Raw genomic sequence first — 57,671 nt, 5'->3', positions numbered from 1 at the left:
CGATTGCCTGCGCAAGCGCCGCGCAGCCGGGTCCGGAGAAAAACCGTGCCGCTCGGCGGCTTCCAGTACGCGCTTGCGAGTCTCGGGGCTGACGTCTTCCCGGCCGTTCAAAGCCTTCGACACCGTGCTGACCGAAAGCTTTAGCGTGGCTGCAAATTCCTGGATGTTCATCCCGGCGATTCTCCTCAAGTCTGCCTTTGGCGACGCTTCGAAAACGATTTTCGACATTCTACGCTGCTCGTCGTGTGGTTATGAACTGGCGATGAGCGTGCGTCGAGAAACGATTTCGAGATTGGCTCGCCGGTAGGGCGAGATTCCGGATCCGTGTTTACCCTTTGATGTGGTGCACGCGAGTACCTCTGGGCCCGCTGATCAGGCCTCCCCGCAAGCCCGTGTGGCGGGGCAAGCAGCGAAATCGCACTATATCCACTGACAAAAACGATTTCGAAGCTAGCTCGACAAGGCTTGAATTTCTCCCTATCCGCTGCTATCTTTTCATCGAAATCGATTTCGAAAGCGTCGCGGAATGTAGCCGCAGGCGAAGCGCCACCGCCAGGCAACAACGGCGTGTCGCCCGCAGAACGACTCGAATCGCAGGACTGGGGCTGTCCAGGTGCAGGGTTCCAACGAGGAGATCATGGTGCAGGCATTGGATTGGTATCGAGCAGCCGCCCCTGCGGAGCGGCGGACGTTTTGGGGATGCTTTTTCGGTTGGGCGCTGGATAGTTTCGACAATCAGGTCCTGGCGTTTCTCCTGCCGACATTGATGGCGGCATGGCACTTTTCAAAGAGCGAAGCGGGATTGATTGCGACGTCGTCCCTGCTTGCCGCAGCGGTCGGTGGCTGGATTTCAGGGATCCTGAGCGATCGTCACGGGCGCGTACGCGTCTTGACGGGATCGATCATCTGGTTCACGGCGTTCAGCGTCCTGGCGGGGCTGACCAACTCGTATCATCAGTTGTTGATCGTGCGCGCGTTGCAGGGCGTGGGGTTCGGTGCCGAATGGGCAGTCGGCGCCGCGTTGATGGCGGAAGCGATCAACCCGAAACATCGCGGAAGAGCGCTCGGCCTCGTGCAAAGCGGGTTCTCCGTGGGTTGGACGCTTGCGGCGATTGTCACAGGGGTGCTTCTCGCGCGGCTGCCTTCCGGAATTGCGTGGCGCTCGGCCTTCTGGATTGGCGTCATTCCTGCGCTGATCGTGCTGGTGATCCGGAGATACATTCCCGAGCCGGAAGTGTTCCGGGAAATGAAAAGGACGACCGGTGGCGCGATCGTCGCGACGTGGCGTTCTTCGTTTCGCAGCGACGTGCGGCGCGCGAGCTTTCTTGCCGCACTCCTCGTGACCGGCCTGCAGGCGAGCAGCTATGCGCTGATGATCTGGCTGCCCACGATGCTGGTCCAGGTGCGCCACCTGCCTGCCTCCACGGTCGCCGTGATGGCGACGATGATGAGTATCGGCTCGTTCATCGGGCAAGTGGGCTTCGCGTACCTTAACGACGCCGTCGGGCGCCGAACCAGTGCGATCGCGGTGTGTCTCTTTTCCTTGTTGCTGACCGGTTGCTATCTGTTCGTACCGTTGGATGCATGGGTGTTGGCGGCGCTAGGGCTACCCGTCGGGATGGGCATCAACGGCGCGTTTGCGGGGCTTGGGCCAATGCTATCGGAACTGTTCCCAACCGAAATCCGCACGACGTGCATGGGCTTTTCATACAACATCGGCAAGTCGCTGGGCGCGCTGAGCGTAGCCGCTGTGGGCGTGGTGGCGGATCGCATAGGCATGGTGGGTTCCATCGCTGTGTTCTCGCTGGTGGGTTACTCCTGCGCGCTGATTGCGTTGGGCTTTCTCCCCGAAACGCGCGGCCTCGATCTCACTCGCGTTACACCTGGCGACGAGTCATACGATCAGGTGAACTTACTGGAACAGGCCGGCTCGAGCCGGCGCTAGCGGTCTGACCTTGCAGGTCGCGCCGTTCGGATCTGAATGTTGAACACTGGAGGCATGCATGAGCAGTGAATCAGGGGCCGAGGTATGGGAGTCCGTATCGGCCGTGGAGTTTTACGATCCGGCGAAAGGGCACGGCTTGCCACATGATCCGTTCAAGGCGATCGTTGCTCCGCGCATGATCGGCTGGATATCGACCCGCTCGGCGAGCGGTCAACCGAATCTCGCGCCGTATAGTTTTTTCGGTGCATTTGCTTCGGTGCCTCCGATCATCGGCTTTTGCAGCGAGGGCCGCAAAGACAGCTTGCGCAATATCGAGCAGACACGCGAGTTCGTGTGGAATCTCGCCACGCGTCCGTTGGCCGAGCGGATGAACCGCACGTCGGCGCCAGTCGCCCCCGATGTCGACGAGTTCGAACTGGCGGAACTGACGCCCGTTGCAGGCCGTAACGTGTCTGTTCCGCATGTGGGCGAGACGCCGGCGGCGTTTGAATGCAGGCTCCTGCAGATCACGCAACTGGGCGATCTGGGTGGGCAGCCGACCGACAACTGGCTGGTTCTCGGCCAGGTAGTGGGTGTGCACATCCAGAAGGCCTATCTGAAGAACGGTCTCTTCGACACGCATGCGGCGCAGTCGGTCATGCGCGCGGGCTATCTCGGCGACTACGCGCAGATTGGCGAGATGTTCCAGATGTACCGCCCGACGATCTAACTACGGCGTGCGGCTCAGTCCGCCGCGCATTCCCCAAATTCCTGACCAGAAACGATCGCGATATTTCGCACCCGAAGCTTGAGTGCGTCCTGTATCGAAATCGTTTTCGATAAAGAGAGCATCATGATTCAGACCGATAACGAAGTGTCCATGATCCGGGAGACCGCACGTCGATTCGTGCGTAACCGGCTCGTCCCTCTAGAGCAGCAAATCGAAGCAGACGATGACGTCAGCATGGAACTGCTCGCGCAACTGCGCTCGGAAGTCGCGGCGCTGGGCCTCTATGGCTTCAACCTTCCGGAAAGTATCGGCGGTCCTGGCCTCTCGGCGGAGGCTAAAGTGGCCATTCTCGAAGAGCTCACGTACACGTCGGTGCCGTTGAGCGAAGTGTTCGGCCATCTGCCTCTGCAACTGAGCCAGGCCAACGCTCGTCAGCGAGACGAACTTCTGCCGGACATTCTCTCGGGCAGAAAAATCGTCACCTATGCGCTGACCGAGCCTAACGCCGGATCGGATCTTGGCGGGCTGCGCACGAGAGCGGAGAAAACGGCGGGAGGGTGGGTGCTCAACGGGAGCAAGCACTTCATCTCGCACGCGGAAACAGCCGATTACATCATCGTTCTCGCTGTCACGGCGCCGTCGGCGCCGCTGAAGAACAAGCTTTCCACGTTCATCGTCAGGCGAGGCAATCCGGGCGTCGTGGGCATGACGCGCTACCGGAAGATGGGTTGGCGCGGATACCACCTCAATGGCTTTACGCTCGAAAACTGCTTCGTTGCCGACGAAGATCTGCTCGGAGAACCGGACGCAGGCTTCCTCGGCATGATGCAGTCGATCAACCAGGATCGGCTGCTTTCCGCGAGCCGCTCGCTGGGTCTGTCCGCACGCGCGCAGTCGATGGCCTGCGAGTACGCACTTGAGCGAAAGGCGTTTGGCGCGAATCTCTCGCAGCATCAGGCGATCCAGTTCATGGTCGCCGACAACGATGTCGAAATCGAAGCGGCGCGCATGCTGATTAAAGCGGCAGCGGAGATGATCGAGGAAAAGGACCCGCGTGCGCACGTCGCAGCGTGCCGCGCGAAGCTGTACGCGAGCGAGATGGGATGCCGCGTCACGGATCGCGTGCTGCAGATCTTCGGCGGCATGGGTTATATGACCGAGCTGCCTATCGAGCGCTTCTACCGTGACGCGCGCGCGTTCCGCATCGGCGAAGGCACATCGGAAATGCAGCGTATCCAGATCGCGCGCGCGGCGTTTGCCACAGCCGGAGGTCGCCATGGCCTTTGACCTGCTCGAATCGGGCAATGACGATCTCGTGGCGCTGTATCACGGAGAACGAACGCTCACGCGTGGTGAACTGGCAATCGCATCGCGCAGGGCGGCGTCGTTTCTGTACGCGCTCGGCATCAGACGCGGCGATACGGTAGCGGTGTGGCTGCCCGACGGCGCCGTTTGGATGCAATTGCTATTCGCATGCGCGCAACTCGGCGCATTGATGATTCCCGTCAGCACGCGATTCAGGCTGCGCGAGGCACAGCACGTCGTGGACATCGCGAACGCACGCGTGCTCGTAGTGCCGCAGCGCTTCCTCGACTTCGACTACGCGGGCGCCGCCAATGAGATCAAGGCGTCGTGCGAGGTGCTGCAGCATGTTGTAGCGGTAGCGCAGTTCGACGTTCCCGATTGGGAGCGGTTCGAGCCATACCCGCGCTGGGAAGGGCGCGACACTGATCTGCTTTGCACCTTCATGACATCGGGCACGACGGGACAGCCCAAGCTTGCCGCCCACACGGCGGGCGCGATTGCACGGCATGCGCGCAACGTCGGCCGGTTCAACGATATGCGCGTGGCGGATGTCGTGCTGTGCGCGCTCCCGCTATACGGCGTGCTGGGCTTCGTACAGGCCGTCGCGGCGCTCGCGTCGGGGGCCGCCTGTGTGCTGCTGCCCGTGTTCAAGGCGGAAGCGGCCGCCGCAGCCATCGAGCGGCACGGCGTGACGCACTTCTTCGGTTCGGACGCGATGTTCGACATGGTGCTCGATGCCCGAGACTACTCGCTGGCTACGTGGCGCAGCGGTGCCTTCGCCGAATATGCGGGCCTTGGCAGCGGCATCATGGCTCGCGCATGGGACGCATGGGGCGTGCGACTGACGGGCCTGTACGGCATGTCCGAATGCTTCGCGATGACGGCGGTTCGCGACCCGGAAGGCGATGCCGGGCAGCGAGGCCTGCCCGGAGGTACACCCGTTTCGCCCGACATCTCGTTTCGTATCGTCGATCCCGTGAGCGGCGCGCCAATGCCTGATCGGCAACAGGGCGAACTGCAGCTGCGCGGCTACAACGTGATGGCCGGCTATCTGAACAACCCCGCGGCGACAGCGAGTGCGTTCACCGCGGATGGGTGGTTCAGGACCGGCGACCTTGCCTGGGCCGAGGGCGGCGCGTTCTGCTACGTGAGCCGCATTCGGGACAGTCTGCGTCTGCGCGGCTATCTCGTCGATCCCGCCGAAATCGAAGACTTCCTTGCGCATCACCCTGGCGTGCTGGCCGCACAGGTCGTCGGGGTGCACGTCGAAGGCGAAGGGGACGTGGCTGTCGCCTTCGTGCGCGGCTCGGCCACCCCGGCAACAGAAGAAGAGCTACTCGCTTATTGCAGGGCGGGGATTGCCGCGTTCAAGGCGCCGCGTCGCGTCCTGACTGTCGACGCATTCCCACAACATGAAGGACCCAACGGCGTAAAGATTCTGAAGAACGTATTGCGGGAAATGGCTTCCGAATGCCTGGGTCTGACTCAACCGTCATCGGTCTAACACAGGACATTGATCATGAAGCAAGCTGAAATTCGTTCGGATATTGCGTGGGCCACGCCGACCAGGGTGGTCGTTCACGGCCTCGATCTGTGTGAGGAGATCGTCGGCAAGATCGACTTCGGGCAAATGGCGTTTCTTCAATTATTCGCACGCCTACCCGAAGCGCACGAATTGCGCGTGTTCAACGCGATGATGGTCATTCTGGTCGAGCACGGCATCACGCCGTCGTCGCTCGCCACACGCATGACCTACGCGGGCGCACCCGAGGCGGTTCAGGCTGCCGTCGCTGCGGGATTGCTGGGACTGGGTTCCGTCTTTGTCGGATCGCTCGACAACGCAGCGCGGCTGCTCCAGGAGTCGCTACCGGACTCCGGTAACGTACCGGACATTGACACGCTCGCGCGACGCATCGTAGAGGACTATCGCGCACGCAAAGAGATCCTGCCGGGCATCGGGCATCCGTTTCATAAGCCCATTGATCCGCGTGCGCCCGCGCTCTTCAGGGTCGCGCGCGAAAACGGATACGACGGCCCGTACATTCGGCTCATGTCGGCGATCGGGAACGAAGCCGAAAAGACGCTCAATCGGTCGTTGCCGGTGAACGTCACGGGCGCGATGGCTGCCGTGGCATCGGAGATGGGCATTCCATGGCGCATTTGTCGCGGACTCGCGGTTTCGGCGCGCGCGGTGGGGCTCGTGGGGCACATCCTCGAGGAAATGCGTCAGCCGCTTGCTACGGCGCTCTATCTGCGTACCGAACATGAGGCGAGTGCGCATCTGGTTCCGGGCGAGTGCGAGGAACAACGATGAGCTCAATCGAAGCGAACGCGCCGCCCTCAACGCAACGCCTGCATGTGCGGCGCGAAGCATTGCGCTTCTGGACGGAAGAGAAGCTCAGGAACGCGGATACCGATCAGTTCAGACACGTCAATAACGCCTCGATTGCAACGTTATTCGAGTCGGCGCGCATGGAAATCTTTGCGCCCCCACCGATTCGCGCGTTGATGGGAGGTGCGAACCTGGCTGTCGTGAGACTGCTGATCGAGTTCGGTGCCGAATTGTACTTCCCTGGACGCGTGTACGTCGGAAGCACGGTCGTGGAAGTGGGAAACACGTCGTTCAGGGTGCGCCAGGGGCTGTTCGACGAGACCCGCGACAATTGCTATGGCGTCGCGGAAGCCGTGTGTGTGCTGATGCACGGCAAAACCGGACGCCCGCATCGAATAGCGCCTGAATTGCGTACGCATCTTTTGCCCAACGGCGTTGGCAAGGAGACGGCTGATGAGTGAGCACAAGGTTCTGTACGAGAGGCGCGGCGAAATCGCCATCGTCACGCTCAACGATCCCGGGCGGCGCAATGCGTTGTCGCGGGAGATCGTACGCGGACTGTCGGGTGCGCTGGATACGGCATTACAGGACGGCGTTCGCGGCGTCGTGATCGCGGCCGCAGGTAACGCGTTTTGCGCTGGCGCGAACATCGACGATTTGCGCAACGGGTGGATGGAATGCCCCGACCCGGACGAAGATCCAGCGGTGTTTTTCAAACGCATTGCCGGCTTCGACCGGCCAATGATCGCCGCGGTCAACGGTGCGGCACTGGGCGGCGGCATGGAACTCACGCTCGCGTGCGATCTTGTCGTGGCGGCCGAGCCGGCGTGGTTTGCGATGCCGGAGCTGGGACATGGCGTGATCCCGAATACGGGTCTTGCGTTGCTCCCTCGCGTGGTCGGCATCCGCAGGGCGTACGAACTGATATTGACCCGTCGGCGTGTCTGGGCACCGGAAGCATTGGCTATGGGCCTCGTCAATCAGGTCATGCCGGCAGACCAGGTGCTCGAAGGGGCATTGTCTCTGGCAGAGCAGATCGTGGAGTCCGTGCCGCCAGGCGCGCTCAAGGCGGCGAAACTGAACCTCTGCGCGCATGCGGCGGTGGATTGGCATCGCGTGCTCGTCTCGCCGCTCGATGTTCCGAAGAAGGAGTGGCAGGAGGGACTCGCGGCCTTCAACGAAAAGCGGGCGCCGGAGTACGCCGGCTTCTGGGACGAGTTCAAGCGAAACGCCGAACAAGGCGCCGGGTGCTGACGAGCAGCGCAGGCAATCGAAGGAGAGAAAAGTGAAGGTGTTGGTATCGGTAAAACGGTCGGTGGACGCGAACGTGAAGATCCGCGTGAAGGCGGATCAATCCGGCGTCGATCTCGCGAACGTCAAGATGTCGATGAACCCGTTCGACGAAATTGCCGTTGAAGAAGCGGTGCGCCTGAAGGAAGCGGGTGTAGCGGACGAAGTCGTTGCCGTTTCATGCGGCGTCGCGAGTTGTCAGGAGACGTTACGTACGGCGCTGGCGATCGGGGCGGACCGGGCAATCCTCGTCGAAACGGAGCAAGACCTGCAGCCGCTCGCGGTCGCGAAACTGCTGAAAGCGATCGCCGACAGGGAGCGGCCGGCGCTCGTGATCCTCGGCAAGCAGGCGATTGACGACGATGCGAACCAGACCGGCCAGATGCTTGCCGCGCTGGCGAGTCTGCCGCAAGCCACGTTCGCCTCGAAGGTCGTCGTTGCCGACGGCAAGGCCATCGTGTCGCGCGAAGTGGACGGCGGCGCTGAAACGCTGGCGCTCACGTTGCCTGCAATCGTCACAACGGACCTGCGTCTGAACGAACCGCGCTACGTCACGCTGCCGAACATCATGAAGGCGAAGAAGAAGCCGCTGGAAACGGTCAAGCCGGAAGACCTGGGCGTTGATGTCTTGCCGCGTTTGAGGACGCTGAAAGTGGCCGAGCCTGCGAAGCGCAACGCGGGCGTGCAGGTTGCGGACGTGAAGACGCTGGTCGAGAAGTTGAAGACCGAAGCCAAGGTGCTGTGAGGAGCGGTGGAAAATGACGATTCTGGTTATTGCTGAACACGACAACACTGCGCTCAAGGCCGCGACATTCAACACGGTGGCCGCAGCGTGCGAGCTTGGCAGGTTCACCGGCGGTGAGGTGCACGTGCTGGTGGCGGGTTGCAACGCACAAGGCGTAGCGCAGCAGGCCGCGAAGATCGCTGGCGTTGCAAGGGTACGGCTCGCGGATGCGCCGCAACTCGAGCCCGGTCTGGCGGAAGACGTCGAGACGACAGTGATTAGTATTGCTAATCAATACACGCATATCGTGGCACCGGCGAACGCGTGGGGAAAGAATGTCACGCCGCGCATCGCCGCAAAGCTCGATGTCGCACAGATCAGCGAAATCACCGCCGTCGCGAGCGCCGACACGTTCGAACGGCCGATCTACGCGGGCAATGCGGTGCTGACCGTGCAGTCGTCGGACGCGATCAAGGTGATTACCGTGCGCGCCACAGCGTTCGACGCGGCGTCGGCCGAAGGCGGTGGCGCGGCGATCGATACCATCGAAGCGCCCGCAGGCAGCGGTCTCTCGCAGTTCATTGGCCGTGAGGTGACGAAGCTCGACCGTCCGGAGCTCACGAGCGCGAAGATCGTTGTCTCAGGCGGCCGTGGTCTTGGCAGCGGCGAAAACTACACGAAGGTTCTGGCACCGCTTGCGGACACGCTCAGTGCCGCACTCGGTGCCTCGCGCGCCGCTGTCGACGCAGGCTTTGTGCCGAACGACTACCAGGTCGGCCAGACCGGGAAGATCGTCGCACCGCAACTGTACGTGGCGGTCGGCATCTCCGGCGCAATTCAGCACCTCGCGGGCATGAAGGACTCGAAGGTGATCGTCGCGATCAACAAGGATGAAGAGGCGCCCATTTTCAGCATCGCGGATTACAGCCTCGTTGGCGATCTGTTCGAGCTTGTCCCTTCGCTTGTCAATGAGCTAAACGGGCGTCACTGAACGCGTGACGCCGATCTTCCAGAAACACCCCGAAAACAGGAGTCAACGAACATGAGCTTTGTTACGGTCAATCCGGCTACCGGAGAAGTCGTCAAGGAGTATCCGCTGCAATCGGACGAGCAGGTCTTTGCCGCGCTGAGCGCAGCGGACAAGCGCTACCGCGAGGACTGGAGGTTCAGACCGGTGGCCGAGCGAGCCGGAATTGTCGCGCGGGCCGCGAAGATCCTGCGCGAGAAGCGCGATGAATACGCGCGCTATCCGACGCTGGAAATGGGCAAGGTCACGCGCTTTAGCTATATGGAAGTGGATCTGGTCGCGGATATCCTCGACTACTACGCGGCAAATGGCGAAAAATTTCTTGCGCCGCAAACCGTACCGGGAGAGCCTGGCGCTTCGCTTCACGCCGAACCCATCGGCGTGCTGCTCGCGATCGAACCCTGGAATTTCCCGTACTATCAGCTGGCTCGCGTCGCCGCGCCTCAACTGATCGCGGGCAACGTCGTGCTGATGAAGCATGCGGAAAACGTGCCGCAGTGCGCGCTCGCGTTCGCGCGGCTCTTCGAGGAGGCGGGCGCGCCGGAAGGCGTGTACACGAATCTCTTTTGCAGCGTCGATCAGGTCGCACGGCTAATTGAGGATTTCCGCGTGCGCGGTGTCGCGCTCACGGGCAGCGAGCGCGCAGGCGTCTCCGTTGGGGAGCGCGCGGGACGTAATCTCAAGAAAGTGATCCTCGAACTGGGCGGCAGCGATCCTGCGCTGATTCTCGAAGGCGCGTCTCTCGACCTCGCGGTCGAGCAGTGCGTAATGGGCCGCACGTTCAACTCGGGGCAGGGTTGCGTCAACATCAAGCGGGTCATCGTGGTGGGCAAGGCGCGCGGCGAGGCAATGCTGGCCGCGTTAGCGGAGCGGTTTGCCGCGCTGAAGGTTGGCGACCCCACCGACGAGGCGACCGTGCTCGGCCCGCTCGTCAGCGAACGTGCGCTGCAAGGCTTGCTCAGGCAGATCGACGACGCAAAGGCCGCGGGCGCGCGAATCGTGCATGGCGGCAATCGCGTTGCACGCCCCGGTTTCTATCTCGAACCGACGATCGTCACTGAGATTGCCAAAGACAATCCGCTCTATCAACAAGAGGCATTCGGCCCGGTGCTGTCCTTTTACGTGGTGGACAGTGAGCAGGAGGCCATCGAACTGGCGAACGACAGCAAGTACGGGCTGGGCGCCTTCGTCTTCGATGCGGACGTCGAGCACGCCAAACAGGTCGCGTCGCGTCTGGAGGCCGGCATGGTGTACATCAATTCCTGCTTTGCCGACTCGCCCGGATTGCCTTTCGGCGGCGTCAAGAATTCCGGTTTTGGACGTGAATTGTCGGAACTGGGCATCGGCGAATTCCTCAATCGCAAACTGGTACGCGTCGCTGATGCTGTATGAGGCGACACGAACCGCGAAACCATCAATCAGGAAGACGAATCATGCAGTATCGACAAGGTGGCTGCCTGTGCGGCGCGGTGCGTTACGTGTTGAAGGCCGAGCCGCATGCAGCCGCGATCTGCCATTGCAGGCATTGCCAAAAGCAAAGCGGGAGTCTCTTCTCTTTCAACCTGTTTGTGAGCGAAGCCGACTATGAGCAACGCGGTGAGACGATGGTCTTCGAAGACAGGGGCGACAGTGGGCAGCCGTCGTATCGCCATTTTTGCGGGCAATGCGGGTCTCCCATCATCACGAAGGTTGCGGTGATGCCGGGGCAGGTGATCGTGAAGGCGGGCACGCTCGACAGCGTGGAGGATCTGCCGGCTCCGCAAACGGAGATCTATACCGACAGTGCCGTGAAATGGTTCAAGCCGTTCGCTGGCGCGAGGCGCTTTCCCCAAAGCCCCTGATTGCCGCCTGGCCGCCGATATCAACTTCCGGTATAGACGGGCGGCCGCCGCCCCAGAAAGGCGGCGACGCCTTCGTGGGAATCGTGTGTCAACAGGAGTTCCCGCTGCAGTGTTGATTCGAGGAGGAGGCCGTCTGCCAGCGCGAGTTCACTGCTCGCGAGGATGGCGCGGCGCGCGGCAAGAACGGCGAGCGGACCGTTCGCGACAATCCGTCGGGCTATCGCGAGCGCGCTTCGCTCCAGTTCCTCCTTCGATACCAACTCGGTGACGAGCCCATGGTCGAGCGCATAGTTCGCGTCGAACGTTTCGCCTGTGAGGATCATCCTCATGGCGACCCCGAGGCCTGCGATCTTCGCGAGCCGCTGCGTGCCCCCGCCCCCGGGGAGGATGCCGAGCCGGGTTTCGGGCAAGGCGAAACGTGAGTCGAACGTGGCGATGCGAATGTCGCAGGCGAGAGCCAATTCCAGTCCACCGGCGACGCAGAATCCATCGATGGCGGCAATCGTCGGCTTGGCGACATCATGTGCCCCAGTGAGTCCGCCAAAGCTGACAGTCGTTGTCTGCGCATCACATGCAGCGATCTCACGCCGGTATGGCAAGTAGTCGCCGATGTCGGCACCTGTGCAAAAGGCGCGTCCTCCGCTCCCGGAAAGAATGGCGACCTTTAGCTGCGAGTCTTCGTTGAAGCGCTGGAACGCACTGGCGAGCGCGCGGTCGTGCTCGACATCGAGCGCATTGTGCCGATCGGGACGATTGACGACAATGTGGGCGATGGTCTGGTCGATGATCTGGAAATCGATGGACATGAATTCTCCGTTGACGTCAGCATCGCCATCATTGCGGGCAGGATCGGGAGTCGACGCGGATTGCGTGGGCGGCCACCCGGCAAAGTGATGGCCGGATTGGCTCGAAAACGATTTCGTTCAAAGATATCGAACTACCGAAATTAAGTCAATCAACTTCGATACAGTACGGTGTAAAGCGGTTTCACGACATACAGATCTATCGCCTTCACGTTGGAAACCATCGCCTCAGCGGTGTTCTTTTTTAAGGATCGATCGACCTGTCCAGTAACGCTAGTGGGGTTGCTTCAACGATGTGCATTTCAGTTTCGCCCTGTATTTCGTAGTACGGTTCAATTTTCAGGACATTGTTACGAGAGTTGCCTGGGAGCGTAATAGGGATACTCCACAACGGAACTGCCAAAGGTACTCGAAGAAGGGTTCGTTGTGCGGCGGCCGGGAACGGGGAGGCTGTCCGCTCGCGCGTGATACTTCGTTAAGTTTGCCGGGAGGCATGTGTGCCCATCTCAAACATGTACCTGACTTGAAACCCGCGCCATGGCGCCGTTGCCTTCTTCGTGCCGTGTCGGTGCGTTGTCAAAGCCATTTTCAGATGTCGGGGTCCCGGCTAAATACAGATGTCGGGGTTGAGGTTGGTTCTGGGTGTGGTTGTTTTGCAGTCCTTTATATCTATCTGGAGGGGGTTTTTAGCACCGAGCCTCCCGGGTTGCGGTGAGTCCCCATTACCGCCGCATTCAAGTCCTCGAGCGTCACTTCGCGCTGCTTCCGTGCGCCAGGCAATGGTTTCGGTTTGCGTACCGCGGCGCCGCGATTGGTGCGGGATGGCGAGCCTGATACGCGACGGTTATCGCGTTGCGCCTGCAGCGCCTGGGCGACGCGCAGCGCATGGCCGAGCCGCTTGTGCTCGATCACGGCGCCCTGGTCGATTTCCGAGAGCTTGTCATAGGGGATACAGGGCAGTGCTGCACCACCGGCCCGCAGCTCGATGCGACCGTCCGGATACTCCCATACCTCGATGTAGCGGCCGATCAGCCGGCGGGTTGCCGGTGTGTCCTTTAGCAGCCAGATCACGCGGTCGTTCAGCAGCGTGAGTGAATCCGATACCTTGCGCTGTACCCGCCAGGTCAGGATTGCGTCGAGATCCTCGTCCGCACGCAGCGGCCGGTGTGCATCGAACCGGCTTCTGGGCGGCTTCGCGAAGCGGGCGTTGTAGGCCGCCATGAAGGCCGGGGCCCAGTCGTTCGCTTCGTCCAGCGTGCTGATGCCGCGCAGGCGCAGTTCCTTCACGCGGCGATCCTGCAGCGTCAGGTTGGCGCGCTCCACGCGGCCCTTGGCGGGGCTTGAGTTCGCGCAGAACGTGTCGATATTGAGCTCATACATCGCCCGGCCGAACTGGGTGACACCTTTGCCTGCAGTCTCGGCGCGGCGCTTCACGTAAAAGACGCTCGCCTTGTCGCTGTAGAACGCCACCGGTTTGCCGTGGCGCTCCAGATACGAGCGCGTGGCCTCGAAATAGCTGAACGTCGATTCGGTCTGCGTGAAATGCAGGTGCATCAGCCGGCTCGTCGCGTCGTCCACGTACACCAGCAGGGTGCAGGCCGGCGCCCGGTCCTCGAACCAGCGGTGGTCGCTGCCGTCGATCTGCACCAGCTCGCCGAAACATGCACGCCGTGCGCGCGGCTGGTAGACCTTCGGTGGACGCTGTTTGCGCGGCACCCACAGGCCGGCCTGGGTCATCAGTTGGCGCACCGTTTCCTTGCACAGCCGGATGCCGTGGCATTCGTCCAGCTTCTCGCGGGCCAGCGTCGGCCCGAAATCGGCGTAGCGCTCGCGGATGATCATCAGGGCGCGCAACGCCAGGCCTTCGTCGAGCTTGCGGTTACCTGGCTGACCGCGCCGGCCCGAGGCCACGCCAGACGGCCCGTGCTCCCGGTACCGGATCACCAGCCGTTCGATCTGACGTGCTGTCAGACCCAGCCGTTCGGCGGCACGGCCGGGCTTGAGGCCCGTCTCAACGATGGCCTGTATGACCTTCAGTCTGTCCAGTTCGCGCATGCTCAAACTCACCAGCGTCGTGTCCGGCTTCATGGCAGGCCCCGTAGCGGTTGCAGCAGTCTGCCAGCTTGCCAGCGCTCAAAAACACGACATCTGTAAATAGCCAGAACACGACATTAGGACGTAGCCCCCACATGCGTGCTTCGGATAAGAAGGCTTATCTTCATGACGATATTTGGCGACGTATTTGCGTGTAGAACCGAGCCTGCCCGGTGTCCCGGTTGCCAGCAATGTTCGCTTGAGTTGATTCTGGCGGGCGATGGAGGAGGCACATCGTGCCGGCAAGCTGCGTGCGATTGGCCTGAGCAATTTCCAGCCCGATCGTCTAATGGATATTGCAGCCTTCAACGACGTGAAGCCGGCCGTCAACCAGATTGAGGTCAACCCTTTCCACCAGCAGGCTGAAAGCGTCGATTTCATGCGCGAACTCGGCGTTCAGCCGGAGGCCTGGGCTCCCTTCGCAGAGGGTCGCAATAACCTGTTCGGGAACGGGTAGCTGGTGGCAATAGCGCAGCGTTACGGCAAGACCATAGGGCAGGTCGTCCTGCGATGGCTAGTCCAGCGCGGCATCGTCGCACTCGCAAAGTCCGTGCGCAGGGAGCGGATGCTGGAAAATACGGCTGTCATCGATTTCGAGCTTTCGGAAGAAGACGTCCAGGCAATCGCCACGCTGGAGACCGGCAGGAGCAGCTTCTTCTCCCATCGCGATCCGGCGATCGTGAAGTGGATGAGCGAACGAAAGCTTGGTCTCTGACACGCAACCGGAGCTTCCGCAGCCCTGGCGAGTGTGCCGCGCGGACTCGCGCCCGGAGGGGCGCACACGACGTTCGGCCGCTTGCCTGTGCGATGGGCGCGAGCCATTGACGACGGGACTGGCGGGATCGAGTTCGGTTCCGGTCGATGCCTCGGGAGAAGTCATGCCTTATCTTTCAAACAGCGAACGGACCGCGCGTTCGAACACCGCGTCGAGCCGCTCTGGCAACTCAACGGCCGAACCGTGGTCGAGACAATGTCCGTGTCTGGTATGTCGTCAACTGGGTTTCTGTAGAGCGCCCGCGATAGTTAAACTTAGGAATCCTAAAGAAAATTAGCGTAAATCGTAACAACGTCGGTTTCGAAGCCGCTGGCTGTCGACGATGCCTTCCAGTCAGGGACACACGCGCACAGAGTCACACCCTGTGTAGCCACGAGTTAAGGTCCACCCCACTGTACGCCAGCTCAGGGCCTCGCAGACGAGTTGGGACTATTCCCCGGAACGGCGAGCGCGAACATCACCGCGATCGTCCTCACGCTGGCACACACCGTGGCAGTTTGTCCGCGATCTTCAGGTCTCTACCCCGTCAATATCCGGTCCTGCCGGTCGGCGACTTTATGTGCTGCACGGGTCGCCGGGTAAGAAGGCTTCTCCAGAGACGGCTGGGTCGCCGTCAGTCACCATTACATGATGAACTGGGCCACGCTATGGTGCGATATCGGCGTGGGTCTGCTTGTGACCGGCGCGCTCTCCGCCTGGGTGCCATCGACCTACTTGGCGGCGGCCTCTCTTCCTGGTCGAGCTATCCTGTACTCGCGATGGTGTGGGGCGCACTGATCGGACCGCTCATCGTCGTTGCGTCGTTCACCTGCTCGTTCGGCAACGCCGCTCGCTGCCGTGCTGTGGCATGGCGGCATCGGGTTCTGGGGTGTCGTGTCCTTCATTTTTTTAGATATACTTATTTCCGGCCATCCAAAACATTTACCGAAACTACCACGGTGGGAAGATGAGCCTGTGCAGGGTGGCCGTTCTCTACCCGTCCAAGGTCGTCGCCGCGCTCGGCGTCGAACGGCTTTCCCGCTTATGCGGCTGAATTCCTGCACAAGGTCGCGCGGTTGTTTCCGCTACAACGATTCACCTCAATTACACGGCGGTACTGAATATCGTTTTCGCTTGCGTTTTTGTAGTACTCGCCGTCGTGTTCTGCAGGTCAGGCGGCTCCGGCATGCTGCGTATGATGAATGGCGCGCACGAGGCAACGTCGTCTGGACGGCATCGCCGCTCCGACATGGATTCGTGCCAACGTCGTCAATGACAGGAATTCAATCCACGCAAGCACCACGCCTGCCGCTACAACAAGCCGGCGCGTACCGCCGCTGCCTGGATTGAGCCGCGAACCAACGTTCGCGTGGTGCCAGACACGCCAGACTGAAGGATAGCCAGTCGCAGCATGGTGCCCCGACGCTGTCATACGGAACCAGCTAAGGTCTCTTGGGCGATTGTGTGCCTGATATCAGGAGCCAAGACAAGCAGTCGAAGCTGCGCCGCTGGTACGCCAGATAGTTCGTCGCCGTCCTGTGCCTCAGCTCGCAGGAAGCGATTGTTGCAGGCTGATGAGATTCTGGGGAACTACGCGGATGAGCCCTCCGCGAGGACTGTCGATGTCTGCGATGAGTGAAAGCGAGAGCGAGACCGTGACTGGCAGCACGAACAGCAGGACGCGCCGCCCGGACTGGCCGCGCACGCCGTATCCTTGCATGAGGTTGCTGAAGAAAGCGATCGCGATCATTAGCGTCCACGCGGAAACAGGAATGCGATTGAGCCAAGCAGCCTGCGTGTAGCCCTGGGTGTTGATGACGTCGTTCATTCCGGCAACAGTGAGTGCGGTAATCGGGGTGGGTTGCGCGATCGCCGCTTCCCGCACGTGGGCCCATAACTGGGCCTGAAGCGCGGCGGTCTTCCCGTTAATGATTTCCAGTTCGTGGGCTTCGCGCGTCTTGTAGTACTCAATACGCAGTTGTACGTAGTCCCGCAGCAGCGCTTTGACCTTCGCCGCCCGGGGTTCGCCGAGCAGTTCGACCCGCAGGTACTGGGTGCCAATTGCGTTCGCTTCCTCTTCCTCATAATTTTTCCGCTGATCGTAACGGCCCACCGCCATCGAGAGGGTGAATCCAATCAGGAGTGCAAGCAGCGTGAGCGTCGCTCCCTGCACAACGTTATAGTTGTCGCGCGCGTCGTCCGAAAGCGGCGCAATGCGTTGCAGGGTGATTGCACCGAGCGCTGCCGCAACAGGTAGCAGGACAATCAGCGCGAAGAAGAGGTACGCGGGATGGTGTATTAGTTGTGCCATCATGAATCCTTTGAGTTAATCTCCAGCGCGCCAGGTGGATACGCACGGAAGCCGCAGATTTCGGTTTCGAGGGCTAAGGGGCGCGATACAGACGCAGGATAAACGCAAGCTTTGCAATGTGCGTTGGCGATGCACCAGCCACGCTGGTCGTCTGGCGCGTCGAGGCGTCGCGCGTGTTTGCCCGGCGGGTGAGCCAGCAACCCCTTTCCGGAGGAAGATTCAGACCTGAGTGACCTGCGCAAGCGGTTGAATTTGTAGAGCGTGTGACTTCTGGACTATCGGTCGCCTGAGGTTCAGCGTATTCATGTGCTATGCCTGGCATGTGGCCCAACCCCGGCCGATGGCGAACGCACCAAGACAAACCAGTAGAGTCCAACGACCTTGCATATTGATGAAGGCCGCTCCCAAGTATGGAGCAGACCTTTGGCCTGTTTCGTGCGTGCGATACTGTCGCATCAACCTCCCCGTGAGGATGCGATGGTCGATATGCAACCACTCCTGACCTGCATGGCCTTTCTGGCGGTTGCGCTGCTTTACGCGAGCACTGGGCAGGCTGGCGCTTCCGGATACATCGCCATAATGGCGCTGGTGGGATACGAGCCCGACAGCATCCGGCCAACTGCGCTCGTCCTGAATATTCTGGTATCCCTGGTCGTAAGCTGGCGCTTCATCCGAGACCGGCATTTCAACTGGCAGTCATTCTGGCCGTTTGCCTTGCCGGCCATCCCCATGGCGTTGTTAGGTGGCTATATAACGCTCGAAAAAGCGTGGTTTGAATATCTGCTCGGCGCACTGCTGCTTAGCGCCGGAACGCTGTCACTGGTGCGAAAGCCAATGGACGACCAGGGTGTGCGACCACCACGCAGACCCGTAGCGCTGGCTTGCGGGGCGATTATCGGCTTCGCTTCGGGGCTGACCGGAGTTGGTGGCGGCGTCCTGATAACACCGCTCCTGATCTTTTGCCGCTGGTCAACCATGCGAGCGGCTGCGTCCGTCTCCGCGCTGTTCATTCTCTGCAATTCGATAGCGGCGCTGGCCGGCAACTGGAGTGCCACAAATCGCCTTCCACAGGGAATTGGTCGGCTGGCGTTAATGGTGGTCATAGGAAGCTGGCTGGGAGCACAGCTCGGCAGCCGTTGGCTATCGACTCGCCAGATTCGTGTCTTGCTTGGCATTGTCTTGATCGTCGCCAGTTTGAAGCTGCTACTGCCCATGTGAATCGCTGCAACTGATCGGGCTTCTTCGCGGGCGAGTAAAATGACGGACACAAGCAACGCGTCAATAGACAGCCTTTTCGCGGATGCTTACCCGGAGGTGTCAAGGTCCGCGCGGTGATCGACGTGGGACGTCGATTCGATCCGGTTGCGACCTCGCTGCTTTGCGAGATACATCAGTCTGTCTGCTTCCTTCAATGCATCGGAAGGAGTAGCACTGTCAAGCGGCCAGATCGTTACTCCCACAGATATCGTCAGCTTTCCGAATGGTGCAGTGGAGGCCTGCTCGACACATTGACGAAGGCGTTCCGCGATAGCCCTCGCCGCCTTGATCGACGTACCGGGCAAAATGACCAGGAATTCTTCACCCCCGACGCGGCAGGCGATGTCGTCGTGCCGTAAGCTCTCGCGAATCAGGCCGCCCAGCCTGATCAGTGCAACGTCGCCGACGTCGTGCCCGTGCGCGTCGTTGATACTTTTGAAGTGGTCGATATCAATTGCCAGCACCGAGAATGACTGGGCTTTTGCTTCCAGCAAGCGGAGCACGTCGTCAAGCGCACGCCGATTGAATAGATCCGTAAGTGGATCAGTCTGTGCGGCAATGCTCAGCCGATTCAACGTGTCCTGCGTATGGGCAATGCCGGCGAGTAGCGCATGTTTGATATTTTCCGCCTCAAAGTACCAGGCATCAATATCCCTGACGCGCTCCAGTAGCGCGGCGGAGGGAGCAGCATTCGAGTTTTCTGCAAGCGCCTTAAGCGGACGGGTGATTCTTGAGGAAAACCACCAGATTGCGACCAGCCCAAGGAAGCCAATCGGAGCTGAACTCAGAAGTGTCTTGAAAACCAGCTCATCGAGTGGCGCAATGGCGGCGTCAAGTGGCAATTCGACGACAACCCCCCAGTTCGAAGCCGGAATCGATGCGAATCCCGAAACCATTTCGATTCCTTCGGAGTTCGAAATAATCATGGCGCCGCTTTCTCCGGTGAGTACATCATCAACGACCTCGTTCCTTCCCAACTTGGTTCCAAGCCTCGTCCGATCGGGAGCGTACAGCAGACGCCGGTTCGCGTCGAAAATATATACGCGCGCTTCGTTCCGGTAAAAGTGACGTGCTATTAGCGTGTGAAGAACCCCCGCCTCGTGGAGGTAGATGGAACCGCCCACAAATCCAAGATATTTTTTGCGCTGCGATATGATCGGAAACGAGACAAGCACAATGAGGTTTCCGATGGTCGAATGGATGGCCTGACTGACAAGCGGTTGACGTACAGCGAGAGCTTGCTTCGCACCCGGCGAAGTGACTAGTGAACCGCCTAATTCGAGTGTCTCGGGAACTGCGTCCATGACGCGTCCGTATTCATCGACAATCGCTACAGAGTTGAACGCCATGTCCTGTGCCTGTAACCTCTCTGCCTCGGCATGGCGAAGCACCGCGTCGCCGAAATTATCGGCCAGCAGCCCGGAGCTATAAGCTAGGCGGCGCTGCGCGTCGCGAAGGAAGCCATCGATGCCCGACGCAACTTTCGCCGCGTATGCGCGATTCGAATCGAGCGCGTTTCTTATGAGGACGTCCCGTTGCACGTGCCTGGCGGCAAGCAGACTATTGGCTAACGTGCCGAACGCAGTGAGGAGGGTGAGTCCCACGATCAAGCGACGCAGGTCGAGCTTGGGCAAGCGTGGCTGGTGCATGTGTGGTGGTCTCCACAGATCGACCCGCGGTCTTTGTATGCAGGATCAGGTGTTCCGCATGGATGCCGTAGGAGACTAACCCAAAAATGCTTTCCGGTACCATTTTGCGGCGCATCATTATGCCCCTTATTTCTGCCATTCATGGTCATGGGTGCAGCAACCCTCGTGACAATTCCTTCTGCACGCGACCCAGGCGAGCGAAGTGAAAATGCCACGGGCCGTGATTGCTGTGCTCTGGAAGGGCGCGCTAGCCACCAGTGCGCCTTTCCACTGACATCCCGTAAGCGGCCTTCGGACAGGCTATCTGGTGCCAGATGCATCGTCCAATTTCAAGGGCTAGGAATTCTAAGTCGTCACCAGCCGCTGCGGTCATGGGACCGGCGCATGCGGAATAAGCAAACGATCTGTGGATCTCAATGGGTGGCGGCCGGCTGAAACTTGAGTGACACGTCAGGCGACCCACGCGCATCGTAAGACCGACTTTGGATATTTCCGTGACGGCGGCAGGTGAGGATGGTCGCCATGGCCTACGATTTCCCACGAAGTTGCGAGAAGCGGCAAAGGCTTCGCTCCCGGCTCTGGGGCATTTCGACGTTGATGAGATATTTACGCGGCTTCCCTGCACTTTTACGTTCATCCTGGCGTTGTCTGTGCTTCAATCAAACTGATGAGATGACAAAAGGTGTGGGCTGGAGGTTGGCAGTGCTGAAACTGCTTATTCCTGTGATCGGAGCAAAAGGGGCGACCGAAGCGGCGCGTCACGGAGCGTTCCTGTTTGCCGAGCGATGCGTATCTGAGGTTGAGATCATCGAAGTGCTCAATGACGTGGCGCTAAGTCGTGCCGTGGCGTTTCATTCACCGGCCACGCTGCACAGACAAGCGAAGCGGGCCGCACTCGATGCGCTCATGCAGACACGAGCAATTCTCGATGATGCTGGTGTCCCGTACACATGGAAACGCGCGTTCGGGCCGGCAGAGCGGATAATCGCACAGTACGCAGCAAAGGATCATGCCGATATTGTGCTCCTTGACGCAAGCCACCTCGGCTTTTTCCACAGATGGACCATCCTCGCCAGATTATGGCGCCTGACTTCAACGCCCGTCACGATGCTTCACTGACATCTGCAACTCGCTCCTGAAGCGTTATACGATTCGCAGTCTGCGCAGCAATGTTGTCATCGTCGTACCCTGAACAAAAATGGAAAAGGCGACCACAGCAAAGGATACCGTGACGATTTCCTCACGTCGCGGCACTTCGGGCGGTAATCCCATCGCGAGGGCCAAAGCCAGAGCGCCGCGCATTCCGCCCCAGAACAGGATATGTTGGTGCCGCACGTCGATCCGCAGGGACGACCGTGAAAAAAGCACGCAACACGGGTATACAGCTACGGCGCGGGCCAGCATCACGACTACCACCGCGATGCCGATCGATGCCCATACCATTTCGTATTCCCGCTGAGCCTGCTGAATGCCGATAAAGAGGAAGATGAACGAGTTCGCCGCAAATACCGCATATTCCAGCACGTTCTCGACGGCCTCCCGGCCCCTCTTCGTCATCGGGTTGACCGCGTTGCGCGTCCCCATCACGAGCCCCGCAACCAGTGTCGCGAGCACACCTGACAGGTGAAGGTTCTCGGCAAGGAGAAACGAACCATAGGCCGCGATCATCGCGAATGCAATCTCGACCAGGTGATCGTCGGTGCGACGTAGCAGCGAGAGCACGACGTTGCCGACTAGCCAGCCACAAAAGACCGAGCCGAAAAGCACGACACCGGAGATCCTCAGCGCGTCGAGCGGATGAACGTGCGTGCCTCCGACAAATGCCAGAACAACCCGAAAGCCCGCTGCTGCCGTCCCGTCATTGAAGAGACTTTCCGCCTCCATCAAATGTCGGAATCGGCCCGCCACGCCGGCTTCCCTGAATGTTGCAAGGACAGAGACTGGATCCGTGGCGGCGATCAACATACCGAAAAGCAGACCGGAAATCCATTCCCAGTGCAAGAGGTAATGCATAGCCATTGCCGTCACGCCGGCCGACACGAGAACTCCGACGATAGCTAACGTCTGCACCACGGCGAAGTCTTTCCGAATTTCACCCCACGGCATGTGAAACGCCGCTTCGAAAATGAGAGGCGGCAGCAGTACGTTGTAGATGAAGTCCTCGTTGAGAGGGAGGGCCGGAAATCTGGACGATGCCAGGAAAGAAAGGGCAATTCCCGCAACAGCCAGTCCAACGCTGTACGGCATGTGCAACCGCCGCACAAGCATCGCCACCAAAGCCGAAACGAGCAACAGCACTTCGAAGAGGCTGACGTTAAAGTCCATCCGGAATGCTCCGGTCAAGGGAACGCAGCGATTTTCGCTGCGGCTGCCTCGATCTTACCGGCCGCATGGCGTCGTAGGGCGAATCGCCGCCGTACACGCGCCGAGCTGCTTTCAGAGCATACGCATAAGATCGCGGTTGCTACTCATGGAGGCGTCAACGACGCAGGCATCGGTAGCAAAGGTCAGCGTGATGGTTGTCTATTTGGCTGGTTGACTGTCGTTGGCATCAGTTAGAGGGGCGTTCGCCTCCGCGGGGCGATCTCGCACCTGGCGTCCAGTCGCCAACTCTAACCGAGTGGCGCTGCATCATCTGGCAAGCAGTACCGGTGGGCGTTCCTTCAGGCGACACGGTGAACCATAGGCCGAAACGGGCAAACAGTCGCCTCTTCAAGGTAGCACGGCAAGGCGAAAATATGCCGTTCCCGGCAAACGTATGATCGACGAGGGAGCCCAAGTTGATCGGGCTCCGCGGAAACATCCAGGCGTTTGTCAGTGATTGCAGGGCGTCGAAGACCTTGACCCTCGGGAGAGCGTCACGACATGCCTTGTACTCAAACCGGGGCGCCATATCGCCTGCTGTAATGCGCCGGGACACGATCGCGACGCCATGCTCGCCATATTTAACATCAGCGAGACCAAATGATGGGGTCGCGGCACCTGCAATCGTCCTGTGGAGTCGACGTTGCGATTCGCCTTGATTGCTGCCATGGCGAACAGGACGTGACCGTAAGACGTGCGGGAATGGCGTTTGGGAGATCGGGGATCGAGCTGGATCCACGAGCTTTCGGAAAATCACGCGACGGTCAGGGAATTTCGGCCCAAGCCGGAAGTAAAAAATAAGGAATACGAATGTACGAATTGCTGAACTCGTGCGAGCAGGTCTCTCGACGCCCGGCACCGTCGTCAGGCGCAGCTCGCCGACGGGAAATACCTTTGCGCGCATTGCTTGTTCGCGGCCCGGTGACGATTGCCTTCACCCCCCCAATGCGACGAGGCGAAGGATCGCGGAGGGAACTCACCATCGGTCCGCCCAATCACCGTGGTTTCACGGAAATCAAAAGGGGGCGTCACTGGTCGCGACCGGCGCAGTGCGCGTACGATGCTTCGGGGCAGCTACCGGCTGTGGTTGGCGGTGGTTGCTGCGCACGCTGTCATGCGTTGGGTGACCCGGCCTGCTCACAGGTGCGGTGAGGCGAGACGCAGCGAACACAAACGTTGTCGCGTGCGCAATTCAAAACATACAAACGAGCGGCGAAGCGATCCAGAACATGCTCTGGCACCACTGACTCCTGGCAGCACATTTAACAGTGTAAATTCAGATAGTCGATGACTTCCCGGACATTCCGTTCCACGCTGGCACCATCGGTGCGCAGCACAATATGCGGGTTCAGCGGCCGGTGGTAGGGTGCGCCGAGCCCCGTGAATTGCTTGATCTCTCCGCGACGAGCACGCCTGTAGAGCCCCTTCGGATCGCGGCTTTCGCAGACTTCGAGGGGCGTATCCACAAAGACCTCGATGAAAGCTTCATCTCCGATGATTTTTCTTGCGTTCTCGCGATGCTCGGGGTTCGGTGAGATGGTAGCGGTCACTACGACGTAGCCTTCGTCGCAGAACAGCGCCGCGACGTGGGCGACGCGCCGCAGATTTTCGCTGCGCTCTGCCTCGCTGAAACCAAGGTCCGCGTTCAATCCTGTGCGCAGCACATCCCCATCCAGCATGGTTGAGGGAATTCCATCCGTTTGCATTCGCTCGACCAGGGCGTGCGCAATGGTCGATTTTCCAGCACCCGACATGCCGGTGAGCCAGACGACGGCTGCTTTGCGCGTGACTACATCCACTTCTGCTTTCTCCACTTCAATATCCCATTTGACGGCCATCGCAGCGCTTTCTTTAATCTTCCTGGCCGTTGATACGGCGCATTCAATAGTTCGTGTGTGCCGTTGACCCGCTAGACCTGCAGTGAAAATGCCCAAAGTGAAGAGCAGCACACCGGCGTGATACGCGCCAGGAGGCTCTTTGTTTCCATTGTCAGCGGCTGGGCGCACTGGAAACAATGTCGACCCAAAATTCCCGCTCCGCAGAAAGTGCTGTAGCTGCAGATTGCATATTGCAAGTGATTGCTGTTCGCAGCCAGCACGGGATGGATAAAGTGGCGATTCCATGTCCGCAATTCGCGACGGTGACGAGTTGGGCCCGATCGTCTTCACTTGTCGGCGACTAGCGCGGGGCGGCCCCGGTTTGGCTGAGAATCGTAAGGCGGGCAGGCCTCGATCTTGCTGCTCAATAGCTCCGCGACGTGATCGGCAGATGGCCGGTGCAGGCTGGTCGCGATCGCAACGCTGCCCTCGACGTCCCTGCGGGGAATTTGAGGCTTATAGGCTTTCAGTGCCAGTCGGCAGGAGGCTTTGCTCTCTGGCTCAAGAGATCAGGGAGCGACCAGGCGTGCGCTGACCGCGGTTTCGGTGCGGCGCCCGAACTTCCCAAAACACCCATCCTGATCTTGGGAAATGCCCGCGGGTGTGGGGATGCGCTGTACAACATAAGTGAAGTATCGCTCTCAACTCCCGCATCTATCGGTTCAACGGACTATGGTAGGAGTGCGGGCTTCATTTCGTTGAAACGGGTATCTCGCACGAGCCGCACGACGAATAGAAGGAGGTAGACGCGTGGCACCAGTGAACCGCCGCATTCTGATCTCCGGCGCAGGCATCGCCGGCCCCTCGCTGGCACACCTGCTTGTGCGATACGGCTTTGAACCCACGATCGTCGAACGCGCGGCCGTATTCCGCGACGACGGCTACATGATTGATGTGTGGGGAACGGGCTACGATATTATTGAACGTTACGGCTTGCTAAATGCAGCACTGGCGCGCTCCTATCTTTTCGACCGGCTGAAGTTTGTCGACGAGCGAGGTCACGAATTATCGGGTTTGGGGGGAGCCGTACTGCGCGCGGCACTGAATGGACGGTTTTTCAGTATTCCACGTGGTGATCTTGCGTTAGCCATCTACGAAACGATCAGCGATCGGGTCGAAGTGCTGTTCGGAACATCCATCCGTACAGTGGAACAGGAGACGAGCGGCGTTGAGGTCGAATTTTCGACTGGAGCGCGTCGAAGTTTCGATCTGTTGATCGGTGCGGATGGACTGCACTCGCGCGTGCGCGAGCTGGTCTTTGGAGAAGAGCCATCGTTTCAAAGATCTCTCGGCTACGTCGCGGCGTCGTTCATTGCCGACGTTTATCCGCACCGCGATGAATCAACGTATGTGAGCTTCGCGAGACCCGGGCGGCAAATCAGTCGATATGCGATGCGCGAAGGTCGCAGCGCGTTTTTGCTTGTCTTTGCCGAGGCTGGCGAACCCCAGATCGTCACTCACGACGCCGCATCGCAAAAAACCTATCTCCTCTCAAAATTTGGAAGCGATGGCTGGGAAGTTCCCGAAATCCTGGAGCGGCTTGAAACAGCGCCTGACGTCTACTTCGATACGGTCAGCCAGATTCGCATGCCGGGCTGGACACAGGTCCGTACCGCACTGATCGGCGATGCCGCGTATAGTCCCTCACTGCTCGCAGGTGCGGGCGCCGCATTTGCGATGCTGGGTGCCTACGTACTGGCGGAAGAGCTGCACGCGGCCGATGGTGATTTCATACGCGCTTTTCCGGCTTACGAATATCGTCTGCGGCCCTTCATGCTGCGTCAGCAAGATGCCGCTATCCGGTTCGCCGGGTCGTTCACTCCACGCAGCGAGGTCGGGCTATTTTTGCGTGATCGCGCGGTGAATCTGATGAACGTGCCAGGGATCGGTACGTGGCTCGCGCGGCGAATGCTGGGAGAGGCCTTTCGGTTTTCCGGTAATTGCCGGCAGTGAGACTTTGAAAACTCGATCGAGGTTCTTACCTTCGTGCGTGTTGTAGGCAGACCGCATTTCATCAGTACAACGCAGCAAAATCGCGATGTCAGGATGTCCGCCGAACAAGGAATGTAGGGTGATTTCAACGGCGTGAGCAAAAAAAGGGACCGCAGGTAACCTGCGGTCACCGAATCACACGCGGGCCTCGGGTCTCCTTGGCCGCCTTTCAATCGTACATGATGCAGTCGGTAATTGAGTCGGGAGATTTCCTTACAAAACGTAAGATAATATTCTCAGGAGCGCGTATCCGCTGGAAACTGCGGCGGGTTATCGGGATCACACATCCCCGCACTGGAGCGCTGCCCGGCACCAGATCGCCGCCTCCGTGCCTCCTCTGGCAGCAGGAACCTGATACACCGATGCGAGACTATCCGGCAATCTTCTTCGCGAGGTGGCTAGGCCGTCCTGCTTTCGGACAAACGGACGGGAAACGGGCTGGATGTTCCAGGAGGCCAGCCTGCATGGCGCAACGGGATTGAGGTTTCGCATGAAGCGGCGGGCGCTCCCACGGCTTTTTTCGCGCGTTCGCCTTCAACCGTCCGGCGCAAGGCCCTGTTAGGAGGGCGTGTCTACCGATGTTCTGAATACGGAGACAGCGTCCTGAAGAAGCCGGGACTGCTCGTCGAGCGTCTGGGCGGCGGCCGCCGATTCCTCGACGAGGGCGGCGTTTTGCTGTGTCTTGTCGTCCATCTGCGCGACAGCCGCATTGAGCTGCTCCAGGCCCTTGCTCTGGTCGGCTGCTGCTGCAGCAATCTCCTGAACGATCCCGGTTACACGGTTGATCGCCTCGCGGGCTTCGCTGATTGTGCCGCCCGTCGCTTCAACGAGCTCTGCACCATCGCCGACGCGCTCGACAGACCGGCCGATGAGGTCCCGAATGTCTTTCGCCGCGCTCGAGCTGCGTTGCGCGAGCATACGCACCTCGGTGGCCACGACCGCAAAGCCGCGCCCCTCTTCGCCGGCACGCGCAGCTTCCACGGCAGCATTGAGCGCGAGGATGTTGGTCTGGAATGCGATACCTTCGATGATCCCGATGATGTCGACCATCTTCCGGGATTCGTCGCGGATCTCGCGCATGGTCGTGATGGCGCGCATGACCATGTCGCCCCCCCGTTCGGTGATCTGCGCGGCGGCGTCAGCGAGATCGCTTGCTGCCTGGGCATTCTGTGCCGTGTTGCGGACCGTTCCTGTTAGCTCCTGCATGCTCGAAGCCGCCTGCTGTAGTGCCGCCGCCTGGCTTTCCGTGCGGGCAGAGAGATCCATGTTGCCATTGGCGATTTCACCGGCGGCGGCGGCGACGTTGCCTGCGCCGGTCCGGATCTGGCCGACAGTACCCGCAAGCGCGTTGCGCATCTTTCCAATTGCGAACATCAGGCTTCCTTGATCCGCCTGGCCGGTTGTGAAAGGGGTTGCGAGATCCCCGGACGCGATGGCGTCCGCCATGTGCGTGGCGACCCGGGGATCGCCACCGATCGCATGTTCGATGCTGCGGTTGGTGTACGTGACGATCAGAGAAAGGAGCGCGGCGAGCACAGCGAACAGGCCGGCGGACAGATAGAGAGACCTGGTGAAGGCTCCTTCGATATCGTCAACGTATGCGCCCGTCGAGATGATCCAGTCCCAGGGCGCGTAGCGGATCACGTAGCCGAGCTTGTCGACGGCGTTGGCGGCCTGCGCGTCTGGGTGCGGAAAGACATAGTCAACGAAGCCGCCATCTGGCGATCTGGCGACGACCGCGAACGTCTGGTAGTGGTGGCGTCCGTCAGCGTCGATGACATCTGACAGGTCCTTGCCGTCCATTCCAGGCTTGATCGGATGCATGAGCATACGGGGCGTCGAGTCGATTACCAGGAAGTAGCCGTCACTACCGTAGCGCACGCCGCGCAACCGCTGAAGCGCCTCCTTGCGTGCCTCGGCCTCGGTGAGGGCGCCGCTCCGCGCAAGCCCGGCATATTGCTCCACGATGCTCAGCCCGACGTGCGCGACGTTCATCAGGTCATTGCGCCGCTCCTCCATCCGCGTTCGATAGGAAAGCCAGGCAGAACTGATCGTAACAAGCAAAAGGGCGACCAGACTGATAATGAGTGGCAGCCAGAGCTTCTGTCTAAAGCTGAGTGAAAACATCGGGTCATCCACGGTATGTTGGGGCGCCGGTTCGGCCGGATACCCCTGATTGCGTAACTGCGCTAACGGCACGCAGCAGCGCAAATGCATAGAGTCAAACCCGCATGTTTTTCTCCTGCGTCGGGCGAATTCCCGTAAAACCCGCACGTGGTACGCCTGGCAGGCACTGGCGCATGCCAGGCGGTCAACTGAACAACAATGCATGCGATTGAATATTTCAGGCCGGCATACGCAGTGATTTGCGTAAATGGACGGCCTGCGCCGAAGCCTGGCGCGCGGCTGTGCCTGAGACTCGCTTCAGGTGGCGAAACCGCTCATATGCAACCGGGAACTACCTGCCCGCCGCGTCTTTGACTGCACACGGTACCTGAACTGTCGATCCGTCGCTGAACTTGAATGTCACGGGAATCGTTGAGCCGACCGCAAGCGGCTTCTCAGACTTTTCGAACATCACGTGATAGCCGCCCGGCGCGAACGCAAGCGTGCCGTTGGCGGGCACGGTGGCCTTCTCCAGCATCACCATCTTCGAGGTGCTGCCACTGCTCTGCGTCTGGTGCAGCATGGACATACCGAACGCGGCCGTGCTCACACCGACGAGATCAACGGGGTTGTCACTTATGTTCATGAGGCTGAAGTAGCCACCAGAAGGCGTGTCGCCAGGCATCGAGCGGATCCAGCAACCGGACACCGTCACGGCGGAGGGGGGCGCAGCGAAGGCCGGAAAAGGCGCTGCGAAAACGGGGAAGGCGAAGGCAATACGGCAGAAACTGCGGCGCATGAGAGGATCTCCTGTTTCACGTCGAGGAATAGGTTGTCTGGCTGCCATTTATTCATTGCGACGCCAGAGGGTTTGCGGTACCAGGTCACGGACCCCGTACATCGGAATGACATGGCCCGGATGGCAAAGCACGCACGGAACCGGAGCCGGCTCGCGCTCCGGAGGCACGAAGCCGGTTTTGCGCTCGCAGGCACGCCAGGGCATCGGCGGTTACCGGGAATATGAATCCGGAACTGCGATGTGGGCTGGACGGCCAGGCCGCGCGTGCGGCACTCAGGTGTTTGTCGCGAACCCGGGCGGTGGGCCTCGCGGACGCGCTGGAGAATAGAAGCTGAGGGGGAGATGTCCGGGTGGCGCCGCTACGATCGCGTGAACCTCGTGCACGGGCGGTTGGCGTAGGGCGATCCTGGCGGCCGGAGCCGGCGGATGGTCCGTGAGGAGGATGCAGTATCCGCATGCGGCAAGGGCGGCGCCGTGATGAGCCAGGCCGGAATGCCCTGCTGGCTTCTCGACAGAGCAGATCACACCGCGCGCAGGATTGTCTCGTCGAGCTGCGGTGATGAGCTGGCTGACGACCGGCGCGAGCACGACGAGCCCCATGGCGAGGGCGCCAAGCCATGCTGTCAGGTGTTGGCGGGCATGAGTCGTCATATGCGCGCAGCCAAAGTGCGGCCTCTTGCTATCAGCAGGCGCTGTGGGGCGTCATGTCAGGTGGCACCCAGCAGTTCGTGAAGGTCGTGCACCCACGGGGTGACCCCTTGCCCGTCGCGTGCATAGAGGCGGAGCTTCCCATTAGTGTCGAACACCAGACTTGCGGCCGTATGGTTCATTGTGTAATTGGTGGAAGTCGACCCCGGTACCTCTTCGTAGATGAGATGAAAGCCGCTCGCCATCTGTCGGAGCTGTGCCGCGTTGGCCGGTCGCAAGGCCCGAAAAGATGGGTTGAACGCTGCAGCGTACTGCGCAAGGATGGATGGGGTATCGCGCGCAGGATCGACCGAGACGAATAGCACCTGCACGCGCTTTGCGTCGTCGGGCCCGAGTTGCTGGAGAGCCTGGGACAGCTGCGCAAGTGTCGTTGGGCAGACGTCCGGGCAATGCGTATAACCGAAAACCAGCACGACAATCTTGCCGCGGTAGTCGGCAAGGGTGCGGATCTGGCCATTCGTATCCGGAAGCTCGAAGTGATCGGCGAACTGCCTGTTGCCTGTGATGTCGAGATTCTGGAATGACGGTGGAGGCTTCTGGTCGCACCCGGTAAGGAGTGTCGTGCCGAGCAGCGCTGCGGCCATGATGAGCGGTGTGAGGAAGTGCTCGGGAAGCTTTGCGCGCGAAGAGTGGGTCTTGTTGAACATGGAGAGTCGAGTCAGGACAGGCACGCACACCCGCGTGCCGTACGCAACAAGGGGCACCAGGGAAGCGAGGATGCCGATGTCTGCTAAGGCTCGCCCGAGCGGCCCGCAACAGGGCGGCGCGGGCACATGTGCTTTGACGCATCTGCGCCGCGGTACGCCCCATTCGCAGATGATGTCGTTCAGCTAGGTGGAATGAGGCGGGTCGCGCGGACGGGCTGCCAGGAAAGGCAGGACAGGCAAAGGGGGGATGGGTGCCTGACTAACGACTACGGAAATAATCAACTGCGGAGGTTGTGTCGTCGAAGTCGCAGCGCAGAGCCCGGGGTGTGAGCTCAAAAGATCGCAGTAGCCGCAGTGCACAAGCGCCCCTGCGGTCTGCCCTGCCTTTCCGGGGGACGCGCCCGAGCCTGAGCAGAGTCCGGCGACGGGTTCCCGCGCAATACGCGACGCCAGGACCTGGCTGGCTAGCGGCAGGCAAACCAGCAGCCACATGGCACATAACGCAAACCATGGAAACAGGCGTTTGAAAGCGGAGGCGCGCACATACATCCGGTCATGGTAACGCAGTCAGCTGGAAGCGACGCGAATGACAGTGCAGTGGTGGACCCCAGCGCACAGCATCAGGCCGCCCGTGAGACCAATTGCGGCGAAATGTCGCGCTCAATCGCGTGCAGCGGCGACACGTGCTGGATCATGATGAAGACCGTTGATTTCCATGGGCAACAACACGGTTTATGTCATGATGTGATTGATCCCCGTGTGCAGCGAATCAGAATCCGCTTCGGCAAGCCGGCCATGTCGTTCCCGACGCTCAGCGGATTCATGGACGGCCAGCGACCGACAATCCGCGCCGCACGCCGCCGTCAATGGCTACTTTCGGGCGTCGAGAACTTCATGAAGCATTGCGGGCGCTATAGTGGTTGCCTTCCCGTGCTGGAGACCGGCCGATCCGCTCCCGCTTCGGGAAGTTCATCCGCTACGGGAGGGCTGCCGGTATAGCGCGGACAGGTCACGCGTGTCTGCTGCATTCGGAGCGCAACAGGTGGTGCGCCTTTGTACCGTACACGGAGGTGCGCCGAGCGTCAGATGAGCGATCAGGAATTCGATGATTTCGTGAGGCGGTTGAAGGCGGTCGAGGTCGAAATCGACCGATGTGACGCGACCGTCCGCGCGCTATGGACCGAGCTCACCCGACTTGCGCGGCTGGGTGTCGCCGCTTCGATGGCATATCAACAGCTGACAGAAGTGGAGAGTAACCGGCAGCGCTTGATCTTGCAGCGGGAGGAAATCCGCTTGGCGCTCGCCGATGCCGGCAGGTAACAGGAGCGGCCAGCAGAAACGGGTTGAAATAAAGGGCCGCTCGTTTTCAGTGGTTTATTTCCGTCTGACGCTGTCAGGCAGGCTGTTGCGGCGTGGTGCCGTTATCGGCGGATCTGCTCGCCATTACCCTCAGGCTGGCCCGTGTTTTCGGCGCAGGTCACGCTCAGAGAATCGCCGGCACGTTGGCTACAGTTGCCGGATGCTTGCCGCGATCATCATCATCCTGAGCGATGCCGTGTTTCGCTTTGCCCGGACACGCTGTTACCTCACAGTAGCGCACTCGCGCACATGAGCCGTGGGAGGGGCGGGGAATGAACCTGGATGGATCTGGTGCGGACGTTGTCTCTTGCCTGCCGCGGTACCGGCAGTCGAAACACGGACAATCCGGACCCAGGAAAAAGATTATCCTCCATCGTTCATCCGTTCTCGCAACGAGGCGCTGCTAACCATCACCGGCTTGAACGCGCTTACCTCGCTATTGGTTCCCTTGTTCATGACCTGATGGTTGGCAGAGTTCCCGAACTTCAATTCGACTTGCCGTTTCGGCCTCCCCGAGAGTCGGACTTGCCTCGTAGTTACGTGGGAATGACATCCAGGCAGAGTTATAGCATGATGTGCCATATTTAGAGGAAGGCGCGTCAGTTCTGTGTGCCGAGTAGTGAAGAGTGGTGTTCGATGGTTGTTTGAGAAGTGGCGATGTCGCCACAGCCTGAGGTTAAGCTACCCTTAAGGAACGCTGCATATGCTGCTGCGCCATCGATGTTGCAGCTTGGGGTGCCTTACTGGAAATTACCGGGAAACGCAGGTGCGAACCCACCTTGCGTCGGGCATCTTTGGTGATCTTCATGCTGTAGTTTCAGGCAGGTCGCATGTGTACTGTGGGTCCAGGTCCGGTTTGTCCGTTACGTCCATACAGTCCTGCGTTCGAATGGGGGCGATCCTTTTAGGCTCACACGTTTCGAGGAGCCTTCCTTGTACATTGCCGCCACCCGCGTGTGCGACACGAGCCCTTCGATCGGTCTCGTGCCAGGCAGCGTGATTGGTGGCCGACTGCTGGAGCGCGCTCCTCTTCGGTCGCTCGACGCCTGTATTTTGCTGGCACGTCAATGCCGCGTGGATGGTGCCACCGCCCGGAGAAAGGGCGTCGGGAGTTCACCGTGCGAAGCGCCGTAGGGGAAAAAGGGCGGCGTAATATCGTTTTGTCTTTGATCGCCCAGAGTCATGCAGGGAATGAGAGTTCGTCGATGCTGCATGTGACGCGGGCCGTTCGATATGCAAACGCGGCGTACCGCGCGCGTTTGTATCCAGTTTTCAACGATATATGGAAAGTGATGCGCAAAAGACGTCAAGGTATCCATCTACACTTTGTGCGGTGTGGGAGTTGCGTTTGCCTGCTCGCGACGTTAGCAGCATGCGCGACACGGCTCGATCCGGCGCCAATCATCGATCTCTCATCAGCTCAGGGCGGTGCCGCCATGCAGTCGGGCTTTCTGCAAAAGCCGCCACCCGGTTACTACCGGGTGAAGCCGGGAGATACCCTGTCGCGGATCGCGCTTGAGACCGGACAAAATTTTCACGAAATCGTCACGTGGAATAACCTTGCCAATCCGGACCAGATCGAAGTGAATCAGTTGCTGCGTGTGGTTCCACCGGGCGCCGTAACTGCGCCGCGCGAAGCCGGAGTTTCGACCGCGCCGGTCGCCGGCACCAGTGTGCAGAGTGCACCGCTGGGCGCGGACACAGGACCGGTCGCGTCTGGTTCGGGCGACGTATCTGCCGCGGGTCCGGGCCATTTCATTCTGGCGTGGCCGGTACGCGGGCCAGTGGTGAGCAGCTTCGACAACACGAGGAACAAGGGTATCGATATCGGAGGTGTGGCTGGCGAGCCGGTCCGCGCTGCTGCGGGTGGTCGCGTCGTGTATGCCGGAAACGGACTGCGCGGCTATGGCAATCTGTTGATCATCAAGGACAATTCGACGTTCCTGACGGCATACGCGCACAACCGCGTGTTGCTCGTGAAGGAAGGTGACGCGGTCATCCAGGGGCAGGAAATTGCGGAAATGGGCAATACCGACTCGGATCGTGTCGCGCTCCACTTCGAACTGCGCCGGGAAGGCAAGCCCGTCGACCCGGTCACGTATCTGCCGCCGCAATGATGAAAGTATCAGGCTCGCGCTCAGGCTTTCAACGTCAAGCCGCCGACCAGGGGGGCATGCCTAAAACATGTCCGCCTGGGCGGCAATGCGTCAACGGCGCGGGTGGTAGGCCTCGAAAGGTTCCGTTAGCACGCGTGTGGGGTATTGCTGCATGCAGGAGCGAAGGTCCACGATAGCACCGCAGTGCTGCAGTGCTATCCGCAAATCATCGACGGGTTGCCAGTCACGCGAACGACTGTGCAGAAGTGGCCGAAATCGCCCCTTGCAACGGCCATTGAACAACGCAGTGGCATCGTTCGCACGGCATCAGCATCGCGGGCCACGGAAACCTTGCAAGGTGCAGGATTGCATGGCGATGGTTCGAGATATCCGCGCCGGTCGCAGGCGCAGCGTGGCCGCGTAGTCACGACAGCACTGCGGTCACGACCGTCGTTCGCCCGTACTGTTGCGCGTATTACGCTCGATCGCGGTCAGCAGTAACAGCAATACGAGGAACCCCGCAAGTGCGAGCAGTGTTCCCAGCGATGATCCAAGCTGCTCGCTTCTACCATGCGCGGCCTGAATGGCGTTCTGGGCCGCGCCGATGCGCTCGATCTTGACCCGGGCGTACTGGTTCATGGCCGCCGCGACATACCGCTCGCGATTGTCCCATTCCCACGACGCGGCTCGCTGCGTCGCCCGTGCGACGACGTCGGAGAGCTCGTCCAGAAACTGCTGCCGGTCGGCCAGGGGAACACTCGCCAGCCACGCCTCGAGGAGCGGCTGACTCGCATTGTCCTGGCTCAATACGGTTCGCAGCGGAGCCGGGATCAGAAACCCTGCAGCGCCCGGCACGTTCCCCATGGGGTAGCTGCCGTTCGCGCTGTCATTCGACAGGGCGTCGTTCGCCGCTTCCGAACCCGGTATCGACGAGAGTACCTCACTGGCACTGAGCGGAGGATCTGCGGACACGGCCGTCTTTCCCGGAACGACAAGTGCGAACATCAACGCAATCATCGCCAGCACGGCCCCCACGAGGGCGATGAGACACAGCACGTGTGCCATGCCCAGCAGGCGCCGCTCCAGCTTGTCGGCAATCTTCATGTCAATCCCGTTGAAATCCGTTCCGGCTGGGCGCCGGCATTGCCTCATGGCTCCCTCAGGTAGCGCTCGGAGAGCGCTTCGTACAGGGGCGGCGCGAAAAGGCGCGATACACGGCTCGCGATGAGCGCCGTTGCCATCAGCGAGATGACGAGCGCGTGTCCGTTGATCATCTCGATGACGATCACAAATGCTGTGATGGGGCTCTGCGTGACCGCTGCGAGATAGCCGACCATGCCGAGCGCGATGAGCATCGGAAGCTGCATCTGCGAGAACACCATATGCACCGTATTGCCGATACCCGATCCGATCGCAAGCGATGGTGCGAACAGGCCGCCCGGCGCGCCAGGCAGATACGATCCCACCATCGATACCATCTTCAGCAGCGGGTATGCCGCGCTGACGTGCGCGGTACCTTCGAGCATGCTGCGCGCTTCGGCGTAGCCGCTGCCGAACGTATGGCCATGTGCGAGCACCCCAACGACCGCGATGACCAGGCCGCTGAAGGCGCCGAACAGCACCGGTCGCTTGCCGCGCAGATCGAGCAGCGGCGTGGGCATCCAGCGCTTCGTGTTGAGCAGCAGCCAGCAAAAAGACCCGCCCAGCACGCCTGCAATCACACCGATCAGCAGGACGGCCAGGCTGAGCCATTGTGGCAGCCCGGAGCCGATATCGATCGTGCCAAAGTAGACATAGTTTCCCTGAAGCCCGAGGGACACCACGCCAGCAAAGATGATGGCCGTGATCAGCACACCGCTCGTGCGCTGCTCGAAGCTGCGCATGAGTTCCTCGATGGCGAACACGACGCCCGCGAGCGGCGCATTGAATGCTGCGGACAAGCCTGCTGCTGCGCCCGCGAGCGCAAGCCTGCGCTCCAGCACGCCCGGACGTATTGCAAGAAAACGCTGGGGGTAGAAGCGCCTCAGGCTGAACATCAGGGCGGCACCCACGTGAATGGTGGGACCTTCGCGGCCGATCGTGAAGCCACCGAGAATGGCGAGAAACGAAATGAAGATCTTGCCGACGAGAATGCGCAGGGTGAGCAGCCGTGGGCCGAGTTCGTCCGGTCCATGCAGCATGGCGATGACCTGCGGGATGCCACTGCCTTCCGATCCGTCGAAGAAGCGCCGCGTGAGCCAGACCGTCACGGCACCTGTGGCGGGCGCTACGAGTAGCGGCAACCAGAAGCGCTCGGCGGCATAGCGCAGGAACACGCCGTAGCCGAAATCGATGAGCTTCGCGTAGAGCACCGCGATGAGACCAACGGAGATCGCTCCGAGCCAGAATACGCCGTAATGGAGCCATAGCCGGTTGGCTCGCTGCAGCGTCCGCCGGTCAATCAGCCCGAACATGCGCACGATTTATATCCCCCTGTTTTTCAATACTCTTTATCCGGACGATTTCGTCGCCGGCCTCATGTCGCACCGGAGGAGGGCAACTCAGGCCCTGCGCAGCGGCGGCGCCTTCATGGTGAGCGCGATGACGAGCCAGCACAAGACGAGCCCCGAGCACGCGTAGAACACGGCGCTCGCGCCCTCGTGTTTGAGCAGATACCCGCCCACCACGCCGCCGAGCGCGAGCCCGATCGACTGCGTGGTGTTGTACACGCCCGTGGCCGCGCCCTTGCGGTTGCCAGGCGCGAGCTTCGAGACGAGCGAAGGCTGCGACGCCTCCAGAATGTTGAAGCCCATGAAGTACACGAACAGCACGGCCGACACGATGACAAGTGTATGCGCGAGCGAGCCGAGCAAAAGCTGGCCGATCAGGATAAGACCGATCGCAGAAACGAGCACCGGCTTCATCTTGCCCCGCTTCTCCGCGACGATGATGGCCGGCACCATCATGACGAACGCGAGGCCCATGACCGGCAGATAGATCTTCCAGTGCGACGCGACCGGCAGGCCCGCGTCGACGAGCAGGCGCGGCACGACGAGAAAGAGCGCCGTTTGCGTGGCGTGCAGCACCAGCACGCCGAAGTTCAGGCGCAGCAGTTCCACGTTGTGCAGCACCTCGGCAAACGGGGCGCGCACGTGCACGGGCTTGTGGGGCGCGTCGGGCACGACCCAGATCACCACGCCCACCGCGAGAATCGAGAACACGCCAACCAGCGCGAACAGGCCGCTCATGCCGACCCAGTGGAATACGATCGGCGCGCCCACGATGGCCACGGCGAACGACATGCCGATCGAGCCGCCCACCATCGCCATGGCCTTGGTGCGGTGCTCCTCGGCGGTCAGGTCGGCGATGAACGCGAGCACCGCCGAAGACACGGCGCCCATGCCCTGAATCACGCGGCCGACGATGATCCACACCATGTCGTGCGCGCCCGCCGCGACGAAGCTGCCGATTGCGAAGATGACGAGACCGGCGGCGATGACGGGCTTTCTGCCCACCATGTCCGACACCCAGCCGTAGAAAATATAGAGAAGCGACTGCGTGACGCCGTACGCGCCGAGCGCGATGCCGACCAGCAGAAGGTTGTCGCCACCGGGAACGGTCTTCGCGTAGACGGAAAACACCGGCATGATCATGAACAGACCGAGCATGCGCAGCGCGAAGATCGCCGCGAGCGATACGGTCGCGCGCAACTCGGGCGCGCTCATGCGTGAGCGGGAAGTGGGCGAGGTGGGCGTTGCGCGCATATAAACGAACGATCAAAAAAAAACCCAGCGGGCGCTGGGTAAAAAGAGCTGCCGCTCCTGCCACGGACGGCAACCGGACGCTACCATCCGGCAAGCTGAGGACACGACAATGTCATGGGACCACGCACCCCCGTTCACTGAAAGCATGTCGCAATGATAGGTCACGGCATGACATTTTGGCAAATCTATCCCGGCAAACTTAAGGGAAACTTAAACCATTGCGCCTGGAGGCTGCTTGACTTTATTCGAGGCATCGCGCCGGTGCTGCGGGGAAATACGGTGGCAGTTCAGGGAATTTATGCCTAGACTAGATCGCGAAATCCGAGTATTGATGCTTCGCTCTTCAACCTGGTTCCGGAGCCCGTCATGAGCCTGAATCGATCATGCGTCGCCATCCTGTCGCTTGCGCTGCTGGCCGGCTGTCACTCGGCAACGAAGGCGCCCGAATCTTCCGGTATGGCGAACATGAACGCGGCCACCTCGCAGCCGGTCACCGGATCGACCTCGACAATGGACGAGCTCAACAATCCGAACAGTCCACTGGCGAAGCGCAGCGTGTACTTTGACTTCGATAGCTATACGGTCAAGGGCGACTATCTGCAGTTGCTGCACGCGCACGCTGACTATCTGCGAAGCCATCCGGCGCAGCATGTGCTGATCCAGGGCAACACGGATGAGCGGGGCACGGATGAGTACAACCTTGCGCTTGGCCAGCGCCGCTCGGAGGCTGTATTGCATGAACTCGAGACACTCGGTGTGCCCGACACCCAGCTCGAAGCGGTGAGCCTTGGCAAGGAGAAGCCGGTCGCTCTGGGGCACGATGAGGCCTCGTGGGCCCAGAACCGGCGTGCCGACCTGGTCTATCGCCAGTAGCCGGTTGGCCTGGCGGTGCGCACGGCGGGTATTTACAATCCCATGAAATAGGGGCGCACGTCCATTTCCTCTGTCCAGATCTGGACATCGAGCATGTCCTCGAAGTTAACAGGCAGCCCCTTGTACATGCAGCAAAAGCCTGTCGCGGTCCGGTAAATGACGACCCACTCGCGCTCGTCCTGCGCAGATCCGTCGGCTCCAGACTCGTGATGCGACGCCGGATGAAACACCTCTTCAATGCGCCTGCGCAGCGTGTCCCATTCAGTTTTCAGATTCATGCCGGACCTCCTTGCGTGTGGTCTGCACTGTCGATTCACGCCTCGATTCACCGTCGACGTCGGTTTTCCGGCGAAGGCCCTCGGTCGCGCGCGTCGGGAAAATGCGGATGCTGCTGGCGACAGCATCCGCAATGTGCTCTTTCGCAACGACGCCGCTCACGCGCAACAAACCCGAATCGTCACGTGCGGTCACGATTGCCATCGTCGCACGACGTTGCCGTAGCTGGCCGATGACGTCGAACGCGGCATCGGACTCGTCAACGACGATGTAGTTGTGCTGCGCGAGCCTGCCAAGCGTCACCGACGGGTCGTCCCGGCTTACGGCGCGCCGTAGCCCGGTGTTGATGCGAAGTACACCGTGGATTTTGCCCTCAAGGGTGATAACCACGTGACGAAATGCCGGATCGTCGGGCGAGCGCAGCAGATCGCGGAACGGTACGCCCGCGTCGAGCACCAGAACGTCGGTTTCCATGACCTGTCTGGCGCTTTGCACGAGAAACATGTTGGCATGCAGCGCATTGGGAATGTTATGTCCGCGTCGCGCGAGCTTGAGGGTGTAGATGCTTTCTGGTGAGAGCAGCCGACGCGTACCGAGACTGAACGCCACGGCGATGATCATGGGGAGCACAATGTCATAGTCCCGTGTCATCTCGAAGATCATCGCCACGGCAGTCATCGCCGCACCGGTGCCGCCGCCAACCATCGCACCCATGCCCACCATCGCGAACGCCGGTCCGCTGACCGGAACACCGGGCAACATGGACTGGAAGGCTGACGCGAGGGCAGCGCCAAGTGTCGCACCGATGAAGAGAGACGGCGAAAAGACGCCCCCTGATGATCCCGAGCCAAGACTGACCGAAGTGGCGACTGTTTTCGCGAGCGCGAGCATCAGCAGAAACAGGCCGCCCTGCAACTGTCCATAGAGCGTTGCCTGAATCGTCGCGTAACCCACGCCCGATACATAGTAATGCCCCCCGTGGCGCATCAGCCCGTACATCAGCACGCCCACGAGCAGCATACCGAACGCATGGCGCCCGTAGCGACCTGGGATACGCTCAAAGCCGTCTTCGGTCCAGTGCAACGCGCGTATCAGCAATGCTGCCGCAGCACCGGTCACGACGCCCAGTACCGCATACAGCATCATCGTGAGGGCGCTGCCCGGCTGGTTTGGCAACGCGCCCAGTTGTGCCGGCACCAGAAACGCAGGTTCGCCACCAAAAAACAGCCGTCCGACGAATGTGGCGGTTCCGGTCGCAAGCGCAACGGGCAGAAACGTGTTGACGCTGATCTCAGGCATCATCAGTTCGGTAGCGAACAGGACACCGCCGATGGGCGTGTTGAACGTCGCGGCGATCCCGGCGCCGGCGCCCGCGGCCACCAGCGTGATGCGCTGGCCCACCGCCATCGGTATCGCCTGGCCGAGTGTCGAGCCGAGTGCCGAACCGATCTGGATGATCGGACCTTCCCGTCCGACCGCGGCCCCCGTGCCGATTGCGAACGCGGACGCAAGGGATTTCACGATGGCGACAACCGGCCGGATGATCCCGCTCCTGAAATAGATCGCGTCCATGACTTCAGGCACGCCGTGACCCTTCGCCTCCGGTGCGAAGGTGCTGACAAGCCAGGTCACGACGATGCTGCCCGCAACGGGCACGAGGATGACCCACGCTCCCCACGGGGCTTCGGGCGTGAACCGGCTCGCGTCGTATGAAAAGGAGAGGTGGCCAAGGAAGAATGCGTTGTGGACGCCCCCTATGAGACCGCGAAATACGACCGCCCCCAGGCCCGTGACAATGCCGACCAGGAACGCATGGAAGCACAACTGGTAAAGACTGACAGGATGTGCGTCGTCGTCGGGCATCGGGACGGGTGCGGCGCGCACGGCCTGGCGAGCGGCGGCCTGTTCGGGGTTGTCTGATCCGCCGTCGTGGTCCATTGCCATGCGCTCCTTGTGTGGGCAGTTGCCGCGTTTAGGTTCTAGCTGGTGCTGTCCATCCGGGCCATCATGGCCGATGTTTCGCTGCTGTCCAGTGATGAACGAAGCGCGAGCAAAAGCACTATCACGCTCCAGAGGGAAACCACGAGAATGTCCCAGCCGAAGCTGAGCAACCCGCGCCCACCGTCAATTCCCCCGAGCCACGAAAGCAGCCACAGCCCACCAAACCAGGGAAGCAGCCAGGCGATGTGGCGCCAGCCGAAATCGTGAGCGGAGCGCCGCGCAACGAAGTGATAGTGAAGCGCATAGAGGACGAAGCCGATCGCGAGCAGCGAAAAGAGGAAATTGTTTGTCCTGAATCCGGTCCAGTAGATGATGAGGTTGCTGCAGATGAAGGCGAGCGGCGCGACGACACCTGCACCCCGCATCCGGAAGGGGCGCCTGAGATCGGGCAGGTTACGTCGCAGCACGATGAGCGCGATGGGTCCAAGGCCGTAAGTGAGGACCGTCACCGACGTGATATAGCTGACCATTTGCTGCCAAGCTGGAAACGGCAGCAGGAAGAGCACACCGACCACCCACATGACCAGCACGGCTACCCACGGAATCCTGAAGCGGTTCAGGCGGGTAAGCGCCTGCGGGCCCGCATTCATCTCACCAGCCGCAAAGAGCACACGTGAGCCGCCGGTGACATACATCAGGCCCGTTCCGCCGGGCGACACATAAGCGTCGATATAGAGTAGCGTGGCCATCCAGCCGAGCCCCAGTGTTGCGGCGAGACCGGCGAACGGACCCATTTCACCCTTGAAGCTCATGTGTGACCAGCCGTGCGCGAGGTCGCCAGGCGAGAGCGCCATGATGAACGCAACCTGAAGCAGGATATAGATAATGGCCGCAAGGACGACCGCGCCGATCACCGCAAGAGGAATCGTCCGATGCGGGTTCGCGGATTCACCGCCCAGGTCAATCGCCGTGCGAAAGCCCAGGTAGCTGAACACGATCCCGGCAGCGGGCAACGCCGTGAACATTCCCGAAAGGCTGTAGCTGTCTGGCGATGCGTGCATCACGTCCCAGTGTGTGCTTGCCGTCATCAGCGCGACGATCGTGACGAGCGGCACCAGTATCTTCCACCAGGTGATGGTCGAGTTGACGTTAAGCAGCCAGCGCACCACCATCAGGTTCAGCAAGGCCGTGATGCCAAGGAGTGCCGCGCACGTGACGAAACCCGTGAGCGTGAGGAGCCCCGAAGTGCCGGGACGGATGAACCATGGAAGATAGTTGTTGGCGTAGGTGACGATTGCCTCCGCCTCGACTGCCGGAACGGGCACATAGGCCAGGAAGAGGAGCCAGCACCACAGCTGACCCAGTCCTTCACCGTGGCTGGCATGGCTCATGTGCACCAGCGCGCCGCTTCGCGGGAAGAGGGCGGCGAGTTCCGCGAAACACAGCGCAATCAGCATGATGATGACCGCGCCAATGATCCAGCTGCCGATGCTCAACGGACCGGCGATGCGCGAAGCGTGGTATGCGCCGAACAGCCAGCCCGAGCCAATCATGCTGGTCGTGCTGGCAAACAATAGCCCTACGATTCCGGCATCGCGCCGGAGCTTGCCTTCGAGGGTCAGGCTTGAGGACGTGCTCATGCCGAACTCCTTGCATTCAATGGCCCCTGACCGTTTGCTTTGCTCTAGTACCGTTTGTTGCCTTCCCCTGATTGAAGGCATGAACCCAAAATGCGGACTCCCGCCTTTGCCGTGAGGACCTTGCGGGCCCGGCCATCGCGGCGCTATTCTTTTTCCTCCCTGAAGGCCCAGCCGAAAGACTGCACCTCCGACTTGTGTAGCGCGGCGAGTCTCAGCAGGCAGCGTTCGCCTTCCTCCGTCAGGTGCACCTGGACCTCGCGGCGGTCATGGGCGCTGGTCACACGGAGTACCAGGCCGGCCGTCTCGCAGCGCGTGACGAGCGCCGCCGTGCCATGCGAAGACGCCTGCAGGCGCTCCGCGATCTCGCCCACGGTAGCCCAGTCGCGATCGGGAAAGGCGCGCGTATGCAGCATCAGCATGTACTGCAGCGGCGTCACGCCCTCCGCGTGCGCGATTTCCTCTGACACCCGCAAAAATCGCCGAAGGCGATACCGGAACTCCGAAAGCTCTTCCAGGTCGGCTCTCGTCACCTTTTCAGTCACTTTCCGGGTTTTCGGTGGCATAGGCCCGTCCATGTTTTTCGGGTTTCAGATGGGAAAAGGTCACTATGTGACATAAAATATAGGCGCATTTGAGTCATCGTGCAAAACGCCATTGTAAGGGAGCCGCGGGTCACGGCACGGTTCGTGCCGTGACCCGCCAGGCCTCGATATATGGGACGCATCGCATTGCTCGGGTTGATCCTGATGTCTGCCGCAAGTTCCGGTTACGCTGACGAAACGTCCGTTGCCGGAGGCACCGCTGCGCACTGTCGGTCCTGCTTCGCGCGGAATCTGTCGGAGGAACCGCAGCGCACGCCTGCTATTGGTCAGTCAGTGTTCGTGCCCGGTGGGCAGGCCCGCGCAGGCAGCGGCAGGTTTTTTCCTGTGCTCCCGAGCGGACAGGGGCAGTTCGAGGTCGAGTCGTCGAAGCTGCGTGGTCAACGCTTTCGGTGGCACGCACCGTGACGCCACGTGCGTCCGGGGTATCGTGTTGCCGCTGGCTGCCAGCACCCTTCGGCCAACGTACGCATTCGCAAACGCCAGAGGGGCCGACCAGCGATATTTTGCACGATCGTTGGAATGGTGTTGACTTTCGTACGGGGCGAGCCGCCCGTCGTGTTTTCGGTGAGCGGGATTCTGGTGCGTGGTGTTTGCCTCCTCGCGTCAAGCGACAACTGGTGCTGGGCGGAACTCGCGGCGCTGCGTGCCGGTATGATCGGCCTTGGTCGGGGATTCGCATACGCGAGACAGTTGCGCCTGAGGCCTTACAGGCATGAGGCGATTGTCCAGTAAGCCGGGGGACAGGAGGCTCGCCGTCCAGCTTGTCGAGTCAGACGGTCATGGCGGATAGCGGGTTAGTCGCGTGCTGGACGATGTGTCCCCACGGGATCTAACAAGGCAAACACAGATGGCTGGAGGGAACTTGAAACGCATCGACTGCTGCGTGCTGCTGTTTGGCGGCCTCCTGCTTGTTGCATGCACGCGTGGCGGCGGGGTTTTCGCCCTGGCACCGGCATTTAGCATGCATTCGCGAACACCAAAGTCGATGGTTGCAGCATGCATATGGTCGTACTGGCAGCAATCCGCGCGTAAGCCGCACTTCAGCGCATCTCACGGTGTTGTGCGTATCAGTGCACGCTCCTATTTCAAGGGAGTCCCATTTGGTGCGCTGTTACGCCCCCAGCATGGCGGTACGATGGTCGAGTACTTCGAGAGTCGCGTCGCACCCGAAAGGTACCTGGCGGATCTGAAGCGCTGCGCCCGGCTTGATGAGCACAGCGTCGACAAGGATTAGCGGACGATGACCCGCAGTGAGCGAAAGCACGCCGGCAAATGAGCCGGCAAATCCCGTCTCGCCAGCCCTTCATTCCACCCCTTCCGGTCCTGCCCGGGACCGGGGCCCTGAATCTCGCGGATCTGGTACAGCGCTCAGGTAGCGGGCTTTGTCGTCACGCTGGCGTATGGCTTGTCGGGCGGCACATTGAGCAATCGCATCGTTTGCGACGCAATGCTGACAAAGGCTGGTCCGGCGACTGCTCCACCAAAATGGGATCCCTTTCGGGGCCGGTCGATGGAAACGGCAATGATCACTCGCGGTGCCCGGGCCGGTATGATGCCGACGAAGGAGGCGCGGTACTGGCCATGATCGTACCCGCTCCGGGTCCAGCGGTAAGCGGTTCCCGTCTTTCCCGCGACGGTATAGCCCGTAACCGCTGCCTGCGGCGCAGTTCCGGCGGCGCTGACGACCTGTTCCATCATGGACCGGACTTCACGTGCGGTGCGCACGGAATAGACGCGGCGACCGGAGGGTGGCGCGGGCTGCCAGTGTATCGTCGCGGGCACAAATACTCCGTCGTTGGCGAATGCCGTGTAGGCCTGCGCAAGTTGAAGTAGAGACGCGGAAAGCCCGTATCCGTAGGACATCGTCGCCTGTTCAATGCGGCGCCATCCTTTCCACGCGCGCACGTTGCCTGCCGCTTCACCGGGCAGGCCGGCGTGCGGTGCTCTACCCAGTCCGACCTTGCGGAAATTGTGCCACATGTCTTCGGCCGGCATCATCATCGCGATCTTCGTAGTGCCAACGTTACTCGACTTCTCGATGACGCCCGCGACGGTTAGCGTGCCGAAGTCTGCGTCGTCATGGATGGTCACGCCGTCCAGACGCAGCCTTCCATCATCTGTTGTTACAACGGAATTTGGCGTGATGCGCTGCTCCTGAAGGGCAAGAGCGATCGTGATGGGCTTCATCACGGACCCCGGTTCGAATACGTCCGTGACGGCACGGTTGCGCATGGCGAGACCGCTGCTGCGCAACCGGCTGTTTGGATCGAAGCTGGGCCAGTTTGCCATGGCGAGGATTTCACCTGTATGCGCGTCGAGCACGATGGCCGAGCCCGATCGTGCACCGGAGTGCGTGACCGCATCCTGCAATGCACGATATGCGGCGTACTGCACCCGCAGGTCAAGCGAGAGCCGGAGATCCATGCCTTTGCGGGGCGCAGATTGTGCCAGGTTAGCGATGATTTCTCCCCTGGCGTCGTGCAGTGTCCGGCGCCAGCCATTTATGCCGCGCAGCTGTCGTTCTGCCGCAAATTCGATCCCTTCCTGGCCGTGGCCGTCGATGCCCGTGAAGCCGACGACGTTCGCCGTGACCGACGACTCCGGATAGAAGCGACGATAGTCCTTCTGCTCGAATACGCCGGGCACATTGAGGCGCATGGCGCGCTCAGCAACGTCAGTTGGGATCTGGCGCGCGAGATAGACGAACTGGCGCTGCGAAGCGTACGCATGTTCGACGACGGCGGGCGCAATCTGAAGGATACGGGCCAGAGCCTGAATCTGGGAGCTGGAGGCGGCCACCCCCGTTGCCGACGCATCCAGCCAGACCGTACGCGTTGGCAGATTCATGGCCAGGACGCGCCCGTTGCGGTCGAAAATATGCCCACGGGATGCGAGTGTGTCGCGATCGCTTACCTGGCGGATTTCCCCCTGTCGCTGATAAAAGTCATCCTTGACGCATTGGACCCACGCGGCCCTTAGTATCAAGGCGAGAAACGCACTGGCGAATACAAGGCCGGCGAACCTGGAGCGCCCAGTCTGGAATGCGCCGGACTTCACTGCATGTTGGGAAAGGCCTGAATATCTTCGGTTTCCTGACATCGGCGAGGCATGTCTCCTGAAACTGTTCCTGCCACCGGGCAGTACTGGTCTACCCGGCGCTGCTGGTACGTGAACTCGTCCACTCAAGCAGGTTCGCACAACCTCGAGCGAGTCCACGCAGGCGAGTATTGCCAGGGGGCCTAGCTTGCTGGCTTGACATAACTGCCCGAGATCCAGTAATTCATCTGTCCGCGTGGGCCGTTGACAAGGACCGGGCCAGGATCATCGACACCGTCGTCAGAAATCGTGCACGTCTTCGTGCCATCGGGAATCATTTTCACCTGCTGGGCCATGGAAAATCTCGCGAGCTTCACAGGCGTAAGTGGGTAAAGCTGGCTATATATGTCGTAGCTGATAGCACCGGGCGCATCACCCTCGATTTTCACCGGTGCGCCCTGGCTGCAGATGTGCGCGCCAGCAGTTACGGAAAAGGCGCCCGTCAGGGCAATAAGGAAGGCTCGCTTCATGGTAAATCCTGCCAGGTCGGAAAAGCGCTGCCATACACTCACCTTGTTTCGGGCGGTTTCAGGCAAGTTCGGCAGCGGTGCGCAAGAATTATACGTTTACATGCGTGAATAATCGGAATTATTTCACGATGTGACATTTTGAGCGTGCACTACGAATACGTGGCGGTTATTGCCTGTAGTCGCCCAGGGAAGGGAAAAGCCGCGGAAAGGAACGTCCGGCACTCATATCCTGAATGAGTGCACTGACCTCGCTCGCGAACGATGAGAGTTGACATCAGTTTGCGCTGACCTGGGAACCGACATACAGCGCAGGTGTAGCAACGGCTGGCAGTTCAGCCGGCATCACATGCAATCACTGCCGCGCCAGCGTGCGTGAGTAGCAAGCCAAAATAGTGAATGGGAAACGACGGGGCCAGTAGATATTTCCGGGTGAAAAGTCGCGGGCGTCAAAATTGCGACCTCGACGCAGCGACTCGACCTGAAGCTTTGCCTTCTCCCGGCACGAAACGCAGGTGCGGGGACTTCTGCGTGATGATCGCGGCGCCCATTTCACGGAACCTTTGATCACGATCGCCGACCAACCTGTCTGCGTCGCCGATATGAGTGGTGCGTTCATTGTAGAAAATAACGGGGAAAACAATGAAAAGCTGGCTGGATCTCAATTTCTTTCTCGGCATACCTGCGAGCCGCTGGTGTTATGCGCTGGCTGCCACGGCCGTTATCTATCTGGTTCTGAGTACGACGATCAGGGTAGCAGTCAAAAGACTCGATGCATGGTCGAGCCGAACGTCAACGTGGGTCGACGACGCGCTCGTGGACGTGCTGCGGAGCACCCGGGCGTTTCTGCTCCTCGCCGCGGCCACGCTGGCTGGAACCCAATTTCTTGCGCTTCCGGAAATCTGGGGCAGCCGGATCGACAAGCTTTGGTTCCTTGTTGTCGGCATCCAGGTCGCGTTATGGCTTAACCGGAGCGTCGGGCTGTGGACTCACCATCGGGTCAGAGCGACGCTCGCGCAGAATCCCGTGCTGACAACGATGACGGCGTGGGTGTTGCGTGCCGTCCTGTGGTCGATACTGTTGCTGGCCGTGCTCGCCAATATGGGCGTAAATATCACCGCCTTTGTTGCGAGTCTGGGAGTGGGTGGCGTCGCGGTGGCGCTGGCCGTGCAGAGCATCCTCAGCGATCTTTTCGCGTCGCTGGCAATCGGACTGGACAAGCCCTTCGAGATTGGCGATTTCATCACCTTCGGTGATGTCGCTGGCAGCGTCGAATATATCGGCCTGAAAACCACCCGTATCCGGAGCATCAGCGGCCAGGAGATTATCTGCAGCAATACGGCATTGCTCAAGAACGTGATTAACAACTACAAGCGCATGACCGAGCGCCGCATTGTCTTCACATTCGGGCTGAGATATGACGCGACACCCGAGCAGTTGCGCCGGGTGCCGGAGCGGGTGAGGGCGGTAATTGAAGCGGCCGGCGCGACACGCTTTGATCGTGCCCACTTCAAGGGATTCGGGGCGAGCGACCTGACATTCGAGGTCGTGTATTACGTCACCGATCCCGGTTATAACCTTTACATGGATATCCAGCAGAAGATCAACCTGGGCGTCATGGAGCTTATCCGCGACCTGGATCTGGGCTTCGCCCTGCCTTCGAGGACGATCTACGTCGCGCAGCCAACCGGTGAAAGGGAAACTGTTGAGCCGCTCGGCGCCCACTAGTGGCGATCAAAAGAACGGCAGACCGCAGATGGACCGCCAGGACTGTGGCGAGTCTCATGTAGAATTCACAAAGGGTGTTAGCTGCATTGGGCGGCGAGACAGGTCATCTGCGCTGGTCGGGCCGCCACGCAGGACGACCCGCGCCGATGCAACGAAACCTGACTCCTCTGAACCTTCCTCCAGTTGAACGCATTGCCCGCAGGGCCTTCACAGCGCTTGAGCATTTCCTGCACATCGAGGCGGCAAGCGGCATCATGTTGCTTGTCGCGGCTGTCACTGCGCTGGTCTGGGCGAACTCGCCGCTTGGCGAGTCGTATCACGCGCTCTGGGATGCACCAGTCGTCTTCGGATTAGGCGAACATGCCTTCAGACAACCGCTGCATTTCTGGATCAACGATGCGTTGATGACGGTGTTTTTCCTTGTGGTTGGCATGGAGATCCGCCGGGAACTTCATGAAGGATCTCTGAGTGAAATCAGGCAGGCGCTGTTGCCTCTTGCAGCTGCAATTGGTGGAGTTGCGGCACCGGCGCTCTTCTATTGCGTTGTGAACCGCTCGTCGTCGATGGTTGCAGGGTGGGCGGTTCCCACGGCGACTGACATCGCCTTCGCCGTTGGCGTGCTGGCGCTGCTCGGCCGATCGATTCCCGGCAATGTACGCATTTTCCTGCTGACCCTTGCGATCGTCGACGACATCATCGCGGTACTTATCATCGCGATTTTCTACTCCTCGGGTCTCGACTATGTGGGGTTTGTTATCGCCGCGGCCGGCATCGTGCTGATCCTCGTCATGCAACGGCTGGGTATTGGCGCGGCGCAGCCGTACGTTGTTCCCGGCGCAATCATCTGGTTCGGCTTTTACGTGAGTGGCGCCCATCCGACGCTGGCAGGTGTCGTGCTCGGGCTCCTCACACCTGTGATGCCGGGGCGCAGGCGGGAGAATGCCTTGATTGAGCTGGCCCGCGCGGCGGGCGACGTGACCAGCAGTGATGCCGATCCTGGTAGCGACCTCGATCGCCTCGCGAGACCAATGCAGAAACTGCGTCTGGCGCAGCGCCAGCTGCTTGCGCCGGTGTTGCGGGTACAGTGGGCGCTGCATCCGTGGGTAGCCTACGGCATCATGCCGCTCTTCGCACTTGCCAATGCCGGGGTGACTTTGGGTGGTATTGATCTGACGCATCCAGAGTTTCTGCGCGTGTTTGCCGGGGTGGCCGTGGCGCTCGTATTGGGCAAACCGCTTGGCGTAGTGACTGTCTGCTGGTTGCTGGTGAAATCGGGACTTTGCCGTTTGCCCACCGGCGTGACGTGGTCCGGGATCGCGCTCGTCGCTCTGCTTGCAGGCGTCGGCTTTACGATGTCGATCTTTATTTCGATGCTCGCGTTTGCAGAGCCAGGTGCTCTTGGTGCTGCGAAACTCGGCGTGCTAACCGGTTCGCTGGTCGCCGGAGCCCTTGGCCTTGGTTGGGGAGCGGTCTACGCGAGAACGCTACGCAGGAATGCGTGCTGATTCGCCAGTCACTGTACTGCCCCGCTGTCCATCAAGGAGCTGCATCCTGATCTCGCAGGGTAGTGGCCGGGTGCTGCCGCGGCAAGGATGCGGCATGCATCCATCACACCCATACCGGTTTGATTCAGGTGCGGCTGCAGGATGGCGGCGATACACAGATGCAGCGCGGCTGGCGCGTGCCCGGACGGGCACGATGTGACGCACGGGAATGTGAAAATGCGAGGGAGGCGGGGTTTGCATGTAGCCTCGCCATCCGGTCGGGTCGTCGCAAGGCGAGCTACCCTGAAGGCGTGCGCGAGAGATTTCAACGCTACGCCCGTAATGCTGCTGTCAACCGTTCGTGGCATTAGAGCGGGTAGCCGTCCAGACGTGGCGGGCGATCATCAGCTCTTCATCCGTCGGGATTACCCAGGCCGAAATCCGGCTTCCCGGTGTCGTGATGCGCGGCCCGCCTGTTGCGTTGGCGCTGTGGTCAAGGTCCAGACCCAGCCACGCCATGCCCTCGCAAACAAGCCGCCGAATTTCGCTGGCGTGTTCACCGATCCCCGCCGTGAAGACCAGGGCGTCAATACCGCCGAGGGCCACCGCCATCGAACCGAGCTCGCACTTGATACGATAGACAAAGAGCGCGATGGCCTGGATGGCCGACGGACGATCGCTGGCCAGAAGGACCCGCATATCACCGCTTATGCCGGAAACGCCGAGCAGGCCTGAGCCATGATAAAGAAGATCGCTGACCTCGTCCGCGGTCATGCCTTTTTCCTCGATCAGGTATAACACCACGCCTGGATCGAGATTGCCGCATCGGCAACTCATCGGCAAACCGTCCAGCGTCGAGAAGCCCATCGTGGTCGCCACGCTTCTGCGCTCGTGAAGTGCACACAGGCTTGCGCCGCTGCCAAGATGGGCGACGGCATGCCCGACGACGTCAGGGAGGACGCTCGCAATGTATTCGTACGACAGGCCGTGAAATCCATATCGCCGGATCCCTGCTGCGCTCAGGCCCCTCGGTAACGCAAAGGCAGCCGCCACCTCGGGCTGGGTGCAATGAAACGCCGTATCGAAGCATGCAAACTGCGGCACTTGGGGGTTGAGCTTCAGCACGGCCACGATTGCGGCAAGGCAGTGAGGCTGATGCAACGGTGCGAGTGGAATAAGCCGGCGAAGTTCTTCGACGATCGCCGCGTCGATGCGAACCGGCGAGATATGGTGTAATCCACCGTGGACGACTCGATGTCCCGTGGCGACCAGCCGATGATCGCGAAAATGGCGCCCGATCCAGCGGAGCAGTTCGGACAGCGCGTCCGTATGAGTGATGCCTTCCGGGTACTCGTCAGCGAGTACTGCACCGCCGCGCGTTTTCGCCGTAAAGTGCAAGCGCTCGCCGATTCCCTCGCATTCGCCGTGGCACAGGGCGTCTGTCCGTTCCGGCCGAGGGTGCCCCGAAAAGAAAGAGAACTTGATGCTTGACGAGCCGGCATTCAAAACGAGGATTACATCGTTCATGCAATTGCCCACGTTGCGAGACAGGCCTCCAGCAGCGCAACTTCGCACGAGCCTTGCCACACAATCATCCAGTATGCACGACTTGTCAAGGCGATCGGACACGGGACGTCGGGGCGATCGGCATCGCGCAGCAGTCGCTCTCGCGCGCAAGGCGAACGTTCGGCATTACCGCAATGGACGCCGCCGATCGTAAGGACCAGCGCATGTCTCAATAGCCATGGCATGAAAGACCTTCATGTTTCCTGTACCTGCCGCCAGAGCAAATGACCGGCTGGCCGTTCGGCCCTTGCGTAGCGGATCAGCATCCGGGGGCAGGCGGATAACATGGTGCGCCACGGCGCAACTCCCTGCGGCGGTCGGCGACTTCCTGACCAACGCGTCGCCGCTTCTCTTCAGCCTGGTGGGAAAGCGCATCCTGCTGGTCAAATATACCCATATATGTCACTATGTGATATATATGGGTGTGGGAAATCGGAAATCCGGATTTGTATTTCGTGGCATCCTGAACCTGCGGCGCACGCACCCCGGATCCATACCGAAAGTGCTCGGCGAGCCGAGAACGTCGCGCGTTGCGAATTAAATGAGGAGGTAATAATGATGGTTACCTTTCAATCACGAGCTGCGCCTGAGGTAGTGTTGCTCAGGGATCAGGCGGAATATCTGCTTGGCCTGATTGGCCGACGTCTCGATGCCCGAGGCGCCATCGTGCATGACGAACTACACGATGCGATCACGCGTCTCGAAAGCGAAATCAGTTCGGTGGAGCAGGCAGAACGGTCGCTCGACCAACTGCCGCATTCGGGGGGTGGCAACCGCATGCCGCTCAACGAGCTATCCCAGCGCGCGTGGCCTTTACTTCAGATGATGCGCGAAGCTGAGAGGTTGAACGCAGACATTATCTGGGGGCTGTAGGCGGGCGCGGGGGACGCGTGAGTCATGTGAGAAATAGCTATCCCGGTAACGGGGAGCGGCACAGCCGATTCGGACTTTCTCCCTTTTCCGCCGCCACAGCCCTTACTGCGAGTCCAGCGTTCTTCGAGGATTGCGCGAGTCGGCCTGCTGCATAGCATCGGGAGCCGCGGAAGTCGTCTGAATGAAGCAGTCGCCCCGTATCCTGTCCGTCAAGCTTCCGGCGATCTGCATCTCGTTCAATCTATTGACCAGTTTGCCTTGGCAATATGTCACGGCATGACCTAAAATGGAATTTCCGGGTGAAAACTGAAAACACCACCGTCCAGGCGATAGTTCTTGCCGGAATTGATAGCTGCTTCTGGCCGACTGTCGTCGGGAATGGAAGCCTGCGATCAAGGCGTCTGAGAATTTCGGTCTGGTAGCGGAAAGGGGCCGTGCTGGTCTGCTAGTCCCGTGGGCGTACTATGGGTCGTACGTCTACAGATTGGAACTCGCTCATTACGTTCCATGTCTTCCTTCATCTCCTGAACACGATTATCACGGTCACGTTCAGGCATTTCTAACAAACGGATCCAGGGCGTTTCGTCCGTCAGGGGCGGTGATCATCGACGACATTGGGGTGGCGGGTTTGCGCGTGCCATCTGTCGGGTCGCCGGTTGATCGGAGCTAACCTCATGTGGGAGAGCCAGATGAGAGGACTTACCCCTGAGGGCCGACGCAATCGCCGGCTCGTTCTCAAGGCCGCCGTGGCCGCCGGAGTCACGCAGATCGCTGCTCCATTTATCATCAAGGCGCGTGGTGAGGTCCCGGTTAAATTCGGGCTGGACGATCCGCTGACTGGAACGTACGCGGAACTCGGCAGAAATGAGCAGATTGGCTGCGAGTATGCGATCGAACAGATCAATGCCCACGGCGGCATACTGGGAAGGCCAATTCAATTGATTGTGGAGGACTCGACCAGTGCGGATACCGGGACGGCAGTGCAGAAAGCGCGCAAGCTGATCGAACGTGACAAGGTGGACTTTCTGCTCGGCAACGTAAATTCTGCGATGGCGCTTGCGATCGGGCAGGTATCAAACGAGCTCAAGACGCTGCATATTGTGACCGGCGGCCACACCGACGCCGTCACCGGTACTGATTGCCACTGGAACGTCTTCCGCGTTTGCAATACGACGAGGATGGAGACGAATTCGGTGTCAAAGGTCCTGTTTGACCGCTATGGGAACAAGTGGTTCTTCATCACGCCGGACTATGCCTTTGGCCATACCCTGCAAAGCGGCTTCGAAGCCAGTCTGAAAAAATTTGGCGGCACAGAGGTGGGCGCCGCGCTCGCCCCTCTTGGGACAACTGACTATTCATCGTATCTCATCAAGGCGCAGTCCGCGAACCCCGACGTCATCCTGTTTCTTACTGCGGGACAGGACGCGGTCAATTCGCTCAAGCAGGCGGTACAGTTCGGGCTTGACAAGCGCTTTCACATCGCCGGCGCGCAGCAGGAGCTTGAGGTGCTGGAGGGCTTGCCGCCGAACGCGCGTATCGGGACCTGGGTATTCGAGTGGTATTGGGATCAACCGCACGTGCCTCACGTTGCGGAGTTCGTGTCTGGTATTCGCAAGAAAGCGGGACGAGTTCCTACGGCAAGACACTGGTTCGGATACGTTGCCGTCAACAGCATCGCCGCGGTCTCCAATCAGGAGAAGACTCTGGATGCCGTGAAGCTTGCGAAGGCGCTGGAAGGATTCAAGCTGCCAGCCGACGTCGGCCTCATGCCAGATACGCCGTTCTACCGCGCTGGAGACCATCAGTTGATGCCTGATCTGTATGTCGGTCACGCGGTGTCGCAGGGGCCAAAGCCTGACGACCTTTTTCATGTGGATCAGATCGTCAAGGGCGTCGACGCCGCGTTGCCGGTCAATGAAACGGGTTGCCATATTCACTGGTCGTGACGACGTAGCGCGCCATGAAGGCATTCGCTGCCGGATCACGCCGCACGATTTTCGGGCGAAGTCCCGGACAGCGAATGCACAGGCGATCCAGGGGGACGTATGTCGGAGTTGATCCTCTACAACGTTTTCAACGGCTTCATCATCGGGGCATTCTATGCGCTGATGGCGCTCGGGCTGTCCTTGATCCTGAACCTGAGTGGGGTGATCAATTTCGCCCACGGGGGCTTCCTCGCGCTCGGCGCATACCTCGCGTATACGATCATGCCGTACGTCGGGTTCTGGGGAGCGCTCGTCATAGCGCCCTTGCTGACCGCCGGACTCGGCGTCGGGATCGAGTACCTTCTCGTTCGCCGCATCTATGGAAGGGATCCTTTGTATAGCCTGCTGCTCACTTTTGGGCTTGCTTTCATATTGCAGGACAGCATTCGCTATATCTGGGGCCCTCAGACGTTGCCCTACGGGATTCCGGATGCGCTCAACCGGCCCTTGGACGCTTCCCTTTTTTTCCTGACGGGGTACAGGCTCTTCATGCTCACCCTGGTTGTTGGGGTCGTTGCGGCGCTGTTCGTCTTCCTGAAGCACACGCGAGCGGGAATGCGTATCCGCGCCGGTGTCAGCGACCTCGAAACCGTCTCGACCCTGGCAGTGAATGTGCGATGGCTGCGCAGCCTGAATTTCGGCCTTGGCATCTTTCTCGCCGGCCTGGCCGGAGTGCTCGCCGCCGGCATGCTGGGTCTGGAGCCCACGATCGGCGACGCGCTCATCATGCCCAGTTTCGTCGCCATCATTGTGGGTGGCCTCGGCAGCCTGCCAGGCACACTGCTCGGGGGTATCCTGATCGGCATTGCATCCGGGTTGACCACAGCCTTCTTCCCGTCTGCGACAGAGGCGGTGATCTACGTGATGATGGGGATTGTGCTACTCGTGCGGCCCAGGGGACTGCTGGGCGAAGAGGGGAGGGTGCAGTGACGACCCCACTGAAGATTGGACGCGACATCCTGATCTGGCTGGCGCTGGCGACCATGCCATACTGGATCGGATGGCTGGGCGGTTATACGGCGCTCGGCACGCGGGTACTGGTGATGGCGCTCGCTGCGATGGCGCTGAACTTCCTTCTCGGATTCACTGGCGTGCTCTCGTTCGGGCACGCCGCGTACTTTGGACTCGGGGCCTACGGTGTCGGGATGACAATCCGCTATCTCGTTCCGAGCACGCCGCTGGGCATGCTGGTCGGCGTGGCGGTGGGCACGGTGGCGGCCGCGATCGTCGGCGCGTTGATCGTCAGGCTTCGCGGCGTCTATTTTGCGATGGCGACGATCGCATTCGGCCAGGTCTTCTACTTCATTGCGTTCCGTTGGAACGCAGTCACTGGAGGTGATGACGGACTGTCCGGGTGGCACCGTATCCCGCTTCACTTCGGGCACTATGTCATTGACATTCTGGGCAACGGACTTTCTTTCTATTACTTTGTCCTCGCCTGCTTTGCAGTATCGGTAGGTGTCATGGCCGTGTTGCTGCGATCGCCGTTTGGTCGCACGCTGCTTGCGATCCGCGAGAACGAAAAACGTGCGCGATTCCTTGGTCTGCCAGTGGAGCAGCATATCTGGATGTCGTTTGTGATTTCCTGCTTCTTCGTAAGCCTTGCGGGCGTACTCTATGGTCTTCTAAATAATTTTGCTGACCCGCATGGTCTTCGCTGGGACCAGTCAGGAGATTTCGTGATCATGGCCGTGCTCGGTGGTATGCGCTCCCTCTGGGGGCCGTTAATCGGCGCGGCCGTTTTCGTGCTGGTTCAAGACTACATCTCAAGCAGGACCGAGAACTGGATGTCCTTTATCGGGTTGCTTTTTATCCTCGTCGTGCTCTTCTTCCCACGGGGAATACTCGGTTTGGGGCACGCCAGGGAGCGCTCATGAGCCTGCTCGTTGTGGACCACCTGTCGCGTCGCTTCGGAAACCTTTGCGCGGTGGACGATGTTTCGCTGACTGTGGAGGTGGGAGAACTGCGTGCCCTTATCGGCCCGAACGGCGCGGGCAAGACGACGCTCTTCAACCTGATCAGCGGGTTCTTTCCGCCGACGTCGGGCCGGATCATATTCGATGCACGTGACGTGACCGGGCTTGCTCCGCACCGGCGCGTGGCGATGGGGATGGCTCGAACCTTTCAGATCACCGAGGTGTTCCCGGAACTCTCGGTGCGGGATAACGTTCGTATCCCCGTTGAACTTCAGGCGGGCAAGCGCCTTTCGCCGTGTCTTTCGAGGGGAGCCAGGCGGGCGTTCGCCGAGCAGGTCGACGAGCTGATCGCGCTTGGCGGTCTTGGCCCGCGAGCGGACCGACTTGTTGGCGAACTGTCGCTTGGCGACCAGCGGGCGACAGAAATCATCATGTCGCTCGCGCTCCAGCCCAAGCTGCTGCTACTCGACGAACCAACTGCCGGAATGGGTGATCAGGAGACCTACGACGTGACCCGGTTAATCCGACGCCTGCACCGCGAGCGCATGCTGGCAATGGTTTTGATTGAACATGATATGCGCGTAATTTTCGAGCTGGCCCAACGGATCATGGTGCTTGCCGAGGGGCGGACTCTGGCTGAGGGAACACCCGAAGAGATTGCGGCGGACGAAGCCGTCCAGGCTGCCTATCTGGGGGTGGCTCAATGAGCGTGCTCACGGCCGAGGGGCTCCAGACGTGGTACGGGAAGAGCCATATTCTGCATGGCGTTTCGGTAGCGGTGAACGATGGCGAAATCGTTGCGCTGCTTGGGCGCAATGGAGCTGGCAAGACAACAACGCTGCGCAGCCTCGTCGGACTCACGCGGGCACGAGAAGGGAGGGTGACCATCAGGGGGCGAGAAACGAGCTCGTGGCCGCCGTACATGATCGCAGCGCTTGGGGTGGGCTATGTGCCCGAGGGGAGAAGGGTATTTGCCAGCCTGAGCGTGGAAGAGAACCTGCTGGTTCCCAATGGGCGCACCGGACCCTGGACCCTTGAGCGGGTGTACGGGCTCTTTCCTCGCCTGCGTGAGCGCCGTCGCAGCAAGGGCAGGCAATTGTCGGGCGGCGAGCAGGAAATGCTCGCGATTGCCAGAGCATTGCTGCTCAACCCTCGTATCCTGCTGCTCGACGAGCCTTCTCAGGGCCTCGCGCCGCTGATCGTGCGGGAGGTATTCGGCATTATTGCCGGCATGCGCAGGGAAGGGATGTCGATACTGCTCGTTGAGCAGAACGTGCGCGCGGCTGTTGAGATTGCCGATACGGCTTGCGTGCTTGATGACGGTCGCGTTGCATATACAGGGAGTGCCCGGGAATTCGTACGCGACGATGACCGCGTGCGCAAACTGGCGGGAGCAAGCGCTGCAGACTGGGGTAAGGCGGGTCATCCGGAAAACTAGGCGCTGTAGCCAGCAGGCGGCACGAATACAAATTGAAGATCTGGCGGGTCGACG

Annotated in this window: 49 protein-coding genes and 1 pseudogene (1 of these 50 running past the window's edge); 28 read left to right on the top strand and 22 right to left on the bottom strand. The window is 60.6% G+C overall.

Going from position 1 to position 57,671, the window contains the following annotated elements:
* A protein-coding gene (locus tag BHE01S_RS12330; RefSeq protein ID WP_042264243.1) for a LacI family DNA-binding transcriptional regulator crosses the window boundary here: on the bottom strand, positions 1-171 show its 5' portion. Its footprint begins 906 nt before the window's first position; the window shows 171 of its 1,077 coding nt (coding positions 1-171); its start codon is at positions 169-171; its stop codon lies beyond the left edge, outside the window.
* Positions 172-637: 466 nt separating this feature from the next.
* Here BHE01S_RS12330 and BHE01S_RS12325 point away from each other — a divergent pair, with 466 nt between their 5' ends.
* The 11 genes from BHE01S_RS12325 (at position 638) to BHE01S_RS12275 (ending at position 11,173) form a co-directional block, all read left to right on the top strand.
* Entirely contained in the window at positions 638-1,945 is a 1,308-nt protein-coding gene (locus BHE01S_RS12325; protein ID WP_042264552.1) for an MFS transporter, read from the top strand.
* Between the two features lie 58 nt (positions 1,946-2,003).
* Positions 2,004-2,654, top strand: coding sequence for a flavin reductase family protein (locus BHE01S_RS12320; RefSeq protein ID WP_042264241.1), 651 nt, complete (start codon positions 2,004-2,006; stop codon positions 2,652-2,654).
* 123 nt (positions 2,655-2,777) lie between these two features.
* Entirely contained in the window at positions 2,778-3,941 is a 1,164-nt protein-coding gene (locus tag BHE01S_RS12315; RefSeq protein WP_042264239.1) for an acyl-CoA dehydrogenase family protein, read from the top strand.
* The gene (locus BHE01S_RS12310; RefSeq protein ID WP_042264237.1) at positions 3,931-5,463 is read left to right on the top strand and encodes an AMP-binding protein; all 1,533 of its coding nucleotides are present in this window, start codon (positions 3,931-3,933) and stop codon (positions 5,461-5,463) included. Before BHE01S_RS12315 ends, BHE01S_RS12310 begins: the two co-directional genes overlap by 11 nt.
* 15 nt (positions 5,464-5,478) lie before the next feature.
* Positions 5,479-6,273 (top strand): citryl-CoA lyase, encoded by a 795-nt coding sequence (locus BHE01S_RS12305; RefSeq protein ID WP_042264236.1) that lies wholly within the window; start codon positions 5,479-5,481, stop codon positions 6,271-6,273.
* On the top strand, positions 6,255-6,752 hold the full coding sequence (locus BHE01S_RS12300) for an acyl-CoA thioesterase (RefSeq protein ID WP_245639719.1): 498 nt from the start codon (positions 6,255-6,257) through the stop codon (positions 6,750-6,752). The genes BHE01S_RS12305 and BHE01S_RS12300 overlap by 19 nt, the downstream gene beginning before the upstream one ends.
* Positions 6,745-7,545 (top strand): enoyl-CoA hydratase/isomerase family protein, encoded by an 801-nt coding sequence (locus BHE01S_RS12295; protein ID WP_042264234.1) that lies wholly within the window; start codon positions 6,745-6,747, stop codon positions 7,543-7,545. The genes BHE01S_RS12300 and BHE01S_RS12295 overlap by 8 nt, the downstream gene beginning before the upstream one ends.
* Positions 7,546-7,576: 31 nt before the next feature.
* On the top strand, positions 7,577-8,326 hold the full coding sequence (locus BHE01S_RS12290) for an electron transfer flavoprotein subunit beta/FixA family protein (protein ID WP_042264233.1): 750 nt from the start codon (positions 7,577-7,579) through the stop codon (positions 8,324-8,326).
* Positions 8,327-8,339: 13 nt separating this feature from the next.
* Entirely contained in the window at positions 8,340-9,296 is a 957-nt protein-coding gene (locus BHE01S_RS12285; RefSeq protein ID WP_042264230.1) for an electron transfer flavoprotein subunit alpha/FixB family protein, read from the top strand.
* Between the two features lie 51 nt (positions 9,297-9,347).
* Positions 9,348-10,724, top strand: coding sequence for an NAD-dependent succinate-semialdehyde dehydrogenase (locus BHE01S_RS12280; protein ID WP_042264228.1), 1,377 nt, complete (start codon positions 9,348-9,350; stop codon positions 10,722-10,724).
* A 41-nt stretch (positions 10,725-10,765) separates the two neighbouring features.
* A complete protein-coding gene (locus BHE01S_RS12275) occupies positions 10,766-11,173 on the top strand; it encodes a GFA family protein (protein ID WP_052405866.1) in 408 nt (135 codons plus the stop codon).
* Between the two features lie 20 nt (positions 11,174-11,193).
* On the opposite strand, the gene BHE01S_RS12270 is transcribed toward BHE01S_RS12275, so the two are convergent.
* Together BHE01S_RS12270 and BHE01S_RS12265 are read right to left on the bottom strand one after the other, a co-directional pair.
* Positions 11,194-11,979 carry an enoyl-CoA hydratase/isomerase family protein gene (locus BHE01S_RS12270; protein WP_042264227.1) on the bottom strand — a complete coding sequence of 262 codons (786 nt, stop codon included), beginning with the start codon at positions 11,977-11,979 and terminating at the stop codon, positions 11,194-11,196.
* Between the two features lie 666 nt (positions 11,980-12,645).
* Entirely contained in the window at positions 12,646-14,064 is a 1,419-nt protein-coding gene (locus BHE01S_RS12265) for an ISNCY family transposase (protein WP_157025330.1), read from the bottom strand.
* A 217-nt stretch (positions 14,065-14,281) separates the two neighbouring features.
* On the opposite strand from BHE01S_RS12265, the pseudogene BHE01S_RS12260 reads away from it, so the two are divergent.
* A pseudogene (locus tag BHE01S_RS12260) lies at positions 14,282-14,785 on the top strand (aldo/keto reductase); the annotation flags it as partial.
* A 1,582-nt stretch (positions 14,786-16,367) separates the two neighbouring features.
* Here the strand turns inward: BHE01S_RS12260 and BHE01S_RS12255 are convergent.
* Positions 16,368-17,138, bottom strand: coding sequence for a bestrophin-like domain (locus BHE01S_RS12255; protein WP_322787296.1), 771 nt, complete (start codon positions 17,136-17,138; stop codon positions 16,368-16,370).
* Between the two features lie 474 nt (positions 17,139-17,612).
* On the opposite strand from BHE01S_RS12255, the gene BHE01S_RS12250 reads away from it, so the two are divergent.
* A complete protein-coding gene (locus BHE01S_RS12250; RefSeq protein WP_042264223.1) occupies positions 17,613-18,353 on the top strand; it encodes a sulfite exporter TauE/SafE family protein in 741 nt (246 codons plus the stop codon).
* An 86-nt stretch (positions 18,354-18,439) separates the two neighbouring features.
* On the opposite strand, the gene BHE01S_RS12245 is transcribed toward BHE01S_RS12250, so the two are convergent.
* Positions 18,440-20,026: a sensor domain-containing diguanylate cyclase gene (locus BHE01S_RS12245; protein ID WP_167337681.1), complete on the bottom strand. Its 1,587-nt coding sequence runs from the start codon at positions 20,024-20,026 to the stop codon at positions 18,440-18,442.
* Positions 20,027-20,563: 537 nt separating this feature from the next.
* Between BHE01S_RS12245 and BHE01S_RS12240 the strand changes: the two genes are divergently transcribed.
* Complete coding sequence (locus tag BHE01S_RS12240) at positions 20,564-21,160, top strand: universal stress protein (RefSeq protein ID WP_322787295.1); 597 nt, start codon at positions 20,564-20,566, stop codon at positions 21,158-21,160.
* A gap of 24 nt (positions 21,161-21,184) precedes the next feature.
* Here BHE01S_RS12240 and BHE01S_RS12235 read toward each other — a convergent pair whose 3' ends face one another.
* Both BHE01S_RS12235 and cysC read right to left on the bottom strand, forming a co-directional pair.
* On the bottom strand, positions 21,185-22,366 hold the full coding sequence (locus BHE01S_RS12235) for a cation:proton antiporter (RefSeq protein ID WP_042264219.1): 1,182 nt from the start codon (positions 22,364-22,366) through the stop codon (positions 21,185-21,187).
* A gap of 1,301 nt (positions 22,367-23,667) precedes the next feature.
* Positions 23,668-24,243: an adenylyl-sulfate kinase gene (gene cysC / locus BHE01S_RS12230; protein ID WP_042264217.1), complete on the bottom strand. Its 576-nt coding sequence runs from the start codon at positions 24,241-24,243 to the stop codon at positions 23,668-23,670.
* 789 nt (positions 24,244-25,032) lie between these two features.
* On the opposite strand from cysC, the gene BHE01S_RS12225 reads away from it, so the two are divergent.
* Complete coding sequence (locus tag BHE01S_RS12225) at positions 25,033-26,235, top strand: FAD-dependent monooxygenase (protein WP_052405864.1); 1,203 nt, start codon at positions 25,033-25,035, stop codon at positions 26,233-26,235.
* A 597-nt stretch (positions 26,236-26,832) separates the two neighbouring features.
* On the opposite strand, the gene BHE01S_RS12220 is transcribed toward BHE01S_RS12225, so the two are convergent.
* From BHE01S_RS12220 to BHE01S_RS39815, 5 genes are all read right to left on the bottom strand, one after another.
* Positions 26,833-28,401: a methyl-accepting chemotaxis protein gene (locus BHE01S_RS12220; RefSeq protein ID WP_042264540.1), complete on the bottom strand. Its 1,569-nt coding sequence runs from the start codon at positions 28,399-28,401 to the stop codon at positions 26,833-26,835.
* A 331-nt stretch (positions 28,402-28,732) separates the two neighbouring features.
* Positions 28,733-29,179: a copper chaperone PCu(A)C gene (locus BHE01S_RS12215; protein WP_042264215.1), complete on the bottom strand. Its 447-nt coding sequence runs from the start codon at positions 29,177-29,179 to the stop codon at positions 28,733-28,735.
* A gap of 273 nt (positions 29,180-29,452) precedes the next feature.
* Complete coding sequence (locus BHE01S_RS36655) at positions 29,453-29,830, bottom strand: DUF2946 family protein (RefSeq protein ID WP_084068779.1); 378 nt, start codon at positions 29,828-29,830, stop codon at positions 29,453-29,455.
* 56 nt (positions 29,831-29,886) lie between these two features.
* On the bottom strand, positions 29,887-30,471 hold the full coding sequence (locus BHE01S_RS12210; RefSeq protein WP_042264538.1) for an SCO family protein: 585 nt from the start codon (positions 30,469-30,471) through the stop codon (positions 29,887-29,889).
* Positions 30,472-30,717: 246 nt separating this feature from the next.
* Positions 30,718-31,083 carry a DUF2946 domain-containing protein gene (locus BHE01S_RS39815; RefSeq protein WP_084068777.1) on the bottom strand — a complete coding sequence of 122 codons (366 nt, stop codon included), beginning with the start codon at positions 31,081-31,083 and terminating at the stop codon, positions 30,718-30,720.
* A 144-nt stretch (positions 31,084-31,227) separates the two neighbouring features.
* Between BHE01S_RS39815 and BHE01S_RS37740 the strand changes: the two genes are divergently transcribed.
* The 3 genes from BHE01S_RS37740 to BHE01S_RS12200 all read left to right on the top strand — a co-directional run bounded on the left by BHE01S_RS37740 (position 31,228) and on the right by BHE01S_RS12200 (position 34,010).
* Complete coding sequence (locus tag BHE01S_RS37740; RefSeq protein ID WP_157025328.1) at positions 31,228-31,533, top strand: hypothetical protein; 306 nt, start codon at positions 31,228-31,230, stop codon at positions 31,531-31,533.
* Between the two features lie 87 nt (positions 31,534-31,620).
* Positions 31,621-31,854: a hypothetical protein gene (locus BHE01S_RS12205; RefSeq protein WP_042264213.1), complete on the top strand. Its 234-nt coding sequence runs from the start codon at positions 31,621-31,623 to the stop codon at positions 31,852-31,854.
* Positions 31,855-33,185: 1,331 nt separating this feature from the next.
* Positions 33,186-34,010 carry a peptidoglycan DD-metalloendopeptidase family protein gene (locus tag BHE01S_RS12200; protein WP_042264536.1) on the top strand — a complete coding sequence of 275 codons (825 nt, stop codon included), beginning with the start codon at positions 33,186-33,188 and terminating at the stop codon, positions 34,008-34,010.
* 420 nt (positions 34,011-34,430) lie between these two features.
* Here BHE01S_RS12200 and BHE01S_RS12195 read toward each other — a convergent pair whose 3' ends face one another.
* The 3 genes from BHE01S_RS12195 to BHE01S_RS12185 form a co-directional block, all read right to left on the bottom strand.
* Positions 34,431-35,093 (bottom strand): hypothetical protein, encoded by a 663-nt coding sequence (locus BHE01S_RS12195; RefSeq protein WP_042264210.1) that lies wholly within the window; start codon positions 35,091-35,093, stop codon positions 34,431-34,433.
* 44 nt (positions 35,094-35,137) lie between these two features.
* Entirely contained in the window at positions 35,138-36,442 is a 1,305-nt protein-coding gene (locus tag BHE01S_RS12190) for a chloride channel protein (RefSeq protein WP_407669505.1), read from the bottom strand.
* Between the two features lie 87 nt (positions 36,443-36,529).
* Positions 36,530-37,693: an MFS transporter gene (locus BHE01S_RS12185; protein ID WP_042264206.1), complete on the bottom strand. Its 1,164-nt coding sequence runs from the start codon at positions 37,691-37,693 to the stop codon at positions 36,530-36,532.
* Between the two features lie 405 nt (positions 37,694-38,098).
* Between BHE01S_RS12185 and pal the strand changes: the two genes are divergently transcribed.
* Positions 38,099-38,605: a peptidoglycan-associated lipoprotein Pal gene (gene pal, locus BHE01S_RS12180; RefSeq protein WP_042264203.1), complete on the top strand. Its 507-nt coding sequence runs from the start codon at positions 38,099-38,101 to the stop codon at positions 38,603-38,605.
* 32 nt (positions 38,606-38,637) lie between these two features.
* Here the strand turns inward: pal and BHE01S_RS12175 are convergent, their stop codons facing one another.
* The 4 genes from BHE01S_RS12175 to BHE01S_RS12160 all read right to left on the bottom strand — a co-directional run bounded on the left by BHE01S_RS12175 (position 38,638) and on the right by BHE01S_RS12160 (position 43,025).
* Positions 38,638-38,883 carry a hypothetical protein gene (locus BHE01S_RS12175; protein WP_052405862.1) on the bottom strand — a complete coding sequence of 82 codons (246 nt, stop codon included), beginning with the start codon at positions 38,881-38,883 and terminating at the stop codon, positions 38,638-38,640.
* On the bottom strand, positions 38,867-40,819 hold the full coding sequence (locus tag BHE01S_RS12170; RefSeq protein WP_245639718.1) for a chloride channel protein: 1,953 nt from the start codon (positions 40,817-40,819) through the stop codon (positions 38,867-38,869). Before BHE01S_RS12170 ends, BHE01S_RS12175 begins: the two co-directional genes overlap by 17 nt.
* 41 nt (positions 40,820-40,860) lie before the next feature.
* Entirely contained in the window at positions 40,861-42,543 is a 1,683-nt protein-coding gene (locus BHE01S_RS12165) for an APC family permease (RefSeq protein ID WP_245639717.1), read from the bottom strand.
* 62 nt (positions 42,544-42,605) lie between these two features.
* The gene (locus BHE01S_RS12160; RefSeq protein ID WP_042264527.1) at positions 42,606-43,025 is read right to left on the bottom strand and encodes a MarR family winged helix-turn-helix transcriptional regulator; all 420 of its coding nucleotides are present in this window, start codon (positions 43,023-43,025) and stop codon (positions 42,606-42,608) included.
* A gap of 901 nt (positions 43,026-43,926) precedes the next feature.
* Here BHE01S_RS12160 and BHE01S_RS37735 point away from each other — a divergent pair.
* A complete protein-coding gene (locus BHE01S_RS37735) occupies positions 43,927-44,298 on the top strand; it encodes a hypothetical protein (protein ID WP_157025326.1) in 372 nt (123 codons plus the stop codon).
* Positions 44,299-44,432: 134 nt separating this feature from the next.
* Here BHE01S_RS37735 and BHE01S_RS12150 read toward each other — a convergent pair whose 3' ends face one another.
* On the bottom strand, positions 44,433-46,163 hold the full coding sequence (locus BHE01S_RS12150; RefSeq protein WP_084068776.1) for a peptidoglycan D,D-transpeptidase FtsI family protein: 1,731 nt from the start codon (positions 46,161-46,163) through the stop codon (positions 44,433-44,435).
* A gap of 140 nt (positions 46,164-46,303) precedes the next feature.
* Positions 46,304-46,630 carry a hypothetical protein gene (locus BHE01S_RS12145; protein WP_042264195.1) on the bottom strand — a complete coding sequence of 109 codons (327 nt, stop codon included), beginning with the start codon at positions 46,628-46,630 and terminating at the stop codon, positions 46,304-46,306.
* A 639-nt stretch (positions 46,631-47,269) separates the two neighbouring features.
* Between BHE01S_RS12145 and BHE01S_RS12140 the strand changes: the two genes are divergently transcribed.
* Complete coding sequence (locus BHE01S_RS12140; protein WP_042264193.1) at positions 47,270-48,355, top strand: mechanosensitive ion channel family protein; 1,086 nt, start codon at positions 47,270-47,272, stop codon at positions 48,353-48,355.
* 146 nt (positions 48,356-48,501) lie between these two features.
* On the top strand, positions 48,502-49,860 hold the full coding sequence (gene nhaA, locus BHE01S_RS12135; RefSeq protein WP_042264191.1) for a Na+/H+ antiporter NhaA: 1,359 nt from the start codon (positions 48,502-48,504) through the stop codon (positions 49,858-49,860).
* A gap of 330 nt (positions 49,861-50,190) precedes the next feature.
* Here nhaA and BHE01S_RS12130 read toward each other — a convergent pair whose 3' ends face one another.
* Entirely contained in the window at positions 50,191-51,366 is a 1,176-nt protein-coding gene (locus BHE01S_RS12130; RefSeq protein ID WP_042264189.1) for an acetate/propionate family kinase, read from the bottom strand.
* Positions 51,367-51,960: 594 nt separating this feature from the next.
* Between BHE01S_RS12130 and BHE01S_RS12125 the strand changes: the two genes are divergently transcribed.
* From BHE01S_RS12125 to BHE01S_RS12100, 6 genes are all read left to right on the top strand, one after another.
* A complete protein-coding gene (locus BHE01S_RS12125) occupies positions 51,961-52,278 on the top strand; it encodes a DUF1840 domain-containing protein (protein WP_042264187.1) in 318 nt (105 codons plus the stop codon).
* A 689-nt stretch (positions 52,279-52,967) separates the two neighbouring features.
* On the top strand, positions 52,968-54,224 hold the full coding sequence (locus BHE01S_RS12120) for an ABC transporter substrate-binding protein (protein ID WP_042264524.1): 1,257 nt from the start codon (positions 52,968-52,970) through the stop codon (positions 54,222-54,224).
* 99 nt (positions 54,225-54,323) lie between these two features.
* Positions 54,324-55,193: a branched-chain amino acid ABC transporter permease gene (locus BHE01S_RS12115; RefSeq protein ID WP_042264186.1), complete on the top strand. Its 870-nt coding sequence runs from the start codon at positions 54,324-54,326 to the stop codon at positions 55,191-55,193.
* A gap of 53 nt (positions 55,194-55,246) precedes the next feature.
* Positions 55,247-56,140, top strand: a complete 894-nt coding sequence (locus BHE01S_RS12110) for a branched-chain amino acid ABC transporter permease (RefSeq protein WP_084068814.1) — start codon at positions 55,247-55,249, stop codon at positions 56,138-56,140.
* On the top strand, positions 56,137-56,886 hold the full coding sequence (locus tag BHE01S_RS12105) for an ABC transporter ATP-binding protein (RefSeq protein WP_042264183.1): 750 nt from the start codon (positions 56,137-56,139) through the stop codon (positions 56,884-56,886). Before BHE01S_RS12110 ends, BHE01S_RS12105 begins: the two co-directional genes overlap by 4 nt.
* A complete protein-coding gene (locus BHE01S_RS12100) occupies positions 56,883-57,617 on the top strand; it encodes an ABC transporter ATP-binding protein (RefSeq protein ID WP_042264182.1) in 735 nt (244 codons plus the stop codon). The genes BHE01S_RS12105 and BHE01S_RS12100 overlap by 4 nt, the downstream gene beginning before the upstream one ends.
* Positions 57,618-57,671: the final 54 nt, after the last annotated feature.

Source organism: Paraburkholderia heleia NBRC 101817, from assembly GCF_000739775.1.
Taxonomy (GTDB): Bacteria; Pseudomonadota; Gammaproteobacteria; order Burkholderiales; family Burkholderiaceae; genus Paraburkholderia; species Paraburkholderia heleia.
Note: the sequence above shows the minus strand (reverse complement) of the source record. Positions and strands in the feature narration are given on the sequence as shown.

Excerpts from the sequence above, each read along its gene's own strand:
- BHE01S_RS12250 (WP_042264223.1), top strand. The coding sequence starts at position 17,613 with ATGGTCGATATGCAACCACTCCTGACCTGCATGGCCTTTCTGGCGGTT.
- BHE01S_RS12210 (WP_042264538.1), bottom strand. The coding sequence starts at position 30,471 with ATGGCCGCAGCGCTGCTCGGCACGACACTCCTTACCGGGTGCGACCAG.
- BHE01S_RS12195 (WP_042264210.1), bottom strand. The coding sequence starts at position 35,093 with ATGAAGATTGCCGACAAGCTGGAGCGGCGCCTGCTGGGCATGGCACAC.
- BHE01S_RS12125 (WP_042264187.1), top strand. The coding sequence starts at position 51,961 with ATGATGGTTACCTTTCAATCACGAGCTGCGCCTGAGGTAGTGTTGCTC.
- BHE01S_RS12165 (WP_245639717.1), bottom strand. The coding sequence starts at position 42,543 with ATGCCTTCAATCAGGGGAAGGCAACAAACGGTACTAGAGCAAAGCAAA.
- pal (WP_042264203.1), top strand. The coding sequence starts at position 38,099 with ATGAGCCTGAATCGATCATGCGTCGCCATCCTGTCGCTTGCGCTGCTG.
- BHE01S_RS12295 (WP_042264234.1), top strand. The coding sequence starts at position 6,745 with ATGAGTGAGCACAAGGTTCTGTACGAGAGGCGCGGCGAAATCGCCATC.
- BHE01S_RS12310 (WP_042264237.1), top strand. The coding sequence starts at position 3,931 with ATGGCCTTTGACCTGCTCGAATCGGGCAATGACGATCTCGTGGCGCTG.
- BHE01S_RS37740 (WP_157025328.1), top strand. The coding sequence starts at position 31,228 with ATGATGAAGACCGTTGATTTCCATGGGCAACAACACGGTTTATGTCAT.
- BHE01S_RS12325 (WP_042264552.1), top strand. The coding sequence starts at position 638 with ATGGTGCAGGCATTGGATTGGTATCGAGCAGCCGCCCCTGCGGAGCGG.
- BHE01S_RS12185 (WP_042264206.1), bottom strand. The coding sequence starts at position 37,693 with ATGAGCGCGCCCGAGTTGCGCGCGACCGTATCGCTCGCGGCGATCTTC.
- nhaA (WP_042264191.1), top strand. The coding sequence starts at position 48,502 with ATGCAACGAAACCTGACTCCTCTGAACCTTCCTCCAGTTGAACGCATT.
- BHE01S_RS12275 (WP_052405866.1), top strand. The coding sequence starts at position 10,766 with ATGCAGTATCGACAAGGTGGCTGCCTGTGCGGCGCGGTGCGTTACGTG.
- BHE01S_RS12265 (WP_157025330.1), bottom strand. The coding sequence starts at position 14,064 with ATGAAGCCGGACACGACGCTGGTGAGTTTGAGCATGCGCGAACTGGAC.
- BHE01S_RS12270 (WP_042264227.1), bottom strand. The coding sequence starts at position 11,979 with ATGTCCATCGATTTCCAGATCATCGACCAGACCATCGCCCACATTGTC.
- BHE01S_RS39815 (WP_084068777.1), bottom strand. The coding sequence starts at position 31,083 with ATGTATGTGCGCGCCTCCGCTTTCAAACGCCTGTTTCCATGGTTTGCG.
- BHE01S_RS12305 (WP_042264236.1), top strand. The coding sequence starts at position 5,479 with ATGAAGCAAGCTGAAATTCGTTCGGATATTGCGTGGGCCACGCCGACC.
- BHE01S_RS36655 (WP_084068779.1), bottom strand. The coding sequence starts at position 29,830 with ATGACGACTCATGCCCGCCAACACCTGACAGCATGGCTTGGCGCCCTC.
- BHE01S_RS12280 (WP_042264228.1), top strand. The coding sequence starts at position 9,348 with ATGAGCTTTGTTACGGTCAATCCGGCTACCGGAGAAGTCGTCAAGGAG.
- BHE01S_RS12120 (WP_042264524.1), top strand. The coding sequence starts at position 52,968 with ATGAGAGGACTTACCCCTGAGGGCCGACGCAATCGCCGGCTCGTTCTC.
- cysC (WP_042264217.1), bottom strand. The coding sequence starts at position 24,243 with ATGGCCGTCAAATGGGATATTGAAGTGGAGAAAGCAGAAGTGGATGTA.
- BHE01S_RS12315 (WP_042264239.1), top strand. The coding sequence starts at position 2,778 with ATGATTCAGACCGATAACGAAGTGTCCATGATCCGGGAGACCGCACGT.
- BHE01S_RS12190 (WP_407669505.1), bottom strand. The coding sequence starts at position 36,442 with ATGTTCGGGCTGATTGACCGGCGGACGCTGCAGCGAGCCAACCGGCTA.
- BHE01S_RS12235 (WP_042264219.1), bottom strand. The coding sequence starts at position 22,366 with ATGGACTTTAACGTCAGCCTCTTCGAAGTGCTGTTGCTCGTTTCGGCT.
- BHE01S_RS12255 (WP_322787296.1), bottom strand. The coding sequence starts at position 17,138 with ATGATGGCACAACTAATACACCATCCCGCGTACCTCTTCTTCGCGCTG.
- BHE01S_RS12115 (WP_042264186.1), top strand. The coding sequence starts at position 54,324 with ATGTCGGAGTTGATCCTCTACAACGTTTTCAACGGCTTCATCATCGGG.
- BHE01S_RS12320 (WP_042264241.1), top strand. The coding sequence starts at position 2,004 with ATGAGCAGTGAATCAGGGGCCGAGGTATGGGAGTCCGTATCGGCCGTG.
- BHE01S_RS12200 (WP_042264536.1), top strand. The coding sequence starts at position 33,186 with ATGCGCAAAAGACGTCAAGGTATCCATCTACACTTTGTGCGGTGTGGG.
- BHE01S_RS12150 (WP_084068776.1), bottom strand. The coding sequence starts at position 46,163 with ATGTCAGGAAACCGAAGATATTCAGGCCTTTCCCAACATGCAGTGAAG.
- BHE01S_RS12105 (WP_042264183.1), top strand. The coding sequence starts at position 56,137 with ATGAGCCTGCTCGTTGTGGACCACCTGTCGCGTCGCTTCGGAAACCTT.
- BHE01S_RS12160 (WP_042264527.1), bottom strand. The coding sequence starts at position 43,025 with ATGCCACCGAAAACCCGGAAAGTGACTGAAAAGGTGACGAGAGCCGAC.
- BHE01S_RS12170 (WP_245639718.1), bottom strand. The coding sequence starts at position 40,819 with ATGGACCACGACGGCGGATCAGACAACCCCGAACAGGCCGCCGCTCGC.
- BHE01S_RS12175 (WP_052405862.1), bottom strand. The coding sequence starts at position 38,883 with ATGAATCTGAAAACTGAATGGGACACGCTGCGCAGGCGCATTGAAGAG.
- BHE01S_RS12220 (WP_042264540.1), bottom strand. The coding sequence starts at position 28,401 with ATGTTTTCACTCAGCTTTAGACAGAAGCTCTGGCTGCCACTCATTATC.
- BHE01S_RS12130 (WP_042264189.1), bottom strand. The coding sequence starts at position 51,366 with ATGAACGATGTAATCCTCGTTTTGAATGCCGGCTCGTCAAGCATCAAG.
- BHE01S_RS12285 (WP_042264230.1), top strand. The coding sequence starts at position 8,340 with ATGACGATTCTGGTTATTGCTGAACACGACAACACTGCGCTCAAGGCC.
- BHE01S_RS12100 (WP_042264182.1), top strand. The coding sequence starts at position 56,883 with ATGAGCGTGCTCACGGCCGAGGGGCTCCAGACGTGGTACGGGAAGAGC.
- BHE01S_RS12110 (WP_084068814.1), top strand. The coding sequence starts at position 55,247 with ATGCCATACTGGATCGGATGGCTGGGCGGTTATACGGCGCTCGGCACG.
- BHE01S_RS12240 (WP_322787295.1), top strand. The coding sequence starts at position 20,564 with ATGGCCTACGATTTCCCACGAAGTTGCGAGAAGCGGCAAAGGCTTCGC.
- BHE01S_RS12140 (WP_042264193.1), top strand. The coding sequence starts at position 47,270 with ATGAAAAGCTGGCTGGATCTCAATTTCTTTCTCGGCATACCTGCGAGC.
- BHE01S_RS12145 (WP_042264195.1), bottom strand. The coding sequence starts at position 46,630 with ATGAAGCGAGCCTTCCTTATTGCCCTGACGGGCGCCTTTTCCGTAACT.
- BHE01S_RS12205 (WP_042264213.1), top strand. The coding sequence starts at position 31,621 with ATGAGCGATCAGGAATTCGATGATTTCGTGAGGCGGTTGAAGGCGGTC.
- BHE01S_RS12215 (WP_042264215.1), bottom strand. The coding sequence starts at position 29,179 with ATGCGCCGCAGTTTCTGCCGTATTGCCTTCGCCTTCCCCGTTTTCGCA.